The 56,751-nt window shown below is 60.8% G+C and carries 52 protein-coding genes and 3 pseudogenes (1 of these 55 cut by a window edge); 29 read left to right on the plus strand and 26 right to left on the minus strand.

Features of this window, described 5'->3' with window-relative positions:
• Positions 1-231 carry the beginning of a DNA gyrase subunit A gene (gyrA, locus tag KHP07_RS00240; RefSeq protein WP_028619469.1) on the minus strand. Its footprint begins 2,424 nt before the window's first position, so only the first 231 of its 2,655 coding nucleotides appear in the window; the start codon lies at positions 229-231; its stop codon lies off the left edge, out of view.
• 424 nt (positions 232-655) lie between these two features.
• Positions 656-1,726, minus strand: a complete 1,071-nt coding sequence (gene mtnA / locus KHP07_RS00245; protein WP_078047489.1) for an S-methyl-5-thioribose-1-phosphate isomerase — start codon at positions 1,724-1,726, stop codon at positions 656-658.
• A 108-nt stretch (positions 1,727-1,834) separates the two neighbouring features.
• Between mtnA and KHP07_RS00250 the strand changes: the two genes are divergently transcribed.
• From KHP07_RS00250 to KHP07_RS00265, 4 genes are all read left to right on the plus strand, one after another.
• Positions 1,835-3,166 (plus strand): TRZ/ATZ family hydrolase, encoded by a 1,332-nt coding sequence (locus KHP07_RS00250; protein ID WP_214496398.1) that lies wholly within the window; start codon positions 1,835-1,837, stop codon positions 3,164-3,166.
• Positions 3,167-3,230: 64 nt separating this feature from the next.
• The gene (gene ubiG / locus KHP07_RS00255) at positions 3,231-3,929 is read left to right on the plus strand and encodes a bifunctional 2-polyprenyl-6-hydroxyphenol methylase/3-demethylubiquinol 3-O-methyltransferase UbiG (protein WP_003189760.1); all 699 of its coding nucleotides are present in this window, start codon (positions 3,231-3,233) and stop codon (positions 3,927-3,929) included.
• A gap of 4 nt (positions 3,930-3,933) precedes the next feature.
• Positions 3,934-4,605, plus strand: a complete 672-nt coding sequence (gene mupP / locus KHP07_RS00260; RefSeq protein ID WP_078047487.1) for an N-acetylmuramic acid 6-phosphate phosphatase MupP — start codon at positions 3,934-3,936, stop codon at positions 4,603-4,605.
• A 187-nt stretch (positions 4,606-4,792) separates the two neighbouring features.
• A complete protein-coding gene (locus tag KHP07_RS00265) occupies positions 4,793-5,533 on the plus strand; it encodes a YciK family oxidoreductase (protein WP_099494470.1) in 741 nt (246 codons plus the stop codon).
• 128 nt (positions 5,534-5,661) lie between these two features.
• On the opposite strand, the gene KHP07_RS00270 is transcribed toward KHP07_RS00265, so the two are convergent.
• Genes KHP07_RS00270 through KHP07_RS00295 form a run of 6 tightly spaced genes read right to left on the minus strand, consistent with a single transcriptional unit; the run spans position 5,662 to position 11,822 of the window.
• Entirely contained in the window at positions 5,662-7,176 is a 1,515-nt protein-coding gene (locus KHP07_RS00270) for an ABC transporter substrate-binding protein (protein WP_099494469.1), read from the minus strand.
• A 32-nt stretch (positions 7,177-7,208) separates the two neighbouring features.
• Positions 7,209-8,180 carry an ABC transporter ATP-binding protein gene (locus KHP07_RS00275; RefSeq protein WP_214496399.1) on the minus strand — a complete coding sequence of 324 codons (972 nt, stop codon included), beginning with the start codon at positions 8,178-8,180 and terminating at the stop codon, positions 7,209-7,211.
• Positions 8,177-9,133, minus strand: a complete 957-nt coding sequence (locus KHP07_RS00280; protein ID WP_214496400.1) for an ABC transporter ATP-binding protein — start codon at positions 9,131-9,133, stop codon at positions 8,177-8,179. Before KHP07_RS00280 ends, KHP07_RS00275 begins: the two co-directional genes overlap by 4 nt.
• Entirely contained in the window at positions 9,130-9,987 is an 858-nt protein-coding gene (locus KHP07_RS00285) for an ABC transporter permease (RefSeq protein WP_078047482.1), read from the minus strand. The genes KHP07_RS00280 and KHP07_RS00285 overlap by 4 nt, the downstream gene beginning before the upstream one ends.
• The gene (locus tag KHP07_RS00290; RefSeq protein WP_214496401.1) at positions 9,984-10,931 is read right to left on the minus strand and encodes an ABC transporter permease; all 948 of its coding nucleotides are present in this window, start codon (positions 10,929-10,931) and stop codon (positions 9,984-9,986) included. The genes KHP07_RS00285 and KHP07_RS00290 overlap by 4 nt, the downstream gene beginning before the upstream one ends.
• Before the next feature lie 3 nt (positions 10,932-10,934).
• Positions 10,935-11,822, minus strand: coding sequence for a proline iminopeptidase-family hydrolase (locus KHP07_RS00295; RefSeq protein WP_078047481.1), 888 nt, complete (start codon positions 11,820-11,822; stop codon positions 10,935-10,937).
• Between the two features lie 184 nt (positions 11,823-12,006).
• On the opposite strand from KHP07_RS00295, the gene KHP07_RS00300 reads away from it, so the two are divergent.
• Entirely contained in the window at positions 12,007-12,771 is a 765-nt protein-coding gene (locus KHP07_RS00300; protein WP_078047480.1) for a LuxR family transcriptional regulator, read from the plus strand.
• A gap of 92 nt (positions 12,772-12,863) precedes the next feature.
• Complete coding sequence (locus KHP07_RS00305) at positions 12,864-13,796, plus strand: proline iminopeptidase-family hydrolase (RefSeq protein WP_078047479.1); 933 nt, start codon at positions 12,864-12,866, stop codon at positions 13,794-13,796.
• Positions 13,797-13,840: 44 nt separating this feature from the next.
• On the opposite strand, the gene KHP07_RS00310 is transcribed toward KHP07_RS00305, so the two are convergent.
• Entirely contained in the window at positions 13,841-15,343 is a 1,503-nt protein-coding gene (locus KHP07_RS00310; RefSeq protein WP_214496402.1) for a nucleobase:cation symporter-2 family protein, read from the minus strand.
• 158 nt (positions 15,344-15,501) lie between these two features.
• On the opposite strand from KHP07_RS00310, the gene KHP07_RS00315 reads away from it, so the two are divergent.
• Positions 15,502-16,335 (plus strand): nucleoside-binding protein, encoded by an 834-nt coding sequence (locus KHP07_RS00315; protein ID WP_214496403.1) that lies wholly within the window; start codon positions 15,502-15,504, stop codon positions 16,333-16,335.
• Between the two features lie 226 nt (positions 16,336-16,561).
• Here the strand turns inward: KHP07_RS00315 and punC are convergent.
• Positions 16,562-17,647, minus strand: a pseudogene (gene punC, locus KHP07_RS00320) (purine nucleoside transporter PunC); the annotation flags it as partial.
• Between the two features lie 122 nt (positions 17,648-17,769).
• Between punC and punR the strand changes: the two are divergent.
• The gene (gene punR, locus KHP07_RS00325) at positions 17,770-18,684 is read left to right on the plus strand and encodes a DNA-binding transcriptional activator PunR (RefSeq protein WP_078047476.1); all 915 of its coding nucleotides are present in this window, start codon (positions 17,770-17,772) and stop codon (positions 18,682-18,684) included.
• Between the two features lie 121 nt (positions 18,685-18,805).
• On the opposite strand, the gene KHP07_RS00330 is transcribed toward punR, so the two are convergent.
• Positions 18,806-19,975, minus strand: coding sequence for an aspartate aminotransferase family protein (locus KHP07_RS00330; protein ID WP_214496405.1), 1,170 nt, complete (start codon positions 19,973-19,975; stop codon positions 18,806-18,808).
• A gap of 102 nt (positions 19,976-20,077) precedes the next feature.
• On the opposite strand from KHP07_RS00330, the gene KHP07_RS00335 reads away from it, so the two are divergent.
• On the plus strand, positions 20,078-20,983 hold the full coding sequence (locus tag KHP07_RS00335) for a LysR family transcriptional regulator (RefSeq protein WP_078047474.1): 906 nt from the start codon (positions 20,078-20,080) through the stop codon (positions 20,981-20,983).
• Here the strand turns inward: KHP07_RS00335 and KHP07_RS00340 are convergent.
• Together KHP07_RS00340 and fabV are read right to left on the minus strand one after the other, a co-directional pair.
• Positions 20,980-21,603 carry an HAD family hydrolase gene (locus tag KHP07_RS00340; protein WP_214496406.1) on the minus strand — a complete coding sequence of 208 codons (624 nt, stop codon included), beginning with the start codon at positions 21,601-21,603 and terminating at the stop codon, positions 20,980-20,982. The genes KHP07_RS00335 and KHP07_RS00340 overlap by 4 nt on opposite strands.
• Before the next feature lie 241 nt (positions 21,604-21,844).
• Positions 21,845-23,038 (minus strand): enoyl-ACP reductase FabV, encoded by a 1,194-nt coding sequence (gene fabV, locus KHP07_RS00345; RefSeq protein WP_100491263.1) that lies wholly within the window; start codon positions 23,036-23,038, stop codon positions 21,845-21,847.
• A 310-nt stretch (positions 23,039-23,348) separates the two neighbouring features.
• Between fabV and KHP07_RS00350 the strand changes: the two genes are divergently transcribed.
• Together KHP07_RS00350 and ppnN are read left to right on the plus strand one after the other, a co-directional pair.
• Positions 23,349-24,173 (plus strand): aspartyl/asparaginyl beta-hydroxylase domain-containing protein, encoded by an 825-nt coding sequence (locus KHP07_RS00350; protein ID WP_214496407.1) that lies wholly within the window; start codon positions 23,349-23,351, stop codon positions 24,171-24,173.
• 150 nt (positions 24,174-24,323) lie between these two features.
• Complete coding sequence (gene ppnN / locus KHP07_RS00355; protein WP_078047470.1) at positions 24,324-25,697, plus strand: nucleotide 5'-monophosphate nucleosidase PpnN; 1,374 nt, start codon at positions 24,324-24,326, stop codon at positions 25,695-25,697.
• A gap of 1 nt (position 25,698) precedes the next feature.
• On the opposite strand, the gene KHP07_RS00360 is transcribed toward ppnN, so the two are convergent.
• Positions 25,699-26,091 carry a RidA family protein gene (locus KHP07_RS00360; RefSeq protein WP_214496408.1) on the minus strand — a complete coding sequence of 131 codons (393 nt, stop codon included), beginning with the start codon at positions 26,089-26,091 and terminating at the stop codon, positions 25,699-25,701.
• Positions 26,092-26,179: 88 nt separating this feature from the next.
• Between KHP07_RS00360 and KHP07_RS00365 the strand changes: the two are divergent.
• From KHP07_RS00365 to KHP07_RS00370, 3 genes and pseudogenes are all read left to right on the plus strand, one after another.
• Positions 26,180-26,344, plus strand: a pseudogene (locus KHP07_RS00365) (AbrB/MazE/SpoVT family DNA-binding domain-containing protein); the annotation flags it as partial.
• Positions 26,340-26,566: pseudogene (locus KHP07_RS29405) on the plus strand (VapC toxin family PIN domain ribonuclease); the annotation flags it as partial. The pseudogenes KHP07_RS00365 and KHP07_RS29405, both read left to right, overlap by 5 nt.
• A gap of 100 nt (positions 26,567-26,666) precedes the next feature.
• Positions 26,667-27,011, plus strand: a complete 345-nt coding sequence (locus KHP07_RS00370) for a hypothetical protein (protein WP_078047468.1) — start codon at positions 26,667-26,669, stop codon at positions 27,009-27,011.
• A 7-nt stretch (positions 27,012-27,018) separates the two neighbouring features.
• Here the strand turns inward: KHP07_RS00370 and KHP07_RS00375 are convergent, their stop codons facing one another.
• Together KHP07_RS00375 and KHP07_RS00380 are read right to left on the minus strand one after the other, a co-directional pair.
• Positions 27,019-27,348, minus strand: coding sequence for a YXWGXW repeat-containing protein (locus KHP07_RS00375; RefSeq protein WP_043274284.1), 330 nt, complete (start codon positions 27,346-27,348; stop codon positions 27,019-27,021).
• Positions 27,349-27,478: 130 nt separating this feature from the next.
• A complete protein-coding gene (locus KHP07_RS00380; protein WP_214496409.1) occupies positions 27,479-28,378 on the minus strand; it encodes a DMT family transporter in 900 nt (299 codons plus the stop codon).
• Between the two features lie 99 nt (positions 28,379-28,477).
• Between KHP07_RS00380 and KHP07_RS00385 the strand changes: the two genes are divergently transcribed.
• On the plus strand, positions 28,478-29,314 hold the full coding sequence (locus tag KHP07_RS00385; protein WP_099494455.1) for a LysR family transcriptional regulator: 837 nt from the start codon (positions 28,478-28,480) through the stop codon (positions 29,312-29,314).
• 71 nt (positions 29,315-29,385) lie between these two features.
• On the opposite strand, the gene mqo is transcribed toward KHP07_RS00385, so the two are convergent.
• Positions 29,386-31,032 carry a malate dehydrogenase (quinone) gene (gene mqo, locus KHP07_RS00390; protein ID WP_078047465.1) on the minus strand — a complete coding sequence of 549 codons (1,647 nt, stop codon included), beginning with the start codon at positions 31,030-31,032 and terminating at the stop codon, positions 29,386-29,388.
• A gap of 436 nt (positions 31,033-31,468) precedes the next feature.
• Between mqo and KHP07_RS00395 the strand changes: the two genes are divergently transcribed.
• Genes KHP07_RS00395 through KHP07_RS00420 form a run of 6 tightly spaced genes read left to right on the plus strand, consistent with a single transcriptional unit; the run spans position 31,469 to position 37,270 of the window.
• Entirely contained in the window at positions 31,469-32,041 is a 573-nt protein-coding gene (locus KHP07_RS00395) for a fimbrial protein (protein WP_078047464.1), read from the plus strand.
• 58 nt (positions 32,042-32,099) lie between these two features.
• The gene (locus tag KHP07_RS00400) at positions 32,100-32,798 is read left to right on the plus strand and encodes a fimbrial biogenesis chaperone (protein WP_078047463.1); all 699 of its coding nucleotides are present in this window, start codon (positions 32,100-32,102) and stop codon (positions 32,796-32,798) included.
• 30 nt (positions 32,799-32,828) lie between these two features.
• A complete protein-coding gene (locus KHP07_RS00405) occupies positions 32,829-35,405 on the plus strand; it encodes a fimbria/pilus outer membrane usher protein (RefSeq protein ID WP_078047462.1) in 2,577 nt (858 codons plus the stop codon).
• A 2-nt stretch (positions 35,406-35,407) separates the two neighbouring features.
• On the plus strand, positions 35,408-36,307 hold the full coding sequence (locus tag KHP07_RS00410; RefSeq protein ID WP_078047461.1) for a fimbrial protein: 900 nt from the start codon (positions 35,408-35,410) through the stop codon (positions 36,305-36,307).
• Between the two features lie 10 nt (positions 36,308-36,317).
• A complete protein-coding gene (locus tag KHP07_RS00415) occupies positions 36,318-36,785 on the plus strand; it encodes a fimbrial protein (RefSeq protein ID WP_078047460.1) in 468 nt (155 codons plus the stop codon).
• On the plus strand, positions 36,782-37,270 hold the full coding sequence (locus KHP07_RS00420) for a fimbrial protein (protein WP_099494452.1): 489 nt from the start codon (positions 36,782-36,784) through the stop codon (positions 37,268-37,270). Before KHP07_RS00415 ends, KHP07_RS00420 begins: the two co-directional genes overlap by 4 nt.
• Here the strand turns inward: KHP07_RS00420 and KHP07_RS00425 are convergent, their stop codons facing one another.
• The 4 genes from KHP07_RS00425 to KHP07_RS00440 all read right to left on the minus strand — a co-directional run bounded on the left by KHP07_RS00425 (position 37,271) and on the right by KHP07_RS00440 (position 44,976).
• Positions 37,271-37,918 carry a response regulator gene (locus KHP07_RS00425; protein WP_078047458.1) on the minus strand — a complete coding sequence of 216 codons (648 nt, stop codon included), beginning with the start codon at positions 37,916-37,918 and terminating at the stop codon, positions 37,271-37,273.
• Positions 37,918-40,833 carry an ATP-binding protein gene (locus tag KHP07_RS00430; protein ID WP_214496410.1) on the minus strand — a complete coding sequence of 972 codons (2,916 nt, stop codon included), beginning with the start codon at positions 40,831-40,833 and terminating at the stop codon, positions 37,918-37,920. The genes KHP07_RS00425 and KHP07_RS00430 overlap by 1 nt, the downstream gene beginning before the upstream one ends.
• Positions 40,834-40,957: 124 nt before the next feature.
• Positions 40,958-42,157, minus strand: a complete 1,200-nt coding sequence (pvrR, locus tag KHP07_RS00435) for a response regulator cyclic di-GMP phosphodiesterase PvrR (protein WP_214496411.1) — start codon at positions 42,155-42,157, stop codon at positions 40,958-40,960.
• Positions 42,154-44,976: an ATP-binding protein gene (locus KHP07_RS00440; protein WP_214496412.1), complete on the minus strand. Its 2,823-nt coding sequence runs from the start codon at positions 44,974-44,976 to the stop codon at positions 42,154-42,156. The genes pvrR and KHP07_RS00440 overlap by 4 nt, the downstream gene beginning before the upstream one ends.
• A 156-nt stretch (positions 44,977-45,132) precedes the next feature.
• Between KHP07_RS00440 and KHP07_RS00445 the strand changes: the two genes are divergently transcribed.
• From KHP07_RS00445 to KHP07_RS00455, 3 genes are all read left to right on the plus strand, one after another.
• On the plus strand, positions 45,133-46,320 hold the full coding sequence (locus KHP07_RS00445; protein WP_214496413.1) for an MFS transporter: 1,188 nt from the start codon (positions 45,133-45,135) through the stop codon (positions 46,318-46,320).
• A 193-nt stretch (positions 46,321-46,513) separates the two neighbouring features.
• Entirely contained in the window at positions 46,514-47,170 is a 657-nt protein-coding gene (locus tag KHP07_RS00450) for a Wzz/FepE/Etk N-terminal domain-containing protein (RefSeq protein ID WP_214496414.1), read from the plus strand.
• Between the two features lie 366 nt (positions 47,171-47,536).
• The gene (locus KHP07_RS00455) at positions 47,537-48,376 is read left to right on the plus strand and encodes a hypothetical protein (RefSeq protein ID WP_214496415.1); all 840 of its coding nucleotides are present in this window, start codon (positions 47,537-47,539) and stop codon (positions 48,374-48,376) included.
• A 137-nt stretch (positions 48,377-48,513) separates the two neighbouring features.
• Here KHP07_RS00455 and KHP07_RS00460 read toward each other — a convergent pair whose 3' ends face one another.
• Positions 48,514-48,735: a hypothetical protein gene (locus tag KHP07_RS00460; RefSeq protein WP_214496416.1), complete on the minus strand. Its 222-nt coding sequence runs from the start codon at positions 48,733-48,735 to the stop codon at positions 48,514-48,516.
• Between the two features lie 250 nt (positions 48,736-48,985).
• Here KHP07_RS00460 and dusA point away from each other — a divergent pair, with 250 nt between their 5' ends.
• Both dusA and tal read left to right on the plus strand, forming a co-directional pair.
• A complete protein-coding gene (gene dusA, locus KHP07_RS00465) occupies positions 48,986-49,972 on the plus strand; it encodes a tRNA dihydrouridine(20/20a) synthase DusA (protein ID WP_214496417.1) in 987 nt (328 codons plus the stop codon).
• 465 nt (positions 49,973-50,437) lie between these two features.
• On the plus strand, positions 50,438-51,364 hold the full coding sequence (gene tal / locus KHP07_RS00470) for a transaldolase (RefSeq protein WP_099494413.1): 927 nt from the start codon (positions 50,438-50,440) through the stop codon (positions 51,362-51,364).
• Positions 51,365-51,569: 205 nt separating this feature from the next.
• Here tal and rssC read toward each other — a convergent pair whose 3' ends face one another.
• Positions 51,570-52,052: an anti-sigma factor antagonist RssC gene (rssC, locus tag KHP07_RS00475; protein WP_003172602.1), complete on the minus strand. Its 483-nt coding sequence runs from the start codon at positions 52,050-52,052 to the stop codon at positions 51,570-51,572.
• On the minus strand, positions 52,052-53,233 hold the full coding sequence (rssB, locus tag KHP07_RS00480; RefSeq protein ID WP_025856971.1) for a two-component system response regulator RssB: 1,182 nt from the start codon (positions 53,231-53,233) through the stop codon (positions 52,052-52,054). The genes rssC and rssB overlap by 1 nt, the downstream gene beginning before the upstream one ends.
• A gap of 276 nt (positions 53,234-53,509) precedes the next feature.
• On the opposite strand from rssB, the gene KHP07_RS00485 reads away from it, so the two are divergent.
• A complete protein-coding gene (locus tag KHP07_RS00485) occupies positions 53,510-53,806 on the plus strand; it encodes a PilZ domain-containing protein (protein WP_099494412.1) in 297 nt (98 codons plus the stop codon).
• Positions 53,807-53,867: 61 nt separating this feature from the next.
• On the opposite strand, the gene KHP07_RS00490 is transcribed toward KHP07_RS00485, so the two are convergent.
• Positions 53,868-54,557, minus strand: a complete 690-nt coding sequence (locus KHP07_RS00490) for an MlaA family lipoprotein (protein ID WP_078047447.1) — start codon at positions 54,555-54,557, stop codon at positions 53,868-53,870.
• A gap of 195 nt (positions 54,558-54,752) precedes the next feature.
• Between KHP07_RS00490 and pcrP the strand changes: the two genes are divergently transcribed.
• Both pcrP and KHP07_RS00500 read left to right on the plus strand, forming a co-directional pair.
• Positions 54,753-55,361, plus strand: a complete 609-nt coding sequence (pcrP, locus tag KHP07_RS00495) for an HAD superfamily inactivated hydrolase PcrP (protein ID WP_100491273.1) — start codon at positions 54,753-54,755, stop codon at positions 55,359-55,361.
• A 110-nt stretch (positions 55,362-55,471) separates the two neighbouring features.
• A complete protein-coding gene (locus KHP07_RS00500) occupies positions 55,472-55,738 on the plus strand; it encodes a DUF4404 family protein (protein WP_214496418.1) in 267 nt (88 codons plus the stop codon).
• A 136-nt stretch (positions 55,739-55,874) separates the two neighbouring features.
• Here the strand turns inward: KHP07_RS00500 and queF are convergent, their stop codons facing one another.
• On the minus strand, positions 55,875-56,705 hold the full coding sequence (gene queF, locus KHP07_RS00505) for an NADPH-dependent 7-cyano-7-deazaguanine reductase QueF (RefSeq protein ID WP_214496419.1): 831 nt from the start codon (positions 56,703-56,705) through the stop codon (positions 55,875-55,877).
• Positions 56,706-56,751 lie beyond the last annotated feature (46 nt).

Consider the following 56,751-nt stretch of genomic DNA (forward strand, 5'->3'; position numbering starts at 1 on the left):
ATACTTACCGATCACGTCACCGACAACACGGGCAGATTTCTTGTACGGCTTGTTCCAGTCGTTACCCAGCTCGCTCATCGCGAACAGCACACGCCGGTGCACGGGCTTCAAGCCATCGCGCGCATCAGGCAGTGCCCGACCGACAATTACGCTCATCGCGTAGTCGAGGTAGGACTGTTTCAGCTCGTCTTCGATATTGACCGGGAGGATTTCTTTGGCCAGTTCGCCCATGAGAAGCCTGATTCCTTTTTCGGGTGAAACCTCGTCACATCCATATGGGACGAACGAAGCTCGCCGCTGCCGGCAAAGTGCCTGACAACGACTTACGACAAATCAACGAGTTATGACACGGATCTGCACGTTATAGGCCACCCCTCGGGGCAACCCTGGAAACCGCCGGATGTTATCACAATCGCCGCCACGCACCTATCCCCCTGATGCGCATGGAGCATAGTAAGTTGACGGATGACAGGCTTGAGGGGGACGAGAGGGGCTCAGAGGTGGGGTGGTGCTATTTTTCGGGCGTGGATCCGAGGATTTTATTGACTTAAATGGCCAATCACAGGCAAGCCATCTCCCACACTTAGACTTGTTAACACTATCCAATGTGGGAGCTGGCTTGCCTGCGGTTGCCATTTCACGGGCGCCAGGCTCCTCAATGCAAGCGCTTGCGACACATCAACTTGGCCAATTTGGCCGTATCCGGCCGCTCGACCACGCCTTTCTCCGTCACGATCACATCAATCAGGTCAGCCGGCGTCACATCAAATACCGGATTAAACGCAGCGGCCTCAAGACGCTGCCCCATCACGTTTAACAGTTCCCCGGCATCGCGCTCTTCCAGGGCCACGTCATCGCCAGTGGCCATCATCATGTCCAGGGTCGAGCTCGGCGCCACCACCATGAAGCGCACACCGTGGTGCATCGCACACACCGCCAGTTGGTAGGTGCCGATCTTGCTGATCACATCGCCATTGGCGGCAATGCAATCGGCGCCGACGATCACCCAGGTCACGCCTTTGGTCTTGAGGATATGCGCACCCGCCGAATCGGCATTCACGGTCACCGGGATGCCCTCGCCCGCCAGTTCCCAGGCGGTCAGCCGCGAACCCTGCAGCCAGGGCCGGGTTTCATTGGCGTAGACCTGCTCGACCATGCCTTCCAGGTAAGCTGCTCGAATCACCCCGAGCGCCGTGCCCACGCCGCCGGTCGCCAGGGCGCCTGCATTACCATGGGTAAGGATGGCCTGGGCATTGCCCTGGTGCTTGCGGATCAGCTCGACGCCCAGCTGGGCCATGGTCAGGTTGGCTTCGCGATCACTCTCGTGGATCGCAATCGCCTCGGCTTCCAGCACCGCCAGCGGGTCGGCGTGCTTTTTGACGCGGTCCAGGCGGTCGCGCATGCGCTTCAACGCCCAGAACAGGTTCGACGCAGTCGGTCGGGCATCGGCTAAAAGTGCGTAGTCTTCTTCCCACGCAGCCTGCCAGTCACCGCCCTCGCCGATCCGTTCACGCGCTGCCAGCACCAGGCCATACGCGGCACTGATACCAATGGCCGGCGCCCCGCGCACCACCATCGAACGGATGGCCGCCGCGACGTCTTCGACCGTGACGCACGCCACCCAGCTCTCGCGGGACGGCAAGGCACGCTGATCGAGCAGGTACAGCGCGCCATCACGCCAATCGATGGCCTTCACCTTCTCCGCTGCCAACAGTCGATCGCGCATCCCTTACTCCGCACTCATGAACAAAGCCGCCGATTATAGCGATCCGCCAGCCAGGACGCTCGGGTATACTTCGCCCTTCTTTTATAGCTGCCTGGGAAGAAGCCTGCGATGACCGCCACTGCCGCCCCGCTCGACTTATTGTTGCTGCCTACATGGCTGGTGCCTGTCGAACCCGCTGGCGTGGTGCTCAAAGAGCATGGCCTGGGCATACGCGATGGGCGCATTGCCTTTATTGGCCCTCGCGAAGCCGCCTTGAAGCAGCCCGCCCTGGAGACCCGTGAGCTGCCGGGCATGCTGCTCAGCCCCGGCCTGATCAACGCCCACGGCCACGCGGCAATGAGCCTGTTTCGCGGCTTGGCTGACGACCTGCCACTGATGACCTGGCTGGAAAAGCACATCTGGCCCGCCGAGGCCAAGTGGGTCGATGAAGCCTTCGTGCGCGACGGCACCGACCTGGCCATCGCCGAGCAAATCAAGGGCGGCATCACCTGCTTCTCCGACATGTACTTCTACCCCAAGGTCGCCAGCGACTGCGTGCACAACAGCGGCATGCGCGCGCAGATCGCGATCCCGATCCTCGACTTCCCGATTCCGGGCGCCAGCACGCCCGACGAGGCCCTGCGCCAGGGCATCGAGTTGTTCGGCGACCTCAAGCACCACCCACGCATCAAGATCACCTTCGGCCCCCACGCGCCCTATACGGTGTGCGATGACAACCTGGAAAAAATCCGCGTAATCGCCGAAGAGCTGGACGCCGCGATCCATATGCACGTGCACGAAACCGCCTTCGAAGTGCAGCAAGCCGTCGAGCAGACCGGTGAGCGCCCACTGGCACGCCTGGGTCGCCTCGGGCTGTTGGGGCCGCGCTTCCAGGCCGTTCATATGACCCAAATCAGCGAGGACGACCTGGCTTTGCTGGTAGAAAGCAACACCAGCGTGATCCATTGCCCGGAATCGAACCTGAAATTGGCCAGCGGCTTTTGCCCGGTGGAGCGTCTGTGGCAGGCTGGCGTGAATGTAGCGATCGGCACCGACGGCGCCGCTAGTAACAATGACCTCGACCTGCTGGGCGAAACCCGCACCGCAGCCATGCTCGCCAAGGCGGTCGCCGGCTCTGCCACCGCGCTGGACGCCCATCGCGCCCTGCGCATGGCGACGCTCAACGGCGCGCGGGCCATGGGCCTGGAAAGCGAGATTGGCTCGCTGGAAGTTGGCAAGGCGGCAGATATCGTCGCCTTCGACCTGTCGGGGCTGGCGCAACAACCGATCTACGATCCGGTCTCACAGCTTATATATGCCACCGGACGCGATTGCGTGAAACACCTTTGGGTCGCCGGCAAGCAATTGCTCGACGACCGGCAATTGACCCGCATGAATGAACCAGAGTTGACCGCCACGGCCATCGCCTGGGGCCAACGCATCAGCGGGCACAGCGAATAACGAAGGTTTTGAACCTCAGGGTTCAGAACTGACCAAACGATTTATCAGGTTTAGAGGATTCACCATGAGCAACGTCGACCACGCCGAGATCGCCAAATTCGAAGCCCTGGCTCACCGCTGGTGGGACCGCGAGAGCGAATTCAAGCCGCTGCACGACATCAACCCGCTGCGGGTCAACTGGATTGACGAACGCGTCAACCTGGCCGGCAAGAAGGTGCTGGACGTGGGTTGCGGTGGCGGCATTCTCAGCGAAGCCATGGCCCAGCGCGGCGCGACCGTGATGGGCATCGACATGGGCGAAGCGCCCTTGGCCGTGGCCCAACTGCATCAACTGGAATCCGGCGTGAGCGTGGAATACCGCCAGATCACCGCCGAAGCCCTGGCTGAAGAGATGCCCGAACAGTTTGACGTGGTCACCTGCCTTGAGATGCTGGAACACGTACCGGACCCGTCCTCGGTGATCCGCGCGTGCTTCCGCATGGTCAAGCCCGGCGGCCAGGTGTTCTTCTCCACCATTAACCGCAACCCCAAGGCCTACCTGTTCGCAATCATCGGCGCCGAATACATCATGAAGCTGCTGCCGCGCGGCACCCATGACTTCAAGAAATTCATCCGCCCGTCCGAGCTGGGTGCCTGGAGCCGCCAGGCCGGGCTGACCGTCAAGGACATCATCGGCCTGACCTACAACCCGCTGACCAAGCACTACAAGCTGGCCAACGACGTTGACGTCAACTACATGATCCAAACCCTGCGCGAGGAGTGAGCCTGTGAAGTTGCGAGCGGTTCTCTTCGATATGGACGGTACCCTGCTGGACACCGCGCCGGACTTTATCGCCATCTGCCAGGCCATGCGGGCCGACCGCGGCCTGGGGCCGATCAACCCCGAGCATATCCGCGATGAGATCTCCGGCGGCGCGCGGGCGATGGTCGCCGTGACCTTCTCGATGGACCCGGAATCCCCAGGCTTCGAAGCACTGCGCCTGGAATTCCTCGAGCGTTACCTCAAGGGCTGCGCGGTCCATAGCAAACTGTTCGACGGCATGGCCGAGCTGCTGGAAGACATCGAGAAGGCCAACCTCATCTGGGGCGTGGTCACCAACAAGCCACTGCGCTTTGCCGAACCGATCATGCAGCAACTGGGCCTGGCCGAGCGCTCGGCGCTGCTGATTTGCCCTGATCACGTAAAAAACAGCAAGCCGGACCCGGAGCCGATGATCCTGGCGTGCAAGATGCTCGACCTGGACCCGGCCAGCGTGTTGTTCGTGGGCGATGACCTGCGCGATATCGAGTCCGGCCGCGACGCCGGCACCCGCACCGCAGCGGTCACCTACGGCTATATCCACCCGGACGACAACCCGCGCCACTGGGGCGCCGATGTGGTGGTGGATCACCCGCTGGAACTGCGCAAGGTGCTGGATAACGCACTGTGCAGTTGCTGATTATTCACCGAATCTACTGACCAATGAAGATCCAAATGTGGGAGCGGGCTTGCTCGCGAAGGCGGTCTATCAGGACCAAATTTGCTGCCTGATACTCCGCATTCGCGAGCAAGCCCCCTCCCACAGGGGATCAACGTTGCTTTCAAGTTTGGTGTCTGCAACCTGCTGAATTTTGTCGAGGCTATTTATGTTTGATTACTCCGCACGTCCAGACCTGCTCAAAGGCCGCATCATCCTGGTGACCGGCGCCGGTCGCGGGATCGGCGCGGCGGCGGCGAAGACCTACGCCGCCCATGGCGCTACCGTGCTGTTGCTGGGCAAGACCGAAGCCAACCTGGCCCAGGTGTATGACGAAATCGAAGCGGCCGGCCAGCCGCAACCGGTGGTGATCCCGTTCAACCTGGAGACCGCCCTGCCCCATCAATACGATGAGCTGGCCGCGATGATCGAAAAGGAATTCGGCCACCTCGACGGCCTGCTGCACAACGCCTCGATCATCGGCCCACGCACGCCGCTCGAGCAGTTGTCCGGCGAGAATTTCATGCGAGTCATGCACGTAAACGTCAACGCGATGTTCATGCTGACCAGCACGCTGTTGCCGCTGCTCAAATTGTCCCAGGATGCGTCGGTGGTGTTCACCTCCAGCAGTGTCGGGCGCAAGGGTCGGGCCTATTGGGGGGCTTATGGCGTGTCGAAGTTTGCGACCGAAGGCTTGATGCAAACCTTGGCCGATGAGCTTGAGGATGTGGCCGCGGTACGCTCCAACAGCATCAACCCCGGCGGCACGCGCACCAGCATGCGCGCCCAGGCGTACCCAGGGGAAAACCCGATGGAACGGCCCGCGCCGGAAGAGATCATGCCGGTGTACCTGTACCTGATGGGGCCGGACAGTACGGGCATCAACGGCCAGGCGTTCGACGCGCAATAACCGGCACATTGTAAAACCAAATGTGGGAGGGGGCTTGCCCCCGATTGCAGTGGATCAGTCAACAGATACAATGACTGTCCCACCGCTATCGGGGGCAAGCCCCCTCCCACATTTTTCAGCAGTGTGGTTTAGTTTTTCACCACTTCTTCGAGGGTGAAACGGCCCAGCGGGTTTTGCAGGAAGTTGCTCACGTTCTTGCGTGAGATGTTGATGTAGGGGCTGTAGTACAAGTCGATCCAGTTCACATCCTGTTTCGCCAGCTTCTGCAGTTCCACGTACATCTGCTCACGCTTAACCGGGTCTGCTTCGATCCGCGCAGCGGCCACCAATGCCTTGACCTTGTCGTTCTTGTAACGGGTCATGTAGTTCTGGTTGGTGTCGTGGCCCAGCACGAAGGTGGTCTTCTGGTCTGGGTCGAGGATGTCGTTGGTCCAGTACATCACCGAAATATCGTACTCACCGTCCACCAGCATCTGCCAGCTCTGGGTCGGGTCGACCTTTTGCAGGTTGGCGGTTACGCCGACCTTGGCCAGTTGATCCTTGATGATGACCGCAATCTGCTCGTCGGCCTCGTTGCCGGCGTTGACCACGTAGTTGAGCTTCAAGTCCTTGGCACCGGCCTGCTCCAGCAGCTTCTTGGCGGCGGTCGGGTCATACGGGCGTTGCAGGTTGTTGGCGTAGTGGTACAGCGAGCCTTTTGGAATGTAGGAATAGGCCACGGTGCCTTGGCCGTAAGTGGCGGTCTTCACCAGCGATTGTTTGTCGATGGCCATGTCCAGCGCCTGACGCACTTCCGGCTTGGCCAGCAGCCCGTGGTCGTGGTTGATCAGCAAATGATCTTCACGGGTGGACGGGTCGGCGTGGATCACCACGTTCTTGTCTTTCTTCAACTCTTCAACCCGCGAGAACGGTACGAAGATCGCCGTGTCCAGCTCGTTGTTCTGCACCATGCGCATGCGCGTGTTGTCGTCGGTGACGGACACCCACTCCACGCCATCCAGGCTCACGTTCTTGGCCTGCCAGAAGTTCGGGTTTTTCTTCAGGATGACGCGGTCGCCCTTGCGCCACTCGTCCACGGTAAAGGCGCCGGAGGTCACCGGGTTTTCCGAGTAGGCGTCTTCGCCCATCTTGGTCATGGCTTTTTCCGACAGGATCGACACCGTCGGCGACGCCAATTGCGAGAGGAAGGCCACAGCCGGGGTCTTCAAGGTGACCACCAGGGTTTTCGGGTCCGATGCCTTGGCCGTGTTGATCAGGTTGAAGGGGTCAGCCCACAGCGAAGCCTTGTTGTCGCGGATGCGCAGCAGGCTGAACGCTGCATCGTCGGCGGTGATCGCCGAACCGTCGGAGAACTTCGCATCACGCAGCTTGAAGGTGTAGGTCAGGCCGTCCTTGGAAATGTCCCAGCTTTCGGCCAGGCCCGGTTCCATCTTGGTGCCCAGGTTGTCGACGCGCACCAGGGTGTCGTAGACGTTGGCGAAAACCCAGGTATCGCGGTTTTGCGCGCTTTTGATCGGGTCGAACGTGGTGCTGTCTTCACGGCAGCCGATGGTCAGGACACCAGCGGCCTGGGCGAAACCGGCGGTCAGCGACCAGGCGGTCAATGTTGCGGCGGCGAGCAACTTCAAGTGGCGCGATTGCATATCACAACTCCTTGTTAATGAATGGCAGAGGGTTAAAGCAAAGGTTCTTCAAGCACGCAACTGTACCGATGCTCGTGCAGGAAATGCGTTGGCGGCAACACCACGGAACACAGTGAGCGGGCATGCCGGCAGCGCGGGTGAAAGGCGCAGCCTGTAGGCAAATTCAGCGGGCTCGGTGGTTCACCCGGCAAGGGTTCGGTAGGCAATGGCCGATGGGGATCGATCTCGGGAATCGCCTGGATCAACGCCGCCGTGTACGGGTGGCGTGGCGCCGTGAAGACCGCCTCCACCGGGCCTTCTTCGACGATTTTGCCCAGGTACATCACCGCCACGCGGTCGCACAAGCGGCGCACGATGGCCAGGTCATGGGCAATAAACAGGATCGCCAGGTTCATGCGCTGTTGCAGTTCCAGCAACAGGTTGATGATCTGGCCCTGGATCGACACATCCAGCGCCGCCACGCACTCATCGGCGATGATCAGGCGCGGCTCGACCGCCAGCGCCCGGGCAATGCCGATGCGCTGGCATTGGCCGCCGCTGAGGGACCCGGGTTTGCGGCTGGCCAGTTCGGAGCGCAGGCCGACCAGGTCGAGCAGTTCATTCACGCGTTCGGGAATCTGCGCGGGCGCAACCTTGCGCTGCACGCGCAGCACTTCGGCGAGGGTTTCGCCGATGGTGTGGCGCGGGTTCAGCGCGGCGTACGGGTCCTGGAAGATCATTGCGGTTTCATGCCGCAGGCGAGCAATGTCGATGGCGCTGCCATGGGCCATGTCGACGCCATCGAACAACACCTGCCCGGCACTGATCGGGTTGAGGTGCAAAATGGCGCGCCCCAGGGTGCTTTTGCCGCTGCCGGACTCACCTACCAGCCCAAGGGTTTCGCCAGCCGCCAGGTTCAGCGACACGCCGTTCACCGCCCTCACCCACTGTTTGTTCAAGCCGAACAGGCCGGTGCCGGACGCGGCAAACTTCACCTCAAGGTCCTTGATCTGCAACAGGCTCATGGCTGCGCTCCCAACGGGTAATGACAGACGACTCGCGCGCCTTCCGGCAGCACCTCGGTGCACAAGGTGCCGACCTGCGGGCAGCGCGGGTTGAACCGGCAGCCAGTGGGCAACGCGTCCAGCAACGGCGGCTGACCGGGAATGGTGCGCAGCAAGGCGTGGCCGCTGCTGTGGGCAGGCTGGCAGTCAATCAGCCCGGCAGTGTACGGGTGCTGCGGGCGAGCCAGCAGGTCGTATTTGCTGCCGTGCTCGCACAGGCGCCCGGCGTACATCACGGCGATGGAATCGCAGGTTTGCGCGACCACGCCGAGGTCGTGGGTAATCATGATGATCGACAGCCCGCGCTGATCACGCAGGTCCAGCAGCAACCGCAGGATCTGCGCCTGCACCGTCACATCCAGGGCCGTGGTCGGTTCGTCGGCGATCAGCACTTTGGGGTTGCAGCCGAGGGCGACGGCGATCATCGCGCGCTGGCGCATGCCCCCCGAAAACTCGTGGGGGTAGTTGTCGACCCGCGCCTGGGGATCGGGGATGCCCACTTGGCGCAGTACCTCGATGGCCTGCAGGCGCGCGTCTTTTTTCGACGCACCTTGATGCAGGCGGATGCCCTCGGCAATCTGCTCGCCGATGCGCATCAACGGGTCGAGGTGGCTGCTGGGGTTCTGGAAGATCATGCCCAACTGGCCGCCGCGCACGGCACGCATGCCGGCGTCATCCAATGACAGCAGCTCCTGACCGGCCAGCCGCACCGCACCGCCTTGCACGCGCAGGCTGGGCGATGGCAGCAGGCGCATCAAGCCGCGACAGGCCATGGTCTTGCCCGAGCCGCTCTCCCCCACCAGGCCGAGGATCTCGCCTTCGGCCAAGTCGAAGGACACGCGGTCCACCAGGGTCACATCGCGCCCAGTGTTGTTGGCGATCACACTGAGGTCGCGCACTTGCAACAGGCTCATGAGCGATCCCCTAGCACTTGCGCCACACCATCGGCCAGCAGGCTGAAGCCCATGGCCAGGGTCACGATGGCCAAGCCCGGAAAGGTGCAAATCCACCAGGCTGTAGTGATAAAGGCTTGCCCCTCGGCGACCATGGTGCCCCACTCAGCAGTTGGCGGTTGCACGCCCAGGCCCAGGTAGCTGACGGCGGCGCCATTGAGCAGGACCAGCACGGCGTCAGACATGGAAAACACAATCGAACCAAACATCGCATTGGGCAGCAGATGCCGGAACAGAATGCGCCCGTGGCCAAAGCCCAGGCTCTTGGCGGCCAGGGCAAAGTCGCTTTCCTTGAGCACCAGGATCTGCGAGCGGATCAGCCGCGCATATGACACCCAGCCCACCAGTGCCATGGCGATGTAGAAGCTCTTCAGGCCCGGCCCGAGGATGGCCATGATCGCCAGCATCAGCACCAGGAACGGGAAGGCCAGGATCACATCGATCACGCGCATGCAGACGCTGTCAAACCGCCCGCCGATGTAGCCGGAGACCGCACCGACGAAGGTGCCAATCATGAACGGGAAGATCACCCCAATGATGGCCAACTGCAGGTCGATGCGCGCGCCCCAAATCACCCTCGAAAGGATATCCCTGCCGTAGTTATCCGTGCCAAACGGATGTGCAAGGCTGGGGCCGAGCAAACTGAAATCGGTGTTCTGTGCGATCGGGTCATAGGGCGCGACCCACGGCGCAAACAGCGCTAGCGCCAGCCACACCAGCAGAATCAACAGGCCCCACGCAGCGGTCAGCCGGCCATTGCGCAAACCAAAACGCAGGCGCAAGCGCCACGGGGCAATCAACGGGCGGCTGCTCATTGCATCTTCACCCGTGGGTCGAGGGCCACGGTCGCCACGTCGGCGATGAAGTTGACCACCACCGTCGCGCACGCCAGCACCATGGCCACGCCCTGCACCACCATGTAGTCACGGGTGAAGATGCCGCGCACCAGCAACTGGCCGATGCCGGGAATGGCGAACAGGCTTTCGATCACCACGGTGCCGCTGATCAGCCAGCCAATGTTTACCGCCAGCAGGTTGACCGCCGGCACCAGGGAGTTGGGCAACACATGGCGACGAAACACCGCCGCTTCTGACAGCCCTCGAGCGCGAGCGGCGGTGACATGGTCAGCCTGCAACTCCATCAACATGCTCGCCCGCAGGTTGCGCACCAGCACCGCCGACAACGCCAGGGCAATCGTCAGGCATGGCAGCACCATGTGATGCGCCTTGTCCAGCCAGGTGCGGCCGTAACCGGACACGGGAAACAAGCCCCACTGCACGCTCAGCAACAGGATCAGCATCAAGCCCAGCCAGAACGCCGGCATGCCCAGGCCGACCGTCGTGAACACGCGGATCAGGTTGTCCGCCCAGCCGCCCTTGTTGCGGGCGGCCAGCGTCGCCAGCGGCACCGCGATCAGCAGCGCCAGCACCACGCTGCCCAGCACCAAGACCAACGTGGGTTCGATGCGGGTGACAATCAGCTTGAGGGCGTCGACCTTGTACAGCAGCGATTGGCCGAGGTCGCCCTTGAGCAGGTTCTTCAGGAAGTAGAAATATTGCAGCCACAGCGGCTGGTCGAGGCCGTACTGAGCGCGGATCTTCAGCAAGGCGTCGGGCGTGCTGCGCGAGCCCAGCAGCGCGCGCGCCGGATCGCCGGGAATCGATCGCACCAGCACAAAGGTGATCAGGCTGATGCCAAACAGCACCGGCAGCAATTGCAGCGGCCGGGACAGCACAAAACGGTAGCGCGCCAGGTTCATCCGTCAGCCTCGGTGACGCGAGAGGAAGTCCAGCAGCACCGGGAAATATGCCTGGGGCTCTTCATAAAACGGCATATGGCTGCTGTTGGGGAATACGTGCAATTCGGCGTGCCGGGCTGCGAGCTTCATGCGCAGGGCACAGGCCGGCGTGAGTTCGTCGTGCTGGCCGGTGGTAATCAGGATCGGCATCTTGAACTCGGCCATCTCGGGGATGCGGTTCCAGTCCTTGAGGTTGCCGATGTAGAGGAATTCGTTGGGGCCCTGCATGGTTTCGTAGGGGCCCATGTTCCAGTCGCCCAGGGACCGCTTGACCGGCTCGGGCCATTCGTCGAGGCGGCACACGTGGCGGTAGTTGAGCAAGGTGATCGCGGCCTGGTATTGCGGGTGGTCGAGGGTGCCCATGGCCTCGTGGCGCTGCATCATGGCCACGGTTTCGCTGCCGAGGGCGCCACGCAGGCGTTCCAGCTCCTGGGACAAGTGCGGAATGTCGCCCACGGTGTTTTCGAGGATCAGGCTTTTCAGGGCGTCGGGGTAATGAATGGCGTATTCGATGCCGAGCCAGCCGCCCCAGGAATGCCCAAGCAAGTGCACGCGGCCCAGGCCCAGGGCCTGGCGCACGGTTTCGACTTCTTCGACATAACGGCGGATTTCCCACAGGGAAATATCGGTGGGTCTGGCTGATGCACCCGTGCCAAGCTGGTCGAATGCAACCACTCGCAGGTTATGGTCCTTGAGCCAGCCATGGGCGTCGCGCAAGTAGTCACACGGCAGGCCCGGCCCGCCGTTGAGGCACAGCAGCACCTCATCGCCTTCGCCGAAGCTGTAGACCACGAGGTTATGGCCGTCGACTTGCACGTTGTACTGCTGGTCGGGGGCAATTTCACGCCACATGCATACATTCCTTGTGTAGTGTCGGCCTGGCAGGTAGCGGGCCGCTGATCAGGCCAACACTACCGAGGATGCCGCGCGTCCATAACCTAGCATTTCTTATAGGTTTGGCCTGGCAGTCCTTCGCCGGGGCGTGGCATTCTACTTGCAGCAAGTCGAGATTCAAATGAATTCGGGAGCAGAACGGATGCTGGCCAAGCTGACTGCCTTAAATCACCGTCTGATGCCGGGCAGGAGCCTGGACGAGCAGATGGACAACACCTTTGTCCTCGCCCAGCAATTGGGCTTCGATGCACTGGTGTATGACTACACCCCGGTGCCGATTGACCAGGATGGTGCATTGATCACTCCTTCGGTGCTGGAACTGCGCAACACCCCGCCCGACTGGCACACCTTGTGGTGCAGCGAAGGGTTCTACCAGATCGACCCGGTGCAACATCTGGCCCTGAGCACGGTGTCGCCGTTCGTATGGTCCTACGACGTCAAGGCCGATACTCCCCTGCAAAAGATCATCGATCCCTGCCATGCGCCGGTTTCGTCCTACTTGCACGACCAGCAATTGACCTGCGGCGTCAGCGTGCCGATCCACCTGCCCCGCGGCGGCTTCGCCTCGCTGACCGGCCTGCGTACCGGCAAGGCCCGCAGTGTGTTGCAGGATGCGCAGCAGACCTTGTCGGACTTCAGTCTGATTTCCCACGCCTTGCAGGAAGCGGCCTACCCGCTGTTCAGCAAAGAGCTACGCACTTACCCGCATATTCACCTGACCAAACGTGAACGCGAGTGCCTCAAATGGGCCGCCGACGGCCTGACCGCCGCCGAAATCGCCACGCAATTGAGCCGCTCACTGGCCGTGGTCACCCTGCACCTGGCTTCGGCGATGCACAAGCTGGGGGCCAAGAACCGCGTCCAGGCGGTGGTGCGCGCCACCCATTACCGCCTGCTCGACGATTGATCGCCGGGCAAAACCTAGCTGTTTTGCTAGTTACTTAAATTTCTCCTACGCATTATCGTGTCCCTGATCATTTTTTCAGAGCAGGGTACGAAATGGAATTCATCGAAAAAATCCGCGAAGGGTATGCGGCGTTTGGCGCCTACCAAACCTGGTACCGCGTCACCGGTGACCTCTCCAGCGGCCGCACACCCCTGGTGGTTATCCACGGTGGCCCCGGATGCACCCATGATTATGTCGACGCGTTCAAGGACGTCGCGGCCAGCGGCCATGCCGTGATCCACTACGACCAGTTGGGCAACGGCCGCTCCACCCACCTGCCCGACAAAGACCCGTCCTTCTGGACCGTGGGCCTGTTCCTCGAAGAACTCAACAACCTGCTGGACCATCTGGAGATCAGCGATAACTACGCGATCCTCGGACAATCCTGGGGCGGCATGCTCGGTAGTGAACACGCGATCCTGCAACCCAAGGGCCTGCGTGCCTTTATCCCCGCCAACTCGCCGACGTGCATGCGCACCTGGGTCAGCGAAGCCAACCGCCTACGCAAATTGTTGCCCGAAGGCGTGCATGAAACCCTGCTCAAGCACGAAGCCGTCGGCAACTATCAGGACCCGGAATACCTCGCCGCGTCGCGGGTGTTCTATGACCATCACGTGTGCCGGGTCATCCCGTGGCCGGAAGAAGTGGCGCGCACCTTCGCCCAGGTCGATTCAGACCCAACCGTGTACCACGCCATGAGCGGCCCGACTGAATTCCATGTGATTGGCAGCTTGAAGGACTGGAAATCCACCGGGCGACTGTCGGCGATCAATGTACCGACGCTGGTGATCTCCGGCCGGCACGACGAGGCCACGCCCTTGGTGGTCAAGCCGTTCCTGGATGAAATCGCGGATGTGCGCTGGGCGCTGTTTGAAGACTCCAGCCACATGCCCCACGTGGAAGAACGCCAGGCGTGCATGGGCACCGTGGTGAAGTTTCTGGATGAGGTGTGTTCCGTGCATTACAAGGAACGCAAGGCCAACTGACCCCCAGTGTAGGAGCCGGCTTGCCGGCTCCTACAGGGGTAGCGTTAGACTTCAGACGTCTCAGGCTTGGTTGTTTTCCTCGGGACATCCGCCACCAGCGGGATCTCCCTCCCTTCGGCATCAAACAACTTGCCGCCCTTGAAGTAATCCCCATCACGCAGCTCCGACACATCACGAAAGCACAGGCTGCGCTCGGTCCCCGCCACAAACACCGATTGCTGGTCCGAATTGCCGGCGGTGAAATGGTTGAACGCCAGGTTCAGCAGGATCGCCATGATCGCCGACGAACTGATCCCCGAGTGGAAGATGGTCGCAAACCAGCTCGGGAAGTGATCGTAGAAGCTTGGCGCGGCAATCGGGATCATGCCAAAACCGATGGAAGTGGCGACGATGATCAGGTTCATGTTGTTGCGGTAATCGACCTTGGACAAGGTGCGAATACCACTGGCCGCCACGGTGCCGAACAGCACAATCCCGGCACCGCCCAGCACTGAGGTGGGCACCGCCGCGATCACGCGCCCCATGAACGGCAACAGCCCGAGAATCACCAGGAACAAACCGCCCGTGGCTACTACAAAGCGGCTCTTGACCCCGGTGACCGCCACCAGGCCGACGTTCTGGGCGAACGCGCTTTGGGTGAACGAACCGAAGATCGGCGCAAACATACTCGACAACATGTCGGCGCGCAGGCCGTTGCCCAGGCGCTTGGAATCGACCTTGGTGTCGATGATTTCACCCACGGCCAGAATGTCCGCCGAGGTCTCGACCAGGGTCACCATCACCACGATGCACATGGAAATGATCGCGGCGACATGGAAGGTCGGCATGCCGAAATGGAAGGGTGTGGGGAAACCGAACATCGGGCCCTGGGCCACGCCGGAGAAGTCGGCCATGCCAAGGAACACCGCAATCACGGTGCCGACCACCATCGCCAGCAGGATCGACAGGCGCGAAATCGTCGCGCTGCCGATCTTGCTCAGCAGCAACACCAGCACCAGGGTCAACGCCGCCAGGCCGATGTTGGACATGCTGCCGAAATCCGCGGCGCGGCTATTGCCGCCCATGGCCCAGCGCGCCGCAACGGGCATCAGGGTAAGGCCGATGGTGGTGATCACAATACCCGTCACCAGCGGCGGGAAAAACTTGGTGATCCGCGAAAACACCGGAGTGATCAGCAGCCCGATAAACGACGCGGCCATCACCGCCCCGAGAATCGCTGGCACACCACCGGCGCCATCACTGCCGACAATCGCCACCATGGTTGCTACACCGGCAAACGATACGCCCTGCACCAGCGGCAACTGACAGCCAAAAAACGGCAGGCCCAGGGTCTGCAGCAGCGTGGCCAAGCCACCGGCAAACAGCGACGCGGCGATCAACAGGCCAATATCCGCCGGTGACAAACCGGCCGCCTGGCCGACGATCAACGGTACCGCGACAATGCCGCCGTACATGGTGAGCACATGTTGCAGGCCGTAAGCCATGTTGGCCGCGACGCCGAGATTCTCATCTTCGGGCCGCTGCGGTGACGCCTTCGGGATAGTCATGGTGAGGGGTTCTCTGTTTTTGTTGTTCGGCCACTGTATGCAATGTTTGGACTGCATGTCCATAGAGTTGTATACAATCGATCGAACAAGATACCCTCCATCGGCGTTACAAAAACAATCCGGCCGTGATGAGCCAGAACGCCAAAGGACCCAGAACAATGAAAAAGGCATTACAGGGAGCGACCGTTGCACTCACCCTCCTCGGCGGTGGGGAGGCCGTTGCGGTGGAATGGATGAACAACAGCGTAGGATTTCGCTACGGCCAGCAATTCACCAACCCGAACAACCCCGACGAGTTCAGCAAGCGCATTTACAGCTTCACCCACGCCAGTGGCTACCGGTACGGCAGCAATTTTCTCAACCTTGATGTGTTCCTGTCCGACAGCCGTGACCCGCGCAAGGGCACCGATCATGGCGGGAGCGAGGTGTACGCGGTGTACCGCCACCAGTTGTACGCATCGCGGGTGTTCGACGTGCCGCTGGGCACCGGGTTGATCAAGGATTACGCGCTGACCCTGGGCTTCGATGCCAACCGCAACAACAACTTCGCCTCAGCCAAGAAGCGCGCCCTGGTGGTCGGCCCGACCTTGAAGTTCAACACCGTCGGCGTGCTGGACCTGAGCCTGATGTACTACAAGGAAAGGAACCACACTGGCATCCCCGGCGCGCAGGAGTCGAACCACACCTTCGACGACACCTACATGCTCAACCTGACGTGGATGCGCCCGTTCGAGATCGCCAACCATGCGGCGAAATTCCAGGGTTTTATCAATTACGTCGGGGAAAAAGGCGACGACTACCACGGCCGCGACACCGCGCCGGAGGCCCTGATGCGCACCGCGCTGATGGTGGCGGTGCGACCGGGCAAAAGCGTCAAGCCAAACCTGTACCTTGGGGTGGGTTACGAGTATTGGCATAACAAGTTCGGCGTAGATGGCGGCCGGGGTAGCCGCACATCGACGCCGACGGTGAATATGGAAATCACCTTCTGACTGAAGAAACCCAATCAACCTGTGGGGGCTGGCTTGCCTGCGATGCGAGCGACTCGGTGCATCAGGTACACCGAGCCGCTCGCATCGCAGGCAAGCCAGCTCCCACAGTTTTGACCGCGTTGTCACTTCAGATTCGAGCCAGTTCGGAGCTATCGGTTTTCGGCCTCGCCAGCCAGTAACCCAACACCGCCAGTGGCGCGGTCGCCAGCATCACGATTACGGTAATCAGCAGCGGTTGCTCGATCATCGACGACACCAGCAGGCTGCTGAGGAAACACAGACCCAGTTGCAGGGTGTTTTGCAATGCCGCCGCCTTGCCGGAATTTTCCGCAAACGGCATCAGCGCATTCGCCACGACGATGGGGTAACTGGCACCGTTGACCAGCGCCATCAGGCAGAACGGAATCAGCAAGGTGGTGAGGGTCGGCACCGTCAGCGTGGCAACCAGATACAACGCCACCATGCTGATGCAATACGCCAGCAGCAACCAGGGCAACAAGGTCTTGCCCTGGAAGTGCTGCAACGCGCTGCGGCAACTGTAGCCACCGACCAAAAACGCCAATGTCGGCAATAGGTAACTCAGGCCAATGTCATTTGGGCTGTAGCCCATGTCGCCCAGGATGAAAGGCGAAGCCGTCAGCCAGGCGAAGAAACTGGCCGAGCAAGCGGCGAAGATCATGACGTTGCCGGTAAACACGCGAGACGTCAGTAACCGCCCATAACCGAGGCGCGAACGCTCGCTCTTTTCTGACGGATGTTTCGCCACCGTGCGCAAAAACAACGTCGGTAGCAGCAACAGCAATGAGACGCCCAGCAATACACCGAAGATCGCCTGCCAACCAAAGTGATTCAGCACCATAGCGCCCAACAGCGGCGCCAACGCAGGCGACAACGACATCAGCGGCATGATGCTGGCGAACACACGATGAGCCTTATCTGCCGGGTAGCGATCGATCACCAGCGCCTGCCAACTGACGGCGGCGGAACACACGCCGATCGCCTGGATGAAGCGCAGCGCCAGCAATTGCGGCGCGGTCTCGACCCAGAACATCCCCGCACAGCCCAGTACAAACAGGCTCAGGCCAGCGAGCAGGATCGGCTTGCGACCCAGGCGATCGGACAATGGCCCCCATAACAGCTGCCCCACCGCAAAGCCGGCGAGGAAAATACTCAAGCTGGCGCCTACCGCGCCCGCACCGATCTGTAATTGCTCGCCCATGGCGCCGAACGCCGGCAGATACATGTCCATGGCGAGGTAACCGAGCATGCTCAGCCCCGCCAAATACCCAGTGAAACCAAAAGAATTTTTCATCGAAGCCTTGCTAATCCTGCCATCAAACTATTTGCTGACTGGCGCCCATTATGAAGCTGGCAGTTCATGTGTGAAGCGATAATAATTGGACACTCTTATCAATATTTTTGAAGGCAACCGCCATGTGGTCCGAATATTCCCTGGATGTGGTCGATGCAGTGGCGCGGCATGGCAGTTTCAGCGCGGCCGCCCAGGAACTGCACCGGGTGCCGTCGGCCATCAGCTATACGGTGCGCCAGCTTGAAGAATGGTTGGCGGTGCCGCTGTTCGTGCGGCGCCACCGCGACGTCGAGCTGACACCTGCGGGCCGCTTGTTTATCGACGAAGCCCGTGGCGTGATGAAAAAAATGCTCGGCACACGGCGCTTGTGCCAGCAGGTCGCCAATGGCTGGAGTGGCCAGTTGAAGGTGGCGGTGGACTCCATCGTCAAACCCCAGCGCTGCCGGCAGTTGGTGGTGGATTTCTACCGGCAGTTTCCCGAGGTTGAGCTGTTGCTGGAGTACGAGGTGTACAACGGCGTGTGGGATGCGTTGGCGGATGAGCGCACTGACATTGTGATCGGCGCCACCAGCGCGGTGCCGGTGGCCAGTCACTTTACCTTTCGCGACATGGGCTTGTTGAACTGGCTCTGCGTGGTCAGCGCGCGGCATCCGCTGGCGAGCGTCGACGGGTTGCTGAGCGACGATCAGCTGCGCCCCTTTGCTTCGCTGTGCATGACCGACACTTCGCGCAACCTGCCCAAGCGCGACACCTGGACCCTGGATAACCAGCGCCGGTTGGTTGTGCCGAATTGGTCCTCGGCAATCGATTGTCTGCGCGATGGCCTGTGCGTCGGCATGGCGCCGGCGCACCAGGTGCTGCCGTGGATCGAACGCGGTGAGCTGGTGGCGTTGCGACTGAGCCGACCGTTTCCGGCCAGCCCGTCGTGCGTGGCCTGGGCGCAGAGCAAGCTTTCACCGGCCATGGCGTGGTTGTTGGAGTATTTGGGGGATACCGAGACGATGAACCAGGAGTGGCTGAACGGAAACGATCCCTGACAACCATGGAGATCCCCTGTGGGAGCGGGCTTGCCCGCGATGGCGGCATGTCAGTTTGCCAATATCTCGACTGATACACCGCTATCGCGGGCAAGCCCGCTCCCACAGGGTGGATGTCATTTCAATCCAATAGACGGGTAATGGCTCGCACGATCATCTCGACCTCCTTGGCATCCAGGGTCAGTGGCGGCAACAGGCGTATGACCTTGCCGCGCGTCACGTTGATCAACAACCCATGCTCCTGAGCGGAACGCTGGGCCAGGTTCCGGTAAGGGTGGGTCAGCTCAATACCTATCATCAACCCCCGCCCGCGAATCGCCAGTACATGCGGGTGCTCGCTCAGTTCTACCTGCAACCGCGCCAGCAAGCGCTCCCCCTGCTGCGCGGCGTTCTGCAGCAAGCCTTGTTCTTCAATGATGTCCAGTACGGTGCACCCCACCCGACACGCCAAGGGATTGCCGCCGAAGGTGCTGCCGTGGCTGCCCGGTGTGAACAATTGGGCCACGGCGGACCGGGCCAGGCAGGCGCCGATCGGCACGCCGTTACCGAGGCCTTTGGCCAGGGTCATCACGTCCGGGACAATGCCTTCATGCTGGAAGGCGAACCAGGCGCCGGTGCGGCCGATGCCGGTCTGGATTTCATCCAGCATCAGCAGCCAGCCGTGGCGCGTGCAGTGGTCACGCAGGGCCAGCAGGTAGCCCGGCGGGGCCGGCAGCACACCGCTTTCACCCTGGATAGGCTCCAGCAGGACCGCTGCGATGCGCGCGCCGAATGCGTGTGTGATGGCCTCTATCGCAGCGATATCACCAAAGGCCACCTTGAGAAAATCCCCCGGCAAGCGCTGGAAGCCCAAGCGCACCGACGGCCCATCGCTGGCCGCCATCGTGCCGAGCGTGCGGCCATGAAAGGCGTTTTCCATCACCACCACCAAGGGTTCTTCGATGCCTTTTTTCCAGCCATGCAGGCGCGCAAGTTTCAGCGCGGTTTCGTTGGCTTCGGCACCGGAGTTGTTGAAAAAGGCGCGGTCCAGGCCAGACAGTTGAGTGAGACGCTGGGCCAGCCGTTGCTGCCAGTCGATGCTGTAGAGGTTGGAGGTATGCAACAGCAAGCCGGCCTGCTCGCTGATCGCCGTCACCAGCCTGGGGTGTGAGTGGCCGACATTGGTCACCGCCACACCAGCCACGGCGTCCAGGTATTCGCGCCCCTGCTGGTCCCACAGGCGCGTGCCGAGGCCGCGGGTGAAGCTCAGGGCCAGGGGTTGGTAAGTGGTCATCAGGCAGGCGGCGGTCATGGTGCGGGCTCCGGTGCATCGTAGGGATGACTGCAGTATCGTTAGCCACCTGAGCTGGATAAACTGCACATCCCTGCAATGACTTTAAACCAGGACTTGATAATGGACCTGTTCCAGGCAATGTCGGTGTACGTGAAAGTGGTCGAGACCGGCAGCATGACGGCGGCGGCCCAGGCCTGTGGGATGTCCACCACCATGGTCGGCAACCATTTGCGCGCCCTGGAGCAGCGACTGGGGGTCAGCCTGCTCAAGCGCACCACGCGCAAACAAAGCCTTACGGAATTTGGTGGGCAGTATTACCAGCGTTGCCTGGAAGTACTGGGCTTGGTGGCCGACTCCGAGCAGCTGGCCGAGCAGGCCCACAGCGACATTCCCAAAGGCACGCTGCGTATCACCGCGCCTCCCGTGTTCGGCACCGAACGCCTGACACCGGCCTTGAGCGAGTTTTCCCGGCGCTACCCGCAGATCAACCTTTACGTGGTCCTGAGCAATGAGCGCATGGATTTGGTCGACAGCGGCTTCGACGTGGCGATCCGTCTTGGCGAATTGGAAACCTCCAGCCTGATCGCCAGGCCATTGCAGGACTACACCCTCACCCTCTGCGCGTCACCGGCCTACCTGGCGCGACACGGCACACCGCAAACCCCCGATGACCTGCAGCAGCACAACTGCCTGGCGTTCGCCTACCCGGCAAGTGACAACTGGCGCGACTCCGAAAAGCTCTGGCGCATGACCGACGATGCCGGCGAGGTGCAAATTCCGGTGTCTGGCTCATTGACCATCAACAGCTCGCAAGGTCTGCGCCAGGCGGCTGTAAACGGCATGGGCATCATCATGCTGGCCGATGCCCTGGTGCAGCCGGACCTGGACAGCGGCAAGCTGGTGGCCTTGCTGACCACCTATCGACTGCCCAGCCGCCCGATGCACCTGCTCTACGGCCAGGACCGTTATCGCCTGCCCAAGCTGCGCGCCTTTGTGGATTTCGCCATGGAGAAGTGGGCGCGCTAGTAGTCCACGCCTAATTCGCGCAGGCGCGCCGCCGTACGCTCGGCCGATACGTGGTGAATCCCCTGCCAACCCAAGGCAACCGCCGCTTCGATATTGCCGGCAACATCGTCGATAAACACCACTTCAGCCGGCTGGATATCCGGCAAGTGGGCGCGTACCTGGCTGAGGCTGGCGTGATAGATCGCCGCATCCGGCTTGATCAGCTTCAGCTCGCCGGACACCAGGATGTCGCGAAAGTACTGCAGGAACGGGTAATTGGCCCGCGCATAGGGGAACGTCTCGGCAGACCAGTTGGTAAGCCCGAACAGCGGCATGTCGGCCTGGTGCAACGCGTTGAGGATCGCCACGCCGTCTGGCAACGGGCCACGCAACATTTCGTGCCAACGGTCGTAATAGGCCTGGATCAGGCGCTCATGATGGGGATGTTGCTCGATCAGGCTGCGGGTGCCATCTGCCAGGGTGCGGCCAGCGTCCTGCTCGGTGTTCCAGGCCTGGGTGCAGATGTTGTCGAGAAACCATTGCCGCTCACGGTCGTCGGCAATCAGCTTGCGATACAGGTGATGCGGGTTCCAATCGAACAGGACACCGCCGAAATCAAAAACTACTGCACGAATCGTCATCAGATCCTCCGTTAGCGTGAGTGATAGCGGATGAAGTCTGGCAGATTCTGGTCGGCAGGGGTCACGCGTTGACGCGTAGGAGGGCTCTGAATAACAAACAGATCAACTGGCGGAACGGGTGGGTGTGGGAGCTGGCTTGCCTGCGATGACATCACCGAGGTGTATCAGCTACACCTCGGTGCCTGCATCGCGGGCAAGCCCGGCTCCCACAGCAAGCCAGTTGCTACAGGTTCGGCCGTGTTCAGGCCTGGATCAGGCCATTGATCTTGACGGTCGGGTTTACATCCGCTTCGTAATCGACGCCAGCGACTTCAAAGCCGAACAAACGCAGGAATTCCGCCTTGTAGCCGGCAAAATCGCTGATCTCGTTGACGTTGTCGTCGGTGACCTGGTTCCACAGTGCTGCCACGGCGTCCTGGACTTTGGGTTCCAGCTCGGCCAGGTCGGCACGCAGGCGGCCGTCGGCGTCGAGCTTAGGCTCTTTGCCGTACAGGCTGTCCTTGAACAGGCCGTAGACTTGCTCGATGCAACCTTCGTGGGTGCCCTGCTCTTTCATCACCTTGAACAGCAGCGACAGGTACAGCGGCATGATCGGGATCGCCGAGCTGGCCTGGGTGACCACGGCCTTGAGTACCGACACACGGGCGTCGCCCTTGAGTGCCGCGAGGTTGTCGCGCAGGGTCAGGACTTTCTTGTCGAGGTCTTTCTTGGCTTCGCCGATGGAGCCGTTCCAGTAGATGTCCTGGGTCAGCTTTTCACCGAGGTAGGTGAACGCGGTGGTCTTGGCGCCTTCGGCCAGGACGTCGGCGTCACGCAGGGCGTCGATCCACAGCTGCCAGTCTTCGCCGCCCATGACTTTCACGGTGCCGTCGATTTCTTCCTGGGTGGCGGGCTCAAGGGTGGTGTCGACCACAACGCCTTTGTCGGTGTTGATGCCGCGCAGGGTCACGGCCTTGCCGATCGGCTTGAGGGTGGAGTTGTGCACCACACCTTGCGGGTCGGTACGGCGAGGCGCGGCCAGGCTGTAGACAACCAGGTCGATCTTGCCCAGGTCTTTCTTGATGGTTTCGATGGTCAGGCGCTTGATCTCGTCGGAGAACGCGTCGCCGTTGATGCTCTTGGCGTACAGGCCTTTCTCGACGGCAAACTTCTCGAACGCGGCGCTGTTGTACCAGCCGGCGGAGCTCAGCTTGCCTTCTTCGCCTTCTTTCTCAAAAAACACGCCCAGGGTGTCGGCGCCGCAGCCAAAGGCAGCACTGATGCGCGCGGCCAGGCCGTAACCGGTGGATGCACCGAGGACCAGGACCTTTTTCGGGCCGCCTTCGATGACGCCGTGCTGAGTGACGTAGTCGATCTGCTCTTTGACGTTCGCTTCACAGCCAACAGGGTGAGCGGTCACACAGATGAAGCCACGAACCCGCGGTTTGATGATCATAAAATTTCTGCCTCTTCCAAGGTGCCGAAGGCCAGTGGTGGCCATTCAACTTCAATCGTACCGGTCTATGACGTCCAAAAAACCGAAGCGTCACGATAGTCGCAAATCTTCCGTTTACAAAATCCAATCCACTCAGTGCTACAAGGGTTAAAAACTGTGTAAAGCCTTCACAATTTCGCAATATTTAAAACGCCTATCCAGCCTCGAACGCCTTATCATGACGCAGTTGTTTCAACATGTTTCAAAAACCCCACCACTCGCAGCCAGGGATCCGGACTTGTCGAATGGCGTCCTGCTGGAGCTGAGTTACATGAATAAGCCTGCTTTGCGTAAAAAAGCGGTATCGATCGCCTGGGTACTCGGCGTGCTGCTGATCATTGATGTGTTCCCCGAAACCACGCTGGTGTTTCTCGGCCTAGTCGTAGTGTGCGGCGTCTACGACTTCCTGCGTAATGGCCTGTATGACGCGCCCACCATCAAGAAATACTTCATCGGCAGCGGTCGCAACACCTGGCTGCTGGCGCCGTTCAACACCCTGTTCGACCTGTTGAGCTCGCGTAACCGTCACGTCTACACGATGGCCGACCTGCCACCGGCCTGGCGCGAGGACCTGCAACAGGTGATCGATAACGCCATGGTCCACAAGGACGAAATCATCGGTTACCTGGACGAACGCATGGCCGAGAAGAAGCGCGGCATGCTGTTTTTCCAGTGGTACGGCCAAGCCATCGAAACCACCCTGGATATTCCGCAACTGCGCGAAAAACTGCCGTTCGTGAAGACCATTGGCGTGTCGGTGTTCAATGAAAACCGCTCGACGTCCTTCCACTTCGGCCCGCTGCGCATGATGTTCCGCGTGCTCTACAACATGGCTCCGGCGCCCCATCACGAGGGCGTCTACATCCAGGTGGGCAAGCACAAGCACTACTGGCACGACGACCCGTTGTTTATTTTCGATGACACCTTGATGCATGCGTCTTTCAACAAAAACGATGCCAAGCGTTACTGCCTGTTCATCGATATCGTGCGGCCGACCCCGGTACCCCTGGTTCTCAACGCCGTGATCGCTGGGTTTGCCGGCATGGCGTTTACCCTGCGTCGGGTTTTCTACAAAAACTGGAAGCTGATTCAGTAAGTTCTGCGGCATGATGGTACTGGACGGTGTTTGCGCTCGGCCTTGCGCCTGAGGTAAATAACTGTCTCGTGCGACCGAAATCGGCGCCCATCATTCTCAAGCCATCGCGGCCCCTTACGGGTGCGGTGGCTGCGCTTTCAAGGAATCAGAATGCCCCAACGTCAAGTCATCAATGCCTCCGTCAGCCCCAAGGGCAGCCTCGAAACCCTGTCACAACGTGAAGTCCAGCAACTGAGCGAAGCCGGTTCCGGCAGCATCTACACCCTGTTCCGCCAATGCGCCCTGGCGATCCTCAACACCGGCGCGCACATCGACAACGCCAAGACCATCCTCGACGCCTACAAAGACTTTGAAGTGCGCATCCACCAGCAGGACCGCGGTGTGCGCCTGGAATTGCTGAACGCCCCCGCCGATGCCTTCGTCGATGGCGAAATGATCGCCAGCACCCGCGAGATGCTGTTCAGCGCCTTGCGTGACATCGTCTACACCGAAAACGAGTTGGACAGCCAGCGCATCGACCTGAGCAATTCCCAGGGCATCACCGACTACGTGTTCCACCTGCTGCGCAACGCCCGTACGCTGCGCCCCGGTGTCGAGCCGAAGATCGTGGTGTGCTGGGGCGGCCACTCGATCAACACCGAAGAATACAAATACACCAAGAAAGTCGGCCATGAACTGGGCCTGCGCAGCCTCGACGTATGCACCGGCTGCGGCCCTGGCGTGATGAAAGGTCCGATGAAAGGCGCGACCATTTCCCACGCCAAACAACGGATCACCGGCGGGCGTTACCTGGGCCTGACCGAGCCGGGCATCATTGCCGCCGAAGCGCCGAACCCGATCGTCAACGAGCTGGTGATCTTGCCGGACATCGAAAAACGCCTGGAAGCCTTCGTCCGCGTCGGCCATGGCATCATCATCTTCCCAGGCGGTGCCGGTACGGCAGAGGAGTTCCTGTACCTGCTGGGTATCTTGATGCACCCGGACAACCGCGACTTGCCGTTCCCGGTCATTCTCACCGGGCCGAAACATGCCGCGCCGTACCTGCAACAACTGCACGCCTTCGTCGGCGCCACATTGGGCGAAGCGGCCCAGGCGCACTACCAGATCATCATTGATGACCCGGCCGAAGTAGCCCGCCAGATGACCGCTGGCCTCAAGGCAGTGAAGCAGTTCCGCCGCGAACGCAACGACGCGTTCCACTTCAACTGGCTGTTGAAGATCGACGAGGGCTTCCAGCGCCCGTTCGACCCGACCCACGAGAACATGGCCAGCCTGCAGTTGAACCACGCGCTGGCGCCTCACGAACTCGCCGCCAACCTGCGCCGTGCGTTCTCGGGGATCGTGGCGGGTAACGTCAAGGACAAGGGCATCCGCCTGATCGAACAGAACGGCCCGTATGAAATCCACGGCGACCCGGCCATCATGAAACCGCTGGACGAACTGCTACAGGCCTTCGTCGCCCAGCACCGCATGAAATTGCCAGGCGGCGCGGCGTATGTGCCGTGCTATCGCGTGGTGCAATGACTTAGCGCTGTACCGCCACGCATTTGATTTCCACCAGTAGACCGGGGTGCGCCAGTTCGGACACCCCGATCGTGGTCCAGGCGCAATGCCCGCGTGGGAACACGCGGTTTTTCACCTCGCGAAATACCGCCATGTGCTGGCTCATGTCGACGTGATAGGTGGTCATGTCCACCACGTCGTCGAAGGTGCAGCCGCCCTCCTCCAGAACCTCCCGCAGATTTTCCCAGGCCGCGACGAATTGCGCCTCGGGGTCCTCGATCACCGCCAATGCAGCCGTCCGCCCGACCTGGCCTGCGCAGTACAACGTCTTGCCGACCTTTACCCCGGGCACGTAGCCGGCGCGCTCGACGATGGGGTGCATGGAAGGGGGAATGATGAGGTGGCGGTCGGTCATGGTTCGTATCTCTTTAAACCCTGTGGGCGGTGACAGTTCGGGCTAGTGTTTTACCTGTTCCGCCTGACCCACGCCAGATGAGCGACCTATGGACCAACGGATATTGTCCTCGGTCACTCCTTACCCCAGGGTAAGGAATATAACGATGCAGATCTTCACTATGGCGACCGCCACACTGACCTCGAAAGGTCAAATCACAATTCCTGTCCAAGTCAGGACCGCCCTTGGCCTGGAAACAGGCGACAGGGTCGAGTAAGACCGATGTGGTGACGGTACTGGAAACTTTGTTACGGACCCGCGAATTGACCGTGGAGCATGGTGAGATCATCTGGCAGGCACTGCGCAAGTTTATGGCGAACAAGGCCGACTTTGCAGACTGCCTGGTCGAACGCTGCGCCCATGCCGCGGTTGCACGTACACAGCGACCTTCGACCTCAACGCGATCAAGACAACGGGCATGAAGCGCCTGGCCTGAACCGCAGCGTTGCGACTGCGGGCGGGCTTTGGTACAAACCGCTTTTACCTTGATCGAGAGAAAGACTGAAGTGCGCACGTTTCTACTCGCAGCCCTTGCCATGGCCTCCACCACCGCACTGGCTGACGCCATCACCTGGCCCGACCTGCCAAAAACCTGCTTCGTCAGCGGCCGTTCCGCCACCAGTGCGGATCTTGAGACCGGTTGCGCCGCCTTCCTGATCAATGTGAAAGGCCAGGCGGCGGGTACGCCGATCAAGCTGGATATTCCCCAGTACGCCATGCACATCGACGAAGCCACCGGCAAGGAAACCCCGGTGATCCTCATCCAGGCGGAGGAGAATGGCGAGGTCAAGGCGGTGGGTTACAGGGAGCTGGGCTCCGATCAACTCGGTGCCGCGCTGCTGCGGGAAGTTCGGCTCCTGGGCACCCAGAAGCCGATTTAGCCGGGGCTCAGCGAACCCAGCCACCACCCTGCCAATGGTACCCATCATTACGCTGCACCCAATGCGGATGCACGTAGCGGTACCCCTCGCGCACCGGCTCCCAGTGGCCGTGCACCGCGACATAGCGCCCACCTTCCCAACGCCAGTAACCGCGTGACCAAATATAGCCATAGCGCACCGGCGGCTCGACTTCGATCACCTGCACCGGCGGCGGCTGCGGGGCGACGACTTCGACATATTCACGTTGCACCGGCCTGCGCTCATGCACAACGCGTTCTTGCACACACCCGGATGCCGCGACCACCATGGCCGCCAATGCCGCATAACGTAGCAACATAAAAAACCCTCGGGCGCTGACGCCCACAACCTGCACGGCTAAAAAATGCCCCCTTGTTACAGCCTCGCTCCTGCTTGGCCTTGGGTATTTTTAACAGGTGATGTCTGTCGGCTTGCTGAACCCAAAGCCCTCAAGAGGCGCACGCGACGGTCGGTCGCTTCAGGCGTATCAACAGCAGCCCGCCGACGACCACGGCGATGCCGGCGTAGGTCGAGGCCTGGATCACATCGCCAAACATCAACGCCGCCCATACCAGGGTGACCGGTGGTTCGAGGTAGACCAGCGCCGCCACCTGGGTCGCGGTCATCACGCGCAGCAACATCCACAGGCTCAAATAGGCGACGAAGGTCGAGAACAAGGTAAGCCAGACAATTGAGATCAATACGTCAGGATCGTGGGGAATACTCAGCGTGTCGGTGTAGAGCACCGCGCCGGTAAAGCCGATCAAGGTCAGCAGCGATTGGATGAACAACGGCAGCACCAAGCCTGCGTCCTGGCGCTGCTTTGTGCGGCGCTCATAAAGGGTCGCCAGCGTCAGCCCCAGCGCTGCGGCCAGTGGCAACAGGTACATGACCAGGCCGACACCCTTCCCGCCACTGCCGTACTGCCCGGCGATCACGATGGAAACACCCATGAAGCTAATCATCAGCCCGGTCCACTGCCAGCCACCACTGCGTTCAGTCGCGCTGCCGGTCGATAGCGCTGCCGTCATCAAGGGCTGCAGCGCCGCGATGATCGCAGCTATGCCGGGAGACAAACCATTCTGGATCGCCACATAGAGGCAGCTCAGGTACAGGAACTGCGAGAGAAATCCGATGACGGCGTAATGGCGAACCTGCGCCCAAGTAACCTTCAGCAACCTGACATTCAGGAACAGCCCCAGGCACACCGAGACCAGCAGGAAGCGCCAGAACAGCAGATTAAAGGCGCCGCCGCCTTGCGTACCCAGTTTGGCGCCGATGTAGCCAGAGCTCCATGAGAGTACAAATGCCACCTGCAACAGCAGCCGCTTTAAGGTTGATCGCGTCATGAGGCCTGCCCATCAGTTCACGTTGACTGAAAGGCTAAGGGCCGCGCATGCTTCTGTATATTTGAATAAGCTGCACCATCAATTCGAAATAGTGGAATCATGGCCAAACAACTGAATATCGACCTGCTGCGCACCTTCCACGCGGTGGCGCGTTTCGGGCGATTCAACGAAGCGGCCGAGCATGTGCATCGCAGCGCCTCCACCGTGACGACACAGATACAGAAGCTGGAAGATCAGGTTGGCCAGCGCCTGTTCAGCCGCAGCAACCAAGGCGTGGAGTTGACGCTGTACGGCAAGAAACTGCTGGGTGAAACCACCGAGTTTCTCAAGAGCCATGACCGCCTGCTGATCTCGCTGATGCCACAGCGTATGGAGGGCAAGATCCGCCTGGGCGTTCCGGACACCTATGCGCCGGCGTTCATACAGGAGTTTCTGCCTCGACTGATCGCTGACAATCCGCTGCTGGAGTTGGAAATCGAAGCGCGCACCAGTGGCGAATTGCTGAACCTGTTCATGGCCGACCAGCTGGACCTGGCGATCACCGTCAGCGCCCAGCCGCTGGCACAGGGCGAACGCTTGGGGCCCGTGCAGCCGCTGTGGGTCGCGAGCGAGGGCTTCAATTGCCCAACCCATGCGCCGCTGCCCATCACCGTACCCATCGCGGGTTGCCCGTATCGCGCAGCCGCGTTGCGAGCATTACAGGATTACGGGCTTTACCACCGCTTGCTGCTGGAAAGCCCCAACTCATCCGCGGTTGAAGCCTGTGTTCGCAGTGGCGTTGCGGTGGGCCTGATGGAAGAGAGCCGCATGGGCGAAGGGCTTGTGCACATGACAGAACTGCCACCGCTGCCTGCACAACACCTGTACTTGTTGTGCGATTCCGGCAACGCGCTAGCCTTGCACCTGAATGAGCAAATCAGGCACTTCAGGGTTTGAACACCAGCCACAAAAAAGCCCGCTGACCGTCACTGGTTCAGCGGGCTTTTCACATCGGCTGGGTACTTGGCTTACAGCGCCAGGTCAGAGGCCGGCTTGCTCGGCTCAGCCGCAGGCTTGGCCGCCTCGGTAGCCTTTGGCGCTGTCACTTGCGGGATCGCAGGTGGTGGCGTCAGTTGCAGGATACCGGCGGTGTAGGCCCATTCCTTGGCAACAGCTTCAGGGCTGTCGTTCAGCTTGGTGCCATAGCTCGGTACGATCTGGTGCAGCTTGGACTGCCACTCGGGGGTCGCCACCTTGTCCTTGAACACTTTCTGCAGCACGGTCAGCATGATCGGAGCCGCAGTGGATGCGCCTGGCGATGCACCCAACAGGCCTGCAATGGTGTTGTCGGCGGAGCTGACCACTTCGGTACCGAGCTTCAGGACGCCGCCCTGCTCTTCGTCACGCTTGATGATCTGCACGCGCTGACCGGCTTGCCACAGGCGCCAGTCGGATTGCTTGGCGTTCGGGAAGTACTCTTGCAGCGCCTTGAAGCGGTCGTCATCCGACAGCATCAGTTGGCCGGCGAGGTACTCGACCAGTGGGTATTCACGAATACCGACTTTGGTCATTGGCCAGATGTTGTGGGTGGTGGTGCTGGTCAGCAGGTCCAGGTACGAGCCTTCTTTCAGGAACTTGGTCGAGAAGGTGGCGAATGGGCCAAACAGGATTACGCGCTTGCCATCCAGCACACGGGTGTCCAGGTGCGGAACCGACATCGGTGGCGCGCCAACCGAAGCTTTACCGTAGGCCTTGGCCAAGTGCTGCTCGGCGATGGTTGGGTTATCGGTCACGAGGAACGAGCCGCCAACCGGGAAGCCAGCGTATTCCTTGGCTTCAGGAATGCCCGACTTTTGCAGCAGGTGCAGTGCACCGCCGCCGGCGCCGATGAACACGAACTTGGCGTCGGTTTCAGTCTTGGTGCCGTCTTTCAGGTTTTTGTAGCTCACGCGCCACGAACCGTCGGCGTTCTTGGTGATGTCCTGCACTTCGCTCGACAGTTTCAAGTCGAACTTAGGCGTGGTTTGCAGGTGAGCGACGAACTGGCGGGTGATCTCGCCGAAGTTCACGTCGGTGCCAATCGGGGTCCAGGTGGCCGCGATTTTCTGGTTCGGGTCACGCCCTTCCATCATCAGCGGAACCCACTTGGCGATCTGCGCCGGGTCTTCGGAGTACTGCATGCCGGCGAACAGCGGGCTCGCTTGCAGCGCTTCGTAGCGTTTTTTCAGGAACTTGATGTTGTCATCGCCCCACACGAAGCTCATGTGCGGCGTGGAGTTGATGAACGAACGCGGGTTCTTCAGCACGCCCTGCTGGACCTGCCAGGACCAGAACTGACGGGAGATCTGGAACGCTTCGTTGATCTCGACCGCTTTCGGGATCTCAACGTTGCCGTTCTTGTCTTCCGGGGTGTAGTTCAGCTCAGCCAGGGCCGAGTGACCGGTACCGGCGTTGTTCCAGCCGTTGGAGCTTTCTTCGGCCACGCCATCGAGGCGCTCGACCATTTCCATCGACCAGCCCGGCTCCAGCTCATTGAGCCATACACCCAGGGTCGCACTCATGATGCCGCCGCCGATCAGCAGCACATCGACTTTCTTTGCCTCTTCCGCTTGAACGGACGTGATCCCCAGCGACAAAGCCAGCCCCAGCAGGGCAGTGTTTACTTTTTTAAACATCAGTAGCACCTATGATAAAACGCCATCCGCCCTACCGCCCCTGATCATGGGCAACCCTCAATCACGCTGCGCCAGGCAACGCACCGCGGGGTTCGCACATTCACTCAAGGACCGCAGGGTGGGCACACAAGGCCGACGTATCGACCTCACTTTTATGTCCCTTCTGCGCTGACTTCTTATCATTATTGGCTTCAGCTACCTGGGCGACAGCCAACTGCCGGGACGTATACGGATGTACGTACCAGAGAGAGACTAGACCAAGATGGCGCGCAGAATATCACGCCCGGCGTCGGATATGGACTCGCCAGTCGCAAGGCCATCAGTTCGCCAGTTTTTAAGATCTGTCTCATGGGCCTATAAATCGCAGCATTGCACTATGGATTGGCTCACCCAACGGGTAGCAGACAACCTTCCATCCTTTAAAAGAGGCATTGCAATGCTGAACAAACTGAGCCAACTCACCCTTGCCTGCGGCGCTTGCTGGCTGCTGGCTGGCACTGCACAGGCTGCGGACGGGCAGATCGAATTCACCGGTTCGGTCACCGACAACGCGTGCACCATCACCACCGGCGACGTGAATAAATCCGTGACCCTGGACGCGGTACGTATTGCCGACTTCGCACCCACCGTGGGTTCCACCGCCAAGCCCAAAGCGTTCTCCATCAGCCTGGACAACTGCAGCACCGCGACCCGCAAGAACGCCGCCATTACCTTCAGTGGTCAGCAGGACGCCACCGATTCGACCCTGCTCGGTCTGACCGGGGAAAATCAAGTGCGCGGCATCGCGATTCAGATCGCCGACTCGCGTACTGGCAAAAAGCTGCCACTGAACACGGCGACCGCCGATTACGACCTGCGTACGCAGTCCAACACCTTCGACTTCACCGCCGCCTACGTGCGTACCGTCGCCGACACGACTACCGGCGAAGGCGACGATGCCGTGACCACGTCCGGTATCGGCACCGGTCAGGTGCACGCGCTGGCCAGCTTCGACGTTACCTACAAGTAATTGCTCGTCAATACCGTGGGCCGCTCGCCGGCCCACGGACTTTCAAAGGTCTCTCATCATGCGTTTGAACCTGTGTTTTTTGCTCGCCCTGTTGCCGCTCTGGCACAGCGCGGCAGCCAATGCCGCCGTCACGGTCGGCGCCACGCGGCTGATCTACGACGGGGCTTCCAGTGAAGCCAACCTCACCGTCAGCAATCGCGAAGACACCTCGCCCTACCTGGTGCAATCCTGGGTCAGCCGCTTTGGCACGGGCAATGACGAAAGTGTCGACAGCTTTATCGTCACCCCGCCGCTGTTCCGACTCGATGCGAACAAGGAAAACATCCTGCGCGTCATCTTTACCGGGGGCGCCGATGTACCCCAGGACCGCGAAAGCCTGTTCCTGATGAACGTCAAGGCGATTCCGGCCATGAGCGACGACCAGAAAGGCAAGAACGTGCTGCAGATTGCTCTCAAGACCACCATCAAGCTGTTCTACCGCCCCGCAGGCGTCAAAGGCTCGCTCAAGGACGCAGTGGCACAGGTGGGCTGGACGTCAACCGCGGGGGCATTGCAATTCAATAACGCCTCCAAGCTGCACGTCGTGGTCAGCGAACTCACACTCAACGGCCTGCCGATCACCCAGGCGCCGGATGTGCTACGCCCTGGGGAACAGCGCGAACTACCGATCCAGGCCAAGGCGGGCGATGACGTGTCGCTCAGCTACATCGACGACTACGGCAGCATCGTGACCGCCCCCCTTATCCGCATTCATTGATACACGCGCACGCCCCCATCAGGAACGCCCATGCACCGTTCATTCCCATTCACGCGCCGTCGCGCCGTGAAGGCTTTCGGCTGTCCGCTCGTGGCTGCCGTTGCCTTGCACCTGGCCCCCGCACAAGCCGGCTACGAGTTCGATGCCTCGTTCCTCGAGATCGGCGGTGGGCAGAGTTCGGCGGCGGTGAAACAACAGGTCAGCGCCATGAGCGAAGGCCAGTTGCCGGGAATCTACCGGGTCGATGTGCTAGTCAACCAACACGCTGTCGACCAGCGCGACGTGCGCTTCGTGCGCGCCACCGGCACGGCGGATCGCTCGGCCACGGGGCTGTTCCCGTGCCTGGATGCGGATTTTTTGCGCGCCCAGGGCGTGGCCGAAACGGCCCTGCAAAACCGAAGCGATGCGGACCCCACCTGCGTGGCCTTCGACCAAGGCCTGGCCGGGGTGGTCTACGACTACGACTTCAACCGCCAGTTGCTGTCGATCGACATTCCCCAGGCGTACCTGGGCAGTATTGCGTTTGAGGTGCGCCGTCGGCAGTGGAGCACCGGTGAGAACGTGGCGTTCACCAACTACAGCTTCAGCGGCAGCACAACAGAGTCCGACAGCGGCCGTCGCCAGAACCAGTTCGGTAGCCTTCGCAGTGGCATCAATGCCGGGGCCTGGCGCCTGCGCAATTTCTCGACCTGGCAGAAAGGCACGGGCGACACCGGGCGCTGGGAGTCGATGGAAACCTATGCCCAACGGGACATGGGCAACATGATGGCGATTGCCACCCTGGGCGACGCTACCACTGAGGGCGACCTGTTCGACGCGATTCCCTATCGCGGCGTGGGCATCGCCTCGGACCTGGACATGCTGCCCGACCAGTCCCGTGAATTCGCACCGGTGGTGCGCGGCATCGCCAATGGCCGCTCGCGGGTGATCATCCGCCAGCGTGGCTACGTGATCCATGAGCAATGGGTGCCATCGGGGCCGTTTGCCTTGACGGATCTGTATCCCACCGCCAGCAATGGTGACATCGAGGTCACCGTGGAAGGCCCGGACGGCCAGCGCCAGGTCTACACCCAGTCGTTCTCGTCGGTGCCCTACATGCTGCGCGAGGGGCAGCAAAGCTATTCGTTGTTCGCCGGCCAGTACCGCCCGGCGCAGTCGGCCTTTGCACAAGAAACCCCAGCCTTCCTCCAGGCCTCCCTGCGCCGAGGTTTGAGTGGCAGTACCACGCTATTCGGCGCCAGCCTGCTCAGCGACCAATACAACGCCGGCCTGCTGGGTTTCGCCCACGACTTCGCCGGCTTCGGCGCGATTTCAGTGGACGTGACCCACGCCCGCAGCGACGCCATGGGCCATGAAAAAACCAGCGCCAGCGGCCAGTCGTTCCGGTTTCGCTATTCAAAATCCCTGGCGGCCACCGACACCAATTTCAGCCTGATCGGCTACCGCTATTCCACTGGCAGCTACTACTCGTTCAACGAAGCGCTCAACAGCCGCAATGCCGGGCAAACCCTGGACACCTACCGCCGCGGCCATATGAAAAGCAACTTCACCGCCAACGTGTCCCAGCAACTGGGCGGCTACGGCGGGGTGTACGCCAACGTGTCGAAAACCGCGTATTGGGACAGGGGCCATGCCGACACCTCGATCCAATTGGGTTATAGCGTGAGCGCCGGGAGTGTTTCCTACTCCCTCGGGTTGGGCCTGAACAAAGGTGCTGACAGCAACGATCGCAGCCTGTCCCTGAGTGTCAGCATGCCCCTGGGCAGCCCGCGCAACCAACGTGTCACCGCGAGCATGAACCAGAGCGCGCGCGGCGCGGCGTCACGCACCGCGACCCTCAGTGGTAACGCTTTTGACGATGACACCCTGGCTTACAGCGCGGGCGTGGCGCAGCAAGTCAACGGCGCCCAACGCCAGACGGGCGGCACGTTCGCCGCCCAGTACGACGCGCCGAGTGCGATTGTGCGCGGCGCTTACAACGAGTCCACCGGCAACCGCCAATTGGACCTGGGCGTAGAAGGCTCAGTGGTGGCGTACGGCAGCAACCTGATGTTCAGCCAGCCGCTGGGCGAAACCAACGTGATCGTGGCCACGCCAGGAGCCGCCGATGTGGCGATCACCAACAAGCGTGGGGTGCGCACCAACGCCAATGGCTACACGGTGGTGCCGTCCGCCCTGCCCTATCGTAAGAACCGCGTGTCCCTGGACACCCAGTCGATGTCCGCGGACATCGACATCGCCGAGCCGGTGCAGGAAGTCACGCCCAATCGCGGCGCCTTTGTGCTGGCGGACTTCGACACTCGGCGCGGCAAACGCATTCTGTTCCGCATCAGCGACACCCAGGGCGAAGCCGCGCCCTTTGCCGCCCGCGCCGAGCTCTTTGCGATAGACGGGCGTTCGCTGGGCAACACCCTGGTGGCGGACAAAGGTCGCGTGTTCCTGACCGGCGTGCCGCCAGAGGCGCGACTGATGATCAGCGTGGACGGGCAACCGTGGTGCAGCCGCGACTTGAAACTGAACGACGACGGGCCCGCCGAGGGCGGGATTACGCAGATCAACCTTCAATGTGAGCGCGCGGCCGGTGGGTCGGGCGCCAAGGATTCGTGACCATGATCGTGAATATACGCAACCGCGTGACACTGGCGCTGTGGGCCGGCGTGCTTTGCTGCCTGTCATTTCAGGCGCAGGCACTGATCGGCGGCAACGTCGAATGCGGAACGCCGGGCTACCCGACCTATGGCTACCGTTTCCAGCCGGGTGAAGCGATCAATGTCGAGTACAGCGCCACGTGCACGATTCGCCGTGCCTTTCCCTACGCGGCAGGCGTGAACACCAGCATTACCTACGGGACGGGCTACAACCATGCCGCACTGCAGTTTGTAGACCCCTCCAGCTGGACCGTTCTGCCGCAACTTGATATTGGTAAATTCAGTGGAATCTGCCTGGGTGGTACGTGCCAGCGATTGCCCCTCAACACAGTGGTGCGCTATCGCTACAACCTGGTGGGCACCGCGCCCAGAACAACCGGCACGCGCAACGTGCAAGTACGTATTGGCGTGACCTCACTTAACTACCTGGCATGGGCCGAATGGTTCCTGGATATGCCTTTTGTGTACACCGTCTACACACCGGCATGCACGCTGAGCTCGCCCAGTGCCGTCAACCTGCGCTTCGGCAACATCAGCAACGCCGACCTCAGCAGCCAGGTGCAATCCACCACGGTGTCGGTCAAGTGTGCGACCGCCGTGCAAGCCACGGCCACCCTGAGGCCGAGCCAGGCCGTGGTCAACGCCACAACCGGGGTATCACGCACCACGCTGGCCGGCTTGAACATGCAGGCGATCTGGACCGACTCCTACAACCCGGTGGACTTCAGCGGCGTGCGCAACCTGCAACTCAAGACTGGCAGCAACAACGTCAATCTCAGTTTCAAACCGCAACTGGTCGCCGGCCAGTCGCCCACCGGTGCATTCCAAAGCCAATACACCCTGACCATCGATTACCGCTGAGGCCCTCGTCATGAAAACTTCGCTGTTCGCCCTGGCGTTGTTCAGCGCCACCGCCCAGGCCGCCGACACGGTGAATATCACCGTCAGCGGCACCCTCACCCGCCCACCCTGTGCGCTGAACACCGGCACCACCCTCACGGCTGCGTTCGGCAATGTGCGCACCGACCAGGTGGCAACCACCGAAACCGTAGCGTTGCCGGTACGCATGACGTGCCCGGCGGGCTCATCGCTGAACGTCAGCTTCACCGCCAACAACGGCACCTACACCGCCACCGTGGCCAAGACCACCGCCGACAACCTCGGTGTGTCGTTACTCTGGGCGGACGACACTGCAGCGAACCTCACCGGCACCACCAAGACGTACAGCAACCTCAGCGGCACCGTGGACATCAGCCTCAAGGCAAAGCTGGTCGAGCGTGGCACGCTGGCGCCTGGCGCATTTACGTCGTCCATGGTCATGACCCTCAATTACCTATGAAGGCGCTCACCTGGATTCTGCTGATCGTGGCCGGCACCGCCCTCGCGCAACCGGCGGAGCAAGCGCAGATCGACGTCACCGGCAAGCTGATCACCCCACCCTGCACGGCGCGCTTTCCAAGCACGCAACAGGTGGAGCTGGGCAAGGTCAACCTCAACCAGTTAGCCGACGACAGCGCCGGCGCCACCGACGTGCCGCTGGTGTTCGATTGCCAAGCCAACAGCCACGTCAGCCTTACGCTCTCTGCCGGGCTGGGAAGCGTCGACAGCCACACCCTGCTCACCAGCCGCCCGGCGCTGGGGTTGCAGCTTGGTTTGCTGAATAAAGGCGCGAAGGCTGATTTCAGCCTGGGTAAAACCGGCACCTGGCCGGTAATCGACGAACCCTTGGAACTGACCCTGCGGGTCAAGCCCGTGTCCCTGGGTGAACTGCCCGAAGCGGGCAGCTACAGCGCGATGCTGTTGATGCAGGTCACCTACCGCTGACTACTGGAACTGCCGGGCCTCGATGCAATAGGTCAGCAATGCCTGGTCGCTGTCGACTTCCAGCTTGCGCATGGCCGAGATTTTCTGCGCGCTGACGGTCTTGTTGCTACGGCTCAACTGCCGCGCGATATCACTGACGCTCATGCCCGTCACGAATAAACGCAACACTTCCATTTCCCGCGGCGACAGGCTCTGGAAACGCTCCTGCACCTGGTACGCGCTGCCCAACACCGACGTTGCCGCAGGCGCAGGCGCCTGGTAGTTGCGCTGGGCACTGATGGCGCCCAGGGCTTTTTCGATTTCGCCGTGCAGGTGGTTTTTCTGGATCACGCCTGCCACCCCCAGTTCCTGTAGACGGGTGAGGATCAGGCTGTTGGAGATCATGGTCAGCACCAGCACCTGGGTGTCGGCGAAGTGCCGCAGGATGTACTCGATCAGTTTCAAGCCATCGCCGTAGGTGTCGTCGCCCGGCATGTTGAAATCAGTGATCAGCACTTGCGGCCGGTGCGCGCGTAACAATTCGATCAACTGGCTGGAACTGACGGCCTCGCCCACCAGGCGATAACGTGAATCACGTTGCACAATCTCGCGCACGCCCACCAGTACGATCGGGTGGTCGTCGGCAATGACGACGTTCATTTCTCGCATTATTTATCTTCCTTGTAGTGAGCTTTCGACTCTGCCAGCAAGCAGTGCGCCACCGCCGTCAGCCGCGCACACAACGCCCTGATCTGCGTGGTCGCGTAGTGATCCAGGGGGCCTTCGTACAGCGTGTTTTCCCAGGTCTGACACGCGTTGGAGAGCACCCCGGCACGCACACTGGCCAGCGCACCGTTGAGGCTATGCAGGCGCTGGCGCACCTGGTCGGCATCGCCGGCGGCCAGGCCCTGTTCAATGTGCTGCACATCCTCCAGCAAGGTATCGCCCATCAATTGGCGCATGGACGGGGACAACTCGATCCAGCCGTCGCGGTCACGCTCCGCCGGAGGCACCGCCAGGGCGCTGGCGCGGCGACAGTGCGCCATCAAGGCCTGACGCAGCGTGCTCATGCTCAGCGGCTTGACCACCCAGGCGTTCATGCCGACCGCCAGGCAACGCTCGCCTTCCTCGCGCAGGGCGTTGGCGGTCACGCCAATAATCGGCACCTGCACCCCCTGCTCACGCAGTGCGCGGGCCAGGTCATAGCCGTTGAGGCGCGGCATGTTTATATCGGTGATCACCAGGTCGAACGGCTGCGAGCCCCAAATTTGCAAGGCGTGCTCGCCGTCCCGCGCTACGGTGGCCTGGGCGCCGAGGGCTTCAAGCTGCTCTTGCAGCACGGCCTGGCTGACCGGGTTGTCTTCGGCCACCAGCACCCGCACGTTCAGGCAAGGCGCATCCAGGCACGACGGCACCAGTTCGGGGCTGGCCACCAAGGGGGCACCGTCAACGATTGGCAAGGTGATGAACAGCGAAAAGCTGCTGCCCAACCCAGGCTCACTGACCACGCGCATGCTGCCGCCCATCAATTCACTCAAGCGCGAGCAGATCGACAGTCCCAGCCCCGCCCCGTTGCCATCCTGGCCGCCCGCCACTTGGTAGAACGGCTTGAACAATTGATCCAGGGCCTTTTCCGGAATGCCCACGCCGGTATCGGTGACTTGCCATTGCAGGGCGACTTCATTGGCGAGCAGTGCCTGCACGGTCAGCCGCAAACGCACGCGCCCCGACTCGGTGAACTTGATCGCATTGCCCAGTAGGTTATGCAGGATCTGGCGGATACGCCCCGCATCGCCCAGCAGTTGGTGGGGCACTTGCGGGTCGATTTCCGCATCGATCTGCAAACCCTTGTTGCGTGCCGTGGCGGTAAAGCCCAGCACGGCCTCCTCCACCAGTTGCCGCGGATTGAACGGCGCCGCTTCCACGGCCATTTGCCCGGACTCGATCTTCGACACATCGAGTATGTTGCTGATCAGTTGAAACAGCACGGTGGACGAGCCTTGGATAATTTCCAGGTACTGGCGCTGGCGCTCGCTCATGGCGGTCAGGGCCATCAGTTCCAGGTTGCCCAGCACGCCGTACAGGGGCGTGCGGATCTCATGGCTCATGGTGGCCAGGAACACGGTCTTGGCTTCATTGGCGGCCGTGGCTTCCTGGCGGGCCTGGTTCAACTGCAAGGTTTCGTCCACATGGCGGGTGATGTCGTTGCAGCCGCACAGAAACACGTCTTCGCCTTCGTAGCGCGCGGCCACCACCACAATTTGCAGGTAGCGGCCCTGCACGGCCAGGCACATCTCGCCGGGGGTGTCCGGGCCGTCGTTGGCCTTGAGCACGGCCACCAGCGGTGCGGTGCCCCCCAGGAGCAAGGCACGTTGGTTTTCCAGCAACAACTGGCAGTCGCTGCGCCGCACCACACACAGGCCCGCCGGGGCGTTGTGCAGCATGATGCGGTTGAACGCCTCGCTATCGAACAGACGCTCCTGGGCACGTTGGGCCGGGCTGACAATGCGGGTCTTGTACCAATGGTTGATCCACCAGCCCAGCAGCACGGCCGCCAGAAACGTCAGGCCCAGGCCCAACAGCGGCCACTTGGCGTAGCGCAGGAAATCCTGATAGCTGATGGCGTACAGGCCAGTCCAGTGCTCGCCGCCCTCGCTGAGCATCTTGAAGCGCAACCCCTGGCTGTTGAAGCTCAGGCCCAGGGGCGCCATGTGTTCATCACCCAGGCTGCCGAGCAAGACATCGCCCTGGGGTGAGATCAGGGTGAACTGGTTGTAGACCGAGCGCTGCAGCACCCGCTCGAACTCATCGACCTGGGAGGTATCCACCACGGCCGCCAAAGTCAGCAGGCCCTGGGGTTGATTGGCCGGGAGCACGGCGGCGGGCGCATCGAGGCCGATCATCGCGACCACGCTGCGGCTGCGTGGATACAGCTGCAAGGGCGCACGCATCCAGCGTACGCGGCTGTCGGTGAGCAACAGGCTTTGGCTTTGTTGTAACTGGTGCAGGCGGCTCACCACCTCGCGGTAGTGTTCGCGCAACAACGGTTGATGCTGGCGCAGGCCGCCAATGCCCGGTACGGCCAGGCTGGCGACGTCATTGGGCGTAAACACGAACACCTGCGGCGAGGCATAAAAGGAACTGGCCCAGTAGCCGCCGTAGTAGTCGGTCAATTGCACGCCAAACGCCAGCGCGCGGCGCGTATCATCCGCCGAGAACCCCACCGCGTGGGACAAGGTAAATGGCAACGACAAGGCAAAGCCCTTGGCTTGCAGCACCACGTGCCCGGCGTCGCGCTGCAGCTCCACCACCTGGGTGGATTGCACCGACGGCAGCGGCGGCGCATTGCTGCGGCTGTAGCCAACCGCGACGTTGCGCAGGAACGCCTCGTGCTCGTGGATGATCTCAACCACGCGGGCGAAGTGAAACTCGACCTTTTCTTGCTCGGCATCGAGCAACCGCGAGACCGCCCAGTAGCAACTGCTGGACAGCAACAGGACGAGCCCGGTGAGCAGCAACAGGGCGGTGTTCAAGCGCTGGGAACTCTGTGCCAGCTTATCCAGGCGCAGGCTTGCATGTTTCATCGTCAGTACCGCAGAAGCCTGAATCAGGACGTGGAGCCTATGCATGATCCCGGCATTGGCCAATAACGCCCGGCTGACCGGGCGACCCTTCCTTCGGGCTTCTTGAGTGTGTGACCCTGGCCGCTCAGATAAGTGCTGGCGCAGGGCCATCTTCTATCAGCAACGCACTGAATTTATCCGCGGCAACCCCTTGAGAAATCAGGAAGCCTTGCACCTGGTCGCAGCGAATTCGCCGCAATACCGCCAGTTCCGCCTGGGTTTCGGCGCCTTCGGCAATGGTGGTCAGCCCCAGCTTGCGGCCCAGTTCGACGATGCTTTGCAAGGCGGAGGCCAGGCTTTCATTTTCTGCACAGCCATGCACCAGCGAGCGGTCGATCTTCACTTCATTGAACGGCGTGGAGACCAGGTTGAAGTAGGAACTGAAACCCTTGCCAAAATCGTCCTGCGCCAAGCCGAAACCCATCATGCGCAAGCGGCATGCTCCAGCGTAGTAGTTACTGGACAACTGTGTGGTGGAGCTTTCCATCAATTCGAAGGTGATTTGCCGGGGCTCGGCATCCCGGTGCTGAACCTGGGCCAGCAGACGGTCGACCAGGTCGCACTGGTCGAGCAGATGGGTAGGCAGGTTGATCGATACCGGCAGCCGGTAGCCGAGTTGCGCCCACTGGGCCTGGGCCGTCAGGGTCTGGGCGAGGATGCAGGTCAGCAGTTGGGTTTCCAGGCCCAGGCGTTCGATTTCGCCCAGGAACTCACCCGGCATCAACAGCCCCTCCACCGGGTGGACCCAACGCGCCAGGGCTTCGGCGCCGACGATGCGCCCGTCCTGCAACGACTTTTTTGGCTGGAACCAGGCCTGGATCTCTCCGTTGGCCAAGGCGCGCACCAGGTTCTCCCGTGGCAGGTTGACGCCGCGATGACAGCACGGCGCGCGCGCCTGTTCGGCGAGTTTGTCGAGGCAATCGCGCAGGGTGCGCACCTGGGGCTCGCGCACCGGTTTGGAGATCAACCCGGCGACGGTCAGGCCCAGGTTCCCCGCGACCTGGCCGGCACCAACGAGCATGCGTCGCGAGGCCACGCTCATCAGCGCCAGGGCCGGTGGGGCTTTAAGGTGCGCCAGTTGCTGGATCAATTGCACGCCGTCCATCCCCGGCATCATCAAGTCGCTGAGCAGCAGGTCGTAGCGCTGGCGGGCCAGGCGCTGCAACGCGCTCGCGCCGTCCCACACCACGTCGACGTCAAAGCCGCCGATGGCCTGGAACACGTTGATCAGGTACTCATGTTGAAAGGGATGGTCCTCCACGATGAGCACGCGATAGGCACTCAAACCACGCTCCTCTGGTAAGGCTGCAGGCACTGGTAGAGCGCGCGCAGGGTGAAGGGCTTGACCAGGCAGTGGTCCATGCCCGCATTGAGACAGCGCTCGGCTTCATCGAGCATGGCATTGGCGGTAGCGCCGATGATCGGCAGCGAGCATCCCAGGCGGCGCAGTTGCTCGGTGAGTTCGTAGCCATTCATGCGCGGCATGTTGACGTCGGTGAGGATCATGTCGAACGCGGTTTCGCCCCACAGCGAGAGGGCTTCAATGCCGTCGCCGGCGAGCACCACCGTGCAGCCGAGTTCTTCGAGTTGATCACGCAGGATCAACTGGTTGATCAGGTTGTCTTCGGCCACCAGCAGGCGCAGGTTGAGGTTGATCTCGGCCGGTGCCTCGCAGGGGATGGGCGAACGGTTTTCCTCGATGCCCTGCGCCCGGCTGACCGCGCGATTGAGGGCCTGCAGGTTGTTCAAGCCGATCTGCCAGCAGGCCACGAGCCCTGGGTAGACGCCATGCTCATCGGTGCCCACTATCACCCGCGGGCCACCCCAATGCAGCCGTTGGCCCGGATCGACCGGGCCGGGATAGAGCTCAACCAGCACCGCGCCGGGATCGGCCTCGGCCGAGTGTGGTACACCCAATTGCGCCCGTGCGCCCCAGCGTCGCAACCAGCCGCCCATGCTCTCGGCCAACTCGCGCACCGGCGACACCACGTAGACCCGCTCGCCCAGCAACGGCAACGCCCACGGCTCATCGGCGTACTCGTCAACCTGTTCCAACGGCAGGGTGAAGGTAAAACTGCTGCCCAGCCCTGGCTCGCTGACCACGCGCAGCGTGCCGTTCATCAAGTGCACCAGGCGCTTGCAGATCGACAGCCCAAGGCCGGTGCCCGCGACCACATTGGCATTGCCACTGGCCTGGAAAAAAGGCTCGAACAGGTACTGCTGGTCGTGCGCGGCAATCCCCTTGCCGGTGTCGACCACTTGCCACTGCAACAGGGCGCGCTCGCCTTCGCGGCTCTCCAGGCGCATGCGCAATACGATGCGCCCGCTCTCGGTGAACTTCAGCGCGTTGTTGAGCAGGTTATTGAGAATCTGGCGGATACGCGTAACGTCGCCTCGCACATGGTCCGGCAGTTGCGGGTCGAGGCAGGCAAACAACTGCAAACCCTTGCTCTGGGCCGCTCCCGCATACCCTTGAATCACCTCTTGCACCAACTCCAGCGGGGAAAACACGCTGAGTTCGAGGGACAGTTGCCCCGCCTCGATTTTCGACACATCCAACACATCGCAGATCAATTGCAGCAGATTCGCCGACGAGCCCTCGATGGCATTCAGGTAGCCACGCTGCTGGCTGTTGAGGTCGGTGCGGGCGAGCAATTCCAGGGTGCCCAACACACCGTACAAGGGCGTGCGGATTTCATGGCTCATGGTGGCCAGGAACAAGGTCTTGGCCTCATTGGCCGCATCCGCCAGGGTGCGTGCCTGCTGTAAGGCCAGCTCCACCTGCTTGCGCTCGCTGATATCGCTGAACGCGCAAATCAACACTTCTTCACGCTGGTAGCGGGTGGGTGCGAAACTCAGGAACAAGTGGCGGCCGTCGGCCATTTGCAGTTCTTCGGTGTTGCTTTGTTCGGCGGCGTGAAAGGCCCGGCGAATCCAGTCGTGACACAATTGCTCGCGTTCCCGAGCGTTGCCCAGCCATTGGCGCGACAGGGGGTTTTCCAGCACCACCTCGCCGTCACTGCGGCGCAGTACGCACAGGGCAACAGGCGCGATACGAATCACTGCGCTGCTGAACGCCTCGCTTTCCACCAGGGCTTCAATGCGATTGGCCGCCGGGATGATCAATCGCTGATCGATACGTCGTACCAGCCGCACCATCAACACGCTCACCAGCACGCACAGCAGCAGGCACACCAGCATCGGCACGGCCAGGCTAGGCAACAACGAACCCAGCTCGAGGCTGTAGACGATCTGCCATTGGGAAAAACCCAAGTGTTTGCGGATGGCCAGGCGGTCCGGCAACCAGCGACTGCCCTCCCAGCCGAAACAGGCCGTGGCGTGATACTGGTGCAGCGCCGTCGCCGCCGATGGTTGCTGGGGCGTACTGCTGAAAATCAGTTGGCCCGTGCCGTCGAGCAACATGAAGTCCCCGGCTTTTTCATGCTGCAGGGCGTTGATCAGGTCGGGGGCGTCCACTTCCAGGCCAAGCCAACCCGAGGCAGGGCTGCGCTCGTCCAGACGCGTAAAGATATACAGCGGCGAATCCTGCCGGCTTTGCTCGGTGAGCCACAGCTCATCGCTGAGCGACTCGTTGCCGGTATCCACCGCCATCAGCCGCTGCAACACCGTCTGTGGCACAGCCTGCGGTGCTGGGCCGACGGTATACAAGCGTTCCACCCCAGGCTCGGCACGCTGGGCCACATAAATCAGATTGACCTGGTTGGCCTCCAGATAGTCGAGCATGCGCCGGGTCAGCCACAGGCTCCAGATATTGCCCGCCTCGCCCAGGGTAATATGCACCTCTTCGGCGGGCACGTTATTGAGGTTGCCCACGGGCGCCGTCACATGCCGCACCGTCGACAGGCCCAGGCTTTTCAGCAGCGTCTGGCGGCTGACAAAGAAACTCTGGGCATCGGAAACCGCCTCATTCATATAGCTGCGCCGCAACGAAATCTCCTCGCTGAGCGCGGCGCGCAAATAGCTGTAGGCGCCCGCGTACACACCCAGCACCAACGCCAGGGCGAACAGGCGCAACAGCTTGCGGGCCGCTTTGGGCGTGGAGAAGGACGAGTCGAGAGGTTGCAGGAAATGTTTGAGTTTCATCACCGCAAGCGTACGGCGCGCATGCGAGCCGGAGAATAAGACGGATCTCAAAGCGCCGTTGAACTCTGCCGTAAATCGCTGTTCTAGACAGGTTCGCCGCTGCGTGCGTAGCATCGGCGGCTCTCCTTCGTGTTATCCATCTCAACAGAGCGATCCATGTCTATCCACCAAACTCCCGGGCACGTGCTGCCCGCGCGCAGTGCCGCCAAAATGGAAGCGGCCATGGCCGTGGGTGCTTTCGCTATCGGCACTGGCGAATTCGCCATCATGGGCTTGATGCCCGACATTGCCCAAAACCTCGGCTTAAGCGAACCACAGGTCGGCCACGCTATCAGCGCCTACGCCCTGGGCGTGATGGTCGGCGCGCCACTGCTGGCGATCCTCGGCGCCAAGCTGCTGCGCAAACACATGCTGTTGTTACTGATGGGGCTGTATGCCCTGGGTAACCTGGCCACTGCGTTCACGCCGACCTTCGGCTCGCTGGTGGCGTTCCGCTTTATCAGCGGCCTGCCCCATGGTGCCTACTTCGGTATTGCTGCGGTGGTCGCCTCCAGCATGGTGCCCAACGATAAACGCGCCGGCGCCGTAGCACGGGTGATGATGGGACTGACGTTAGCCATGCTACTCGGCAACCCCATCGCCACTTTCCTGGGCCAGCACCTGGGCTGGCGCTCGGCGTTCGCGTTGGTAAGCGTAATTGCCCTGTGCACCATCGCCTTGGTCTGGCAGTTCGTGCCCCACCGCCACGACGAACAGCGCAGCGACCCGCGCAAGGAACTGCGGGCTTTTACCAAGCCGCAGGTGTGGATGGCCCTGGCCATTGGTGCCATCGGCTTTGCGGGCATGTTCTGCGTATTCAGCTACCTGGCACCGACCATGCTCGAAGTGACCAAAGTGTCGCCCCAGTGGATTCCGTTTGGCCTGGCCGCGTTTGGCGTCGGTGGGATTATCGGCAATATCGCCGGGGGCAAACTGTTTGACCGTATGCAATTCCGTGCAGTCGGCTTGATCCTGGTGTGGTCGATGGCGGTGCTGGTGTTCTTCCCGTTTGCCGCAGGGTCGTTGTGGAGCGTGCTGCTTGGCATCGGGCTGGTCGGCACCATGGTGTCGTTGGCAGCGCCGTTGCAGATCCGCTTGATGGATATTGCCCACGAAGCCCCTAGCCTGGCAGCGGCTTCCAACCATGCCGCGTTCAACTTGGCGAACGCGCTGGGCCCTTGGTTTGGCGGGATGGCGATCACGGCTGGGTTGGGATGGACGAGTACCGGATACATCGGTGCGGTGACGGCGTTGGTGGGGCTCGGCGTTTATCTCATCGCACGGAGAATGCACGGCGGGCATTGAGCGGTGGGTATTTGAACGAATGCATCGTAGGGATAACCCTACAGCAGGTGCGCTGGGTGGACGCGAGTCTATAAAAGAGACGCGCCGCCCCCATCAAACAAGAACAATTCGCATCTAATACGAAGCGTACTTTTACGTGGGCGCATTGTGTTTTTTTCTCTACAATATAAAAACGCAAATAAAGGAACTTTTCGTGAGCAGTCCAATAAATTCAAACGCCCGTTCCAATGATGATGAAATAGATCTGATACCACTTGTTCAAGTACTGTGGCATAGCAAGATCACGATTATTCTAACCACCCTGGTTGGCACTGTTGCTTCTTTGGCCCTTTCCGCAACTTCGCCAGAACAATGGACTGCCAGCACTTACATTACCAAGCCATCCCTCTACAGCTTATATAAAGAAATCAATGAAAAGGATGCGGCAGCTAAAGCCGGTGCGCTGTCATCGGAAACCAAGCTGTACAGCACCATACAGAGTGATATTTTCTACTCGGCCATGGGTGTGATGGCAGCTCAATCCGTTACCTTGAAAGAAATGCCACCTAAATTGCGTGGGAATGAGCCTGTCCTTTATGTTGCCTCAACCACCGCAATGACGGCAGCGCTGGCGACTGCCCAGCTGAAATCCGCCATGGAAGCTGCCAACACCGAAGCGATAGCGCTTAACGTGCCAGCATTGGCCGCCGGCAATACTTTAAAAGCATTCAACACGCTTGATGTTGTAAAAATATCCACTACTAAAAGCACTAAAAAGTTTGCCTTTCTGGGCGCCTTTTTAGGACTGATTCTAGGGAGTGCCTTTGTGCTCGGCAGGTTCTTCATTCGACAGCGTAAACAGTCGAACTGAGCATACGGGGCGCTACAGGAACTCATCAATAAGGATATAAACAACACAGCCCAGCAGGGAAGCAACAAAAACAATAAAAAATTTCGCGGAAAATGTTGTTTTCATCAAGAGTACTTTATGAAAGTAAAATAATGGCCCAAGGCCATTATTGCACCGTGCCTGGCATTTTTCACGGTATTTTTTTGCTGAAACCTACCCGCACACCATTCGCTCACAATCGAATGCTTCAGAATCCTCACTCGGAGTCAAGGTAAAAAAAGCCGAGCCGCACCCTTATTTAATCTTCGTTCAGGGAAGATTCAGGTTGGATCCAATGCGCTCAGAATGTAACATATTTGTCATAATTGTGAATGACAAGGATGTGTTTTGAGCTTTCCTGACAGAAGCGTGCTACTGGACTTTTCATCAACACTCACCCATCGCAACGCTACGGTCTTCACTACGCAAGGCGCTGACGACAGCACCCAGCAAGCGATTCAGAACCTGATCGACACGCGGTACCAACTGACAGACCGCGTCAGCGCCCCGCTGAAAGGGATGGAGAACGACCTGTTCGCCAAATCCCAACCACTCGATAGCCTCCGGCCCAAACTGCGCGTCACGTTCGGCCGCTCCAAGCGCGACGGCACGTTCGACTGGCCGGTCGAAGAAGTTCTCAACACCTACACCGCACACAAACGCGGCGCTCCTGTCGCCAGCCTGTATGGTTTCGGCTACAGAAAGTCGGTGTTTGGCCTGATCCAGGAATTCTTCATCTTCACCGAGCTGCTCGACGGCTACCTCAACGGACTGGAATGGCTCAAGCAAGAGCGCGACATCCGCAACCTGATCACCGTGTCATTCAAATTACTGCATGCCCTGCACGGCAAGGGTGTCGTGCACATGGATTTCTGGGCAAACAATGTGATGGTCAACCTGGCGCACCCCGAGCACACCAAAGCCATCGACCTGGAAAACTGCTTCCTCAGCCCGACCGAACACTTGAGCGAGGTGCTGGCCTTTCAGTTTGGTTTTTTCTATCGGCGGGAGATTTTCCGGTTCGTGATCGAGCAGGATTACGATCAGATGGTCATGGACGCATTGGGCAACTATGAAGGGATTGATCGCAGTCGTTTTGATGAACTCTATGCGCTGAGCAAACACGAAAACATCAGCCGCCGCGCCCGACGCGAGATCTTCCATAGAGGCACGGTCACTGCCCGTTAACCCCCCACTGGCGAAATCCATCATGGCGTGAGCTTGGGCATCGACCTGTGCTTGCCCAGGCCAAAGCCTAAACCCCCCTCCCCTTTGTGGTGAGCGGGCTTGCCCCGCTTTGGGCTGCGCAGCAGCCCCATGCTTAATCAATCATCATGCAACAACCCCGACCCATACTCCCCATAACTGCTGCCCAACCCACTGCCGCCATAACTCATCTTGGCCGCCTTGCCAGGGCTATGGTCGCCGAACGCCTGGCATCCCCCAGTGAAACAAGGGTCGCTGCTCACACCCGACGACCCCGACGAACACGCACTCAACAGCAACGCGCCGGCGATCATCACGACTTTGACGAGATTCGAGATCATTGTTCAATTCCCTGTGGGCTGGAGGCGCGAGGGGCCCCTATTAAGAGTGATCGTAGGCCTCAGGGCCGTTGGGAATCATGAAATGTTGCTGAGTGACAGGGTTGGTTCAGGTTGACGCTTGGGGAAGGCGTCTGGGCGGAGTGCTCGGCAACGACGGGCGAAGAGGTGAGAAACGCAGCGCACCCCCCCGGCACCCAACACCCATCCCTGATAAACTGCGCCCCATTCGCCTCGCTAACTCAGATCCCCCATGCCCCTACACACCGCCCCACTCTCCCGCCGCTTCTCCGTTGCCCCGATGATGGATTGGACCGACCGCCACTGCCGGTACTTCCTGCGTCTGCTCTCCAAGCACGCCCTGCTCTACACCGAGATGGTCACCACCGGCGCGATCCTGCACGGCGACCACGACCGCTTCTTGCGCCACAACGAAGCCGAGCACCCGCTTGCACTGCAATTGGGCGGTAGTGTCCCCGCCGACCTGGCCGCGTGCGCGCGTATGGCCGAAGCGGCTGGTTACGACGAAGTGAACCTGAACGTCGGCTGCCCCAGCGACCGCGTGCAGAACAATATGATCGGCGCGATCCTGATGGCGCACCCGGCGTTGGTGGCGGAGTGTGTGAAGGCAATGCGCGATGCGGTGTCGATTCCGGTGACGGTGAAGCATCGCATCGGGATCAATGGGCGGGACAGTTATGCCGAGCTGTGTGATTTCGTCGGGACAGTCAGGGACGCGGGTTGCACCAGTTTTACCGTGCATGCGCGGATCGCGATTCTGGAGGGGTTGTCGCCGAAGGAGAATCGCGACATTCCGCCGCTGCGCTATGACGTGGCAGCGCAGTTGAAGCGGGACTTTCCGGAGTTGGAGATAGTGCTTAACGGCGGGATCAAGACGCTGGAGCAGTGCCATGTGCATTTGCAGACGTTTGATGGCGTGATGCTGGGCCGGGAGGCTTATCACAATCCGTATCTGCTGGCGGAGGTGGATCAGCAGCTGTTTGGCAGTGACGCGCCGGTGATCAGTCGGGCGGAGGCGTTGGTGCAATTGCGGCCTTATATTGCGCAGCATTTGGCGACCGGTGGTTCGATGCACCATATCACTCGGCACATCCTCGGGCTGGGCACCGGTTTCCCGGGGGCGCGCAAGTTCAGGCAGTTGTTGTCGGTTGATATTCACAAGGCGAGTGATCCGTTGGCGTTGCTGGACCAAGCTGGGGCGTTGTTGGAAGGGCGGTGAGTTGCGGTTGATGATTGGGTGGGCTGCCTGCGCTCATCGCTGCGTAGGTATTTACACGATTCTGAAGCAACCACATTTGGATTGCAGGGCAACAGATAGATAGCGGTCGGCTGTCAGGCTGCCTTCGCAGGCAAGCCAGCTCCCACATTTGTATTGCGGGGCAACAGATAGATAGCGGTCGTGTGTGTCAGGCCGACGGCGGGAAAAAGCTTACTCTCCACAGATCCGGCGCCGTACCCAGAGCTATGTAGGTACCTATGCTCATCGCTGACAAGCCAGCGCCTACAGCAGCTCGAATTGGGTTGAACCTGCTGCCCGTTTTGGCCTCCTATCTAGCACCAAGGCCGGTGATTCAAACGGCTGTTTTCACGTTATTGCCCTCGCAAACGATCGAACGCATTTGCGCCCTTGAGCGCCTGTCGGCGCTCGGGTAATGTCATCAGACCCACAGGACAGAGCACGCCCATGACTTCCAAGCTGGAACAACTCAAGCAATTCACCACTGTCGTAGCCGATACCGGCGATTTTTCTACCCTCGCCAAGCTCAAGCCGCAAGACGCCACCACCAACCCTTCCCTGCTGCTCAAGGCCGCTTCGATCCCAGGCTATGCCAATCTGCTGGACGAAGCCGTAAAGGACTGCAACGGTGACGTAGGCTTGGCCAGCGACCGTTTTGCGGTGGCGGTGGGTCAAGAGATCCTCAAAGTGGTGCCGGGCCGCATTTCCACCGAGGTGGATGCCCGCCTGTCATTCGACGAAGCTGCCATTCTCAAGCGTGCGCACCGTCTGATCGACCTGTACGACAAAGCCGGCGTTGGCCGCGACCGCGTGCTGATCAAGATCGCCTCCACCTGGGAAGGCATCCGCGCCGCGGAGAAGCTGGAAAAAGAAGGCATCCAGACCAACCTGACCCTGCTGTTCTCGTTCGCCCAGGCTGTGGCGTGTGCAGAGGCTGGCGTGTTCCTGATCTCGCCGTTCGTGGGCCGTATCTACGATTGGTACAAAAAGGCCAATGGCAACGACTACACCGGTGCTGAAGACCCGGGCGTGCAGTCGGTGACCCGCATCTACAACTACTACAAGGCCAACGGCTACAAGACCGTGGTGATGGGTGCGAGCTTCCGCAACCTGAGCCAGATCGAAGAGCTGGCAGGCTGCGATCGCCTGACCATCAGCCCCGACTTGCTGGAGAAGCTGGCGGCCGATGAAGGCAAGCTGGAGCGCAAGTTGTCGCCAGGCCATGCCGGTGAAGCGCGTGTGCATTTGACTGAAGCGCAGTTCCGTTGGGAGTCCAACGAGGATGCGATGGCGACTGAGAAGTTGGCGGAGGGGATTCGTCAGTTTGCTCGCGACCAAGAGAAGCTTGAAGCGTTGTTGACTGCCAAGCTGTAAAGCAGGCGGCGACAAAAAGGGCGGTACCCTTGCGGGTGCCGCCCTTTTTTATGCTTGTGTCCCGTACCTCAGGCCGACCTCGGATCAACTGTGGGAGCTGGCTTGCCTGCGATAGCGGCGGGTCAGCAATACATAGGTGGCTGACGTACAGCTATCGCAGGCAAGCCAGCTCCCACATTGGACGGTTTTCCAGCAGCCGAGCAGATCAGTGGCGCTCTAACGCGTTGACGAGGTCGTGGAAGGCTTCGCGGTTGGACTCGTTCAAGCCCATCAGGATCTTGTGCGCTTCCAGCACCTTGACCCGCACGACTTCCTCGGACTGGTCCTGGGACGGCAGGTCGGTCAAGCATTCCGGGCAGGGGATCGGGCGGTCAACGATGTTGAACACCTGATCAAAGCCCATGGACTGCAGGAGCCGAGTGATGTCTTCGTGGGTGGTGACGACTGTCGGCAACAGGCCGACCTTCTGCCGAGACAAAATGGACAGCTTGGCCAACAGACCCAGCGTGGTGCTATCGATGCTGCGGGTTTCGGTCAGATCGATCACGATCGCCGAGAAATTCAAGGCTGTGAAGATCCGCTCAATCGTCGCATCCAGCGCCGAACACAAGGTCAGGCGCACTTCACCGACAAACTTCAGGACGAAGGTCCCGTCTTGCTCGGCGAATTGGATTCTTCCGGTACTCATCAAAGATTCCTGCTCAACACCAATAGGGCGATATCATCCGGCATCTCCCCTAGCGTGGCCAATCCAAAAACCTGCCGCAGGCCATCCAGGCTGCCGCCCGCCGACTTGACCTTTTGGGGCAAGGCGGCTTCTTTCTCTTTGAGTGTAGGCTCTGGAAGAAGGTCCAGGATGCCATCGGACATCAGCGTAAGGCTGAAAGTCGGCGGCAGTTCCAGGATGTGGTCTTCGTAGGTGGCTTCATTGAACAAGCCCACCGGCAGACCACGCCCTTCCAGGTAACGCACACTGTCTGGAGTGTATAAAACCGGCATCGGCAGGTGACCGCCGATGCTGTAGGTCAAAAGACCGGTTTCTTCATCAATAACGCCGCCGACCATCGTCACGTGCTTGCCCAGCTTGCAGCTGATCAGGCCTCGGTTGATGTGGCCCAGCACCTCGGAGGGGGTGAACTCCGGCAAGGTGCCATTGCGTTTGGATTCGAACAGCAACCGTGTGGTCATGAACTTCAACAACACGGTGACAAACGCTGAAGAAGCGCCGTGGCCGGACACGTCGGCCAGGTAGAACGCCACCCGGCGCTCATCAACGCGGAAATAGTCGACAAAATCACCCGACAGGTACAGCGACGGGATGATCTGGTGCGCAAACTTGAATTCGTCGATGGTCCACGGGCTGACCGGCAACATGTTCATCTGCACCTGGCGACCGGCATTCTGGTCTTCCTGGAGCAGGTTCAGGCTGGCTTCGAGTTCGCGGTTGGCGGTTTCGAGCTTTTCGCGGTAGCGCTGGTTCTCGACCAGCAGGCGGGCCCGGTCCAGCGCGCGGCGCACCGAGTGCTCCAGCACGGCCAGGTCTTCCAGGGGCTTGATCAGGTAGTCGGCAGCGCCCAGGCGCAGGGCCTCGACGGCATCGTTCATCACGCCGGCACCGGACACGACAATCACCGGCGTCTGTGGCGCACGCTCGGTCACCTGGCGAATCAGCTCCAGGCCGCCCATCTGGGGCATGCGCAGGTCGCAGATCACTAGGTCGGGCTGGTCGCGCTCGAACACCTGGAGACCCTGTTGGCCATTACTGGCCTGCAGGACGCTGAAGCCACTGTCTTCCAAATAGGCCGCGAGGCTCGCGCGCACTACTTCGTCGTCATCGATTATCAGCAGCGTGGCACTGGTTTTTTGCATGTGGGCAAACGGCGCCAGAATTAGGTTGGCGTAGGCGGCTCGGCAATGGCCGGGCTCACGTACTGGATTCGCTTTCTAGCCTCTCTGTCCTACAAAGCATTGGGATTTAGCCCATGCACAAAGGTAAAGCAGAGGTGCCCTTCTAAGGCGCAGACGGTACTCCCATCCGTGAGGGGTTTCAAGCTCATGCCGATGGTCGCCGGGCGTCTTTACACCGCAAATCACCGGGAGTTATAAGAACAGGCACGACCACAACACAAAGTAAGGATGAAGCCCATGAGCGAACACGAGCGCGACTACGCCGAAAAACGCGATTTCATCCGCATGCGTGTGGATGCCGATGTGTCTTTGATCCACGCAGGCCAGGAGATCGCTGGGGTTTGCGTAGACCTGTCCAGCTCCGGCATGCAGGTGCAGGCGCCTCGCCAGTTCAACGTAGGCGACCTGTTGACCGTGCGCATCGATTCGGAGCACGCCGCCCTCAAGGGCCTGGAGGCGGACACCGAGGTGGTCTGGACCAAAGCCAGCGGTGACGACCAGCACCTGGGCCTCAGGATCCTGAAAATGCGCTGAACACCGCGCACAAAAAAGCGACCGCTGAGGGTCGCCTTTTTTCATTTCAAAACGTCACGGCTTAAAAGTCGTCGACGACCTTGCCGTCCTTGACCTTGAACTCGCGGTTCTGCAGGTAAGCGTTACGGATAAAGGTGTACTTGTCACCGGTGATCAGCTTCTCGCTGTCGAGCAGGCTGGCACGGGTGTCAACGATGTTCAGGCCGAAGGTGCTGTTGCGCCAGCCGATATCGTTCATGTAGCGATACGGTTGGGTGTAGCTGTCCACGTACTTGGACGGCGCGTCACGCAAGGTGCTCGGGCCCAGCAGTGGCAGCATCACGTAAGGGCCGCTGCCGACCCCCCAGTAGCCGAGAGTCTGGCCAAAGTCTTCGTCGCTGCGTTGCAGCCCCATTTTGGTGCCTACGTCGATGAAGCCCAGCACGCCGAAGGTGGTGTTGACCAGCAGGCGGGCGGTGTCGACACCGGCATTATGGGGTTTGAGCTGCAGCACGTTGTTGGCCAGGTTGCCGACATCGCCGATGTTGCGGAAGAAGTTGTGCACGCCATCCTGGACGAATTGCGGTGTTACAAACTGATAGCCCTGGGCCAATGGCTTGAGGGCGTAGGTGTCCACGGTATCGTTGAAGGTGAAAATCGGGCGGTTGATGCTTTCCCACGGGTCGTCTTCCGACGCTGCGTGCGCGGCAAACGGGGCCAGCAGGACAGTGGCACACACTGACAGCTGAGCGAAGTAGTGGCTCCAGCGCATAGCTTTTGCTCCTTGAATGGTCTGTCATGGGCGCTATGCCCTGAATAAGGCGGTCAGTATATGACGGAAGTCGCCAATTAAGCAGCAACTAGGAAACGTCAGACCTAAAATGGACAAAATTCCTACAATTAACAATCCTGTCATCGGCTTGTCATCCCGACTCGATAGCGTTAACGCTATTTCAGGGATGTCGACATGCCTCACGCCGAGATAGCCATCGCCAGCGCTCCCGCCTTGACCGCCGTTCTGTTTGGCCTGAGTGGCTGCCTGGTGGACTTCGGTTCCCAGGCACGCTCCGATTCCCCTTCTCCCGACTCCCAAGCCACGCCGGGGGCGCTGAAGATCCTGCGCAGCCTCAAGGAACAAGGCGTGCCCTGCGCTTGGCTGGATGAACTCCCCCCCGCCGTCACCGCCCCCCTGGCCGCCACGCTGCCCGACTGGGTCAAGGCCACGCCGCCCTCCTCCATTCGCTGGCCCGCGCCCCATGCTTGCTGGCAAGCCTTGATGGCACTGAATATCGAACGCCTGGAGGGCTGCGTGTTGGTCAGCGGCGAACCACGCCTGCTGCAATCAGGCCTCAATGCCGGTTTGTGGACCATCGGCCTGGCCTCCTGCGGCTCGCTGTGCGGCATGGCGCCCGAACAATGGCAGGCGCTGAGCGAACAGGAACGCGAATTCAAGCGCGGCAAGGCCACCCTCGCGCTGTACGCGCTGGGGGTGCACTCGGTGATCGATCACCTGGGCGAACTCGGCACGTGCCTGGCCGACATCAGCCTGCGCCAGCTTAAAGGCGAGAAGCCCTGACACGGATCATGCACGGTCGGCGCCAGTGGATTAATCTACAGGTCAGCCCGTAGACCTTTCTCGGCGTGCCGCGGTCTATGCCAGTGCCTATCGATAAAAGGAAACACGTCATGCCTGATCGCAAAAAACTGGAAGAACAGGTCGAGATCCTGCGCGGGCAGTTGGAACAGGAACCGCCGCTGCCGGAAGAAAAGCGTGAAGCGCTGGAAGCCTTGATTGCCAAGTTTGAATTACAACTCGAACTTGAGCCGGCCACTCAAACACCCAGTATTTCCGACGATGTCAATCAAGCGGCCATCGAGTTCGATGCTGAGCACCCGGTTATTTCCGGGACATTGCGCAATATCATGAACACGCTGGGCAGCATGGGGATCTAATACAGCCCCCCGCCCAGCACAGAAGCAAAATGTGGGAGCTGGCTTGCCTGCGATAGCGATCATTAAGTCATCCATCAGGTGACTGATACACCGCCATCGCGGGCAAGCCAGCTCCCACATTTGATTTACGTGATAGCTACTGGCGAGCCAGCCGCACATTCTGGAACGCCACATCCTCAGTACTGCGGTACGGGTTGATATCCAACCCACCCCGCCGCACATACCGCGCATACACGGTCAATTTTTCCGGCTTCAGCAAGCGCTGCAAGTCCAGGAAGATGCGCTCCACACACTGTTCATGGAAGTCCGAGTGCTGGCGAAAGCTCACGATGTATTCCAGCAGGCTCGCGTGATCCAGCGCCGAACCCCGATATTCCACCACCACACTGCCCCAGTCCGGCTGGCTGGTCACCGGACAGTTGGATTTGAGCAGGTGGCTGTGCACGCTTTCCTCGACCACGCGCGAGGCATCGCAGCGCAGCAGTTCCGGGCGCGGATGCTCGTAGTTGCTGACGCTGATATCCAGATCATCAATGCACACACCCGGCAAAGCCATCACCCCTTCTGCCTCGATCTCGGCCAGGCTGCGGATACGCACGCTCACAGGCGCACCGGCAGCGGCGCTGAGGTCGGTGCGCAAGGTCGATTCCAGGCTTGCCGTATCGGCAAACGCGGTCTGGTTCAACGAGTTGAGGTACAGCTTGAACGACTTCGACTCGATGATATTCGGCGAGTCGGCCGGGATGCTGAATTCGCCGATGGCCACCACCGGCTTGCCCGACGGCAACAGCCAGGACAGTTCGAAGCAGTTCCAGAAATCCACGCCCTTGTAAGGCAGGGTCTCGGCGCTCAGGCCCAGTTCGGCCCATTTGGCGGCACGCGGGATCGGGAACAGCAAAGACGGCGTGTAGGTGGAGATGTATTCACTGGACTTGCCCAGCGGCGAATGTTCGGCTGCGGGATGCATGGCGGAAACCTGGCTAAATAAACCGCGCCAGTCTACCAGCCTTTGC

This window comes from Pseudomonas sp. VS40, from assembly GCF_018587885.1.
Classification (GTDB): Bacteria; Pseudomonadota; Gammaproteobacteria; order Pseudomonadales; family Pseudomonadaceae; genus Aquipseudomonas; species Aquipseudomonas pergaminensis.

Coding starts and splice junctions, on each gene's coding strand:
- tal (WP_099494413.1), top strand. CDS start 50,438: ATGACTTCCAAGCTGGAACAACTCAAGCAATTCACCACTGTCGTAGCC.
- KHP07_RS00280 (WP_214496400.1), bottom strand. CDS start 9,133: ATGAGCCTGTTGCAAGTGCGCGACCTCAGTGTGATCGCCAACAACACT.
- KHP07_RS00410 (WP_078047461.1), top strand. CDS start 35,408: ATGATCGTGAATATACGCAACCGCGTGACACTGGCGCTGTGGGCCGGC.
- KHP07_RS00305 (WP_078047479.1), top strand. CDS start 12,864: ATGGAATTCATCGAAAAAATCCGCGAAGGGTATGCGGCGTTTGGCGCC.
- pcrP (WP_100491273.1), top strand. CDS start 54,753: ATGCCTCACGCCGAGATAGCCATCGCCAGCGCTCCCGCCTTGACCGCC.
- rssB (WP_025856971.1), bottom strand. CDS start 53,233: ATGCAAAAAACCAGTGCCACGCTGCTGATAATCGATGACGACGAAGTA.
- KHP07_RS00350 (WP_214496407.1), top strand. CDS start 23,349: ATGAATAAGCCTGCTTTGCGTAAAAAAGCGGTATCGATCGCCTGGGTA.
- KHP07_RS00420 (WP_099494452.1), top strand. CDS start 36,782: ATGAAGGCGCTCACCTGGATTCTGCTGATCGTGGCCGGCACCGCCCTC.
- KHP07_RS00290 (WP_214496401.1), bottom strand. CDS start 10,931: ATGAACCTGGCGCGCTACCGTTTTGTGCTGTCCCGGCCGCTGCAATTG.
- KHP07_RS00335 (WP_078047474.1), top strand. CDS start 20,078: ATGGACCTGTTCCAGGCAATGTCGGTGTACGTGAAAGTGGTCGAGACC.
- KHP07_RS00405 (WP_078047462.1), top strand. CDS start 32,829: ATGCACCGTTCATTCCCATTCACGCGCCGTCGCGCCGTGAAGGCTTTC.
- KHP07_RS00275 (WP_214496399.1), bottom strand. CDS start 8,180: ATGAGCCTGTTGCAGATCAAGGACCTTGAGGTGAAGTTTGCCGCGTCC.
- KHP07_RS00400 (WP_078047463.1), top strand. CDS start 32,100: ATGCGTTTGAACCTGTGTTTTTTGCTCGCCCTGTTGCCGCTCTGGCAC.
- KHP07_RS00360 (WP_214496408.1), bottom strand. CDS start 26,091: ATGACCGACCGCCACCTCATCATTCCCCCTTCCATGCACCCCATCGTC.
- KHP07_RS00415 (WP_078047460.1), top strand. CDS start 36,318: ATGAAAACTTCGCTGTTCGCCCTGGCGTTGTTCAGCGCCACCGCCCAG.
- KHP07_RS00270 (WP_099494469.1), bottom strand. CDS start 7,176: ATGCAATCGCGCCACTTGAAGTTGCTCGCCGCCGCAACATTGACCGCC.
- fabV (WP_100491263.1), bottom strand. CDS start 23,038: ATGATCATCAAACCGCGGGTTCGTGGCTTCATCTGTGTGACCGCTCAC.
- KHP07_RS00385 (WP_099494455.1), top strand. CDS start 28,478: ATGGCCAAACAACTGAATATCGACCTGCTGCGCACCTTCCACGCGGTG.
- KHP07_RS00330 (WP_214496405.1), bottom strand. CDS start 19,975: ATGACCGCCGCCTGCCTGATGACCACTTACCAACCCCTGGCCCTGAGC.
- KHP07_RS00440 (WP_214496412.1), bottom strand. CDS start 44,976: ATGAAACTCAAACATTTCCTGCAACCTCTCGACTCGTCCTTCTCCACG.
- KHP07_RS00340 (WP_214496406.1), bottom strand. CDS start 21,603: ATGACGATTCGTGCAGTAGTTTTTGATTTCGGCGGTGTCCTGTTCGAT.
- punR (WP_078047476.1), top strand. CDS start 17,770: ATGTGGTCCGAATATTCCCTGGATGTGGTCGATGCAGTGGCGCGGCAT.
- KHP07_RS00445 (WP_214496413.1), top strand. CDS start 45,133: ATGTCTATCCACCAAACTCCCGGGCACGTGCTGCCCGCGCGCAGTGCC.
- KHP07_RS00370 (WP_078047468.1), top strand. CDS start 26,667: ATGGCCTCCACCACCGCACTGGCTGACGCCATCACCTGGCCCGACCTG.
- KHP07_RS00500 (WP_214496418.1), top strand. CDS start 55,472: ATGCCTGATCGCAAAAAACTGGAAGAACAGGTCGAGATCCTGCGCGGG.
- queF (WP_214496419.1), bottom strand. CDS start 56,705: ATGCATCCCGCAGCCGAACATTCGCCGCTGGGCAAGTCCAGTGAATAC.
- KHP07_RS00395 (WP_078047464.1), top strand. CDS start 31,469: ATGCTGAACAAACTGAGCCAACTCACCCTTGCCTGCGGCGCTTGCTGG.
- KHP07_RS00460 (WP_214496416.1), bottom strand. CDS start 48,735: ATGATCTCGAATCTCGTCAAAGTCGTGATGATCGCCGGCGCGTTGCTG.
- dusA (WP_214496417.1), top strand. CDS start 48,986: ATGCCCCTACACACCGCCCCACTCTCCCGCCGCTTCTCCGTTGCCCCG.
- KHP07_RS00300 (WP_078047480.1), top strand. CDS start 12,007: ATGCTGGCCAAGCTGACTGCCTTAAATCACCGTCTGATGCCGGGCAGG.
- mqo (WP_078047465.1), bottom strand. CDS start 31,032: ATGTTTAAAAAAGTAAACACTGCCCTGCTGGGGCTGGCTTTGTCGCTG.
- KHP07_RS00265 (WP_099494470.1), top strand. CDS start 4,793: ATGTTTGATTACTCCGCACGTCCAGACCTGCTCAAAGGCCGCATCATC.
- rssC (WP_003172602.1), bottom strand. CDS start 52,052: ATGAGTACCGGAAGAATCCAATTCGCCGAGCAAGACGGGACCTTCGTC.
- KHP07_RS00380 (WP_214496409.1), bottom strand. CDS start 28,378: ATGACGCGATCAACCTTAAAGCGGCTGCTGTTGCAGGTGGCATTTGTA.
- mtnA (WP_078047489.1), bottom strand. CDS start 1,726: ATGCGCGATCGACTGTTGGCAGCGGAGAAGGTGAAGGCCATCGATTGG.
- KHP07_RS00485 (WP_099494412.1), top strand. CDS start 53,510: ATGAGCGAACACGAGCGCGACTACGCCGAAAAACGCGATTTCATCCGC.
- ppnN (WP_078047470.1), top strand. CDS start 24,324: ATGCCCCAACGTCAAGTCATCAATGCCTCCGTCAGCCCCAAGGGCAGC.
- KHP07_RS00490 (WP_078047447.1), bottom strand. CDS start 54,557: ATGCGCTGGAGCCACTACTTCGCTCAGCTGTCAGTGTGTGCCACTGTC.
- KHP07_RS00285 (WP_078047482.1), bottom strand. CDS start 9,987: ATGAGCAGCCGCCCGTTGATTGCCCCGTGGCGCTTGCGCCTGCGTTTT.
- KHP07_RS00375 (WP_043274284.1), bottom strand. CDS start 27,348: ATGTTGCTACGTTATGCGGCATTGGCGGCCATGGTGGTCGCGGCATCC.
- KHP07_RS00315 (WP_214496403.1), top strand. CDS start 15,502: ATGAAAAAGGCATTACAGGGAGCGACCGTTGCACTCACCCTCCTCGGC.
- KHP07_RS00425 (WP_078047458.1), bottom strand. CDS start 37,918: ATGCGAGAAATGAACGTCGTCATTGCCGACGACCACCCGATCGTACTG.
- ubiG (WP_003189760.1), top strand. CDS start 3,231: ATGAGCAACGTCGACCACGCCGAGATCGCCAAATTCGAAGCCCTGGCT.
- KHP07_RS00295 (WP_078047481.1), bottom strand. CDS start 11,822: ATGTGGCGTGAAATTGCCCCCGACCAGCAGTACAACGTGCAAGTCGAC.
- KHP07_RS00250 (WP_214496398.1), top strand. CDS start 1,835: ATGACCGCCACTGCCGCCCCGCTCGACTTATTGTTGCTGCCTACATGG.
- KHP07_RS00430 (WP_214496410.1), bottom strand. CDS start 40,833: ATGAAACATGCAAGCCTGCGCCTGGATAAGCTGGCACAGAGTTCCCAG.
- KHP07_RS00310 (WP_214496402.1), bottom strand. CDS start 15,343: ATGACTATCCCGAAGGCGTCACCGCAGCGGCCCGAAGATGAGAATCTC.